Raw genomic sequence first — 57671 nt, forward strand, 5'->3', positions numbered from 1 at the left:
AACCTTTTTTTGACTTTTTTTTAAACCACTGATAATATGATTCTTGTAGCCAATCTTTTTGCAAATCTTTACAAATACAAAACAAAAGTTAACTGTTTAGCCCCGATTGAAGAGGCTACCGCGTAGCCCGAAAAGCGGGAATGCAGACCGCAAATAAAGCCCGAGCCTTTCGCTACAAAAGAAAAATTATTCGAAACGGATGGATTTTGACGGTGTGATTTTGGTAATGATATAAGAAGGAATGAGCAAAACCACCAAACAAACTACAACAGTTCCGATATTGAGGAGCAATAGATAGAACAGGTTGATGTCGACCGGCGCTTCATTAACATAGTAACTTTCCGGATTGAGTTTGATGATGCCGAAGTATTTTTGAAGCAATAGTAAAGTCAACCCGATGCCATTACCCCATAATAAACCTCTGCCGATTAAGTAAGCTGCATTGTAGAGGAATATTTTTCGGATGGACCAGTTGTTGGCGCCGAGTGATTTTAGGATACCGATCATTTGGGTTCTTTCTAAAATGAGGACCAAAAGCGCTACTACCATATTAATAGTTGAAACAGCAATCATGACAATTAAGATGACCAATATATTAACGTCGAAAAGTTTTAGCCATTCGAAGATGTAATAGTATTTTTCGACTATAGTTTGGGAATCGAGTGTAGAAGAGGTTTCTTGATACACTTCTTGACCTTTTTGCTCGATTTGGGTAAAATCGTTAACAAAAACTTCGAAGGCGCCGACTTCATCGGGTTTCCATTTGTTGATTCGTTGCACATGGCGAATATCGCCAATAACATAAGTAGCATCGAATTCCTGAAAGCCGGAATTGTACACACCTACTATTTTAAAATTGCGAAGGTTATAACCTTCGCCGTTTTCTTTCATGAAATAGGTTACGAATGTATCGTTGTTTTTTAAGCCTAATCGATTGGCCAGGTATTGCGAGATTAAAACCTCTTCATTGAGATTGCTTTTGAAATTGGGCAATCTTCCGGCCACCAAATATTCCTTTAGGTTGGCTGTATCGTAGTCGGCGCCGACACCTTTAAAGATGACACCTTCAAAAGCGGTTTCGGTTCGGATGATTCCGGCTTTGCTGGCTACAGCTTGAATGTGTGCAATACCATCGACCGAGGTGAACTTAGGATAAAAGTTTTGCTTTTTAGAAACCGGTGTCGTACTGACATCCGAATTGTTATCGTTATAACCTGAAATAATAATATGTCCGTTGAAGGCTGAAACTTTTTGGCGTATCTTTTGTTGCAAGCCCATACCGGTAGCTATGGAAACCATCATCATGATCATTCCGAGTGCTATGGCGGTAATGGCAATTTTTATTATTGGCGCGGATATACTACTTTTATGGTCTTTAGTAGTAATGAGTCTTTTCGCTATAAAATATTCTAATTTCAACGGTATGATTTCAAATTTGGTGTTCAAAAATACAGTTTTATTCTCGGTTTTGCTAATGGTTTCGTGTGGCAGTCAAAAGGGAGAAGGCATAAGGGATAATGCCGAAGCTACTCTTCCTAAAAATGTAAAAGTCGAGGTTCAAACCGGAGCCGACAACACAAATGCATATTTACCTTTACTAAAAGACAAAAAAGTCGGCATCGTAACCAATCAAACCGGAATTCTTTCTGACAAAACCCATGTAGTCGATTTTCTTTTGGCACAAAAAGTAAACGTTCAAAAAATCTACGCCCCCGAACACGGTTTTCGCGGCACAGCTGATGCAGGCGAATTGATTAAAGACGGCAAAGACACCAAAACCGGCTTGCCGATTATTTCACTATACGGCAACAACAAAAAACCCAAACCGGAACAATTGGCCGGTATAGATATTATGGTTTTTGATTTGCAAGATGTGGGCGCAAGATTCTACACTTACATTTCTTCCTTACATTATATTATGGAAGCTTGTGCAGAAAATAATATTCCGTTGCTGGTTTTGGACAGGCCAAATCCTAATGGCAGTATTGTTGACGGACCGCTATTGGAAAAAGAATATACCAGTTTTGTGGGTATGCATCCTATTCCGTTGCTTCATGGAATGACGATTGGCGAATACGCGCAAATGATTAACGGCGAAAAATGGTTGAAAAACGAGGTTCAATGTCAGTTGACTGTGATTCCGTGTTTAAATTATAATCGAGAAATGCCGTATTCCTTGCCCGTGAAACCATCGCCGAATTTACCCAACGACCAAGCCATCAATTTATATGCGAGTTTGTGTTTGTTTGAAGGGACGAATGTGAGTGTAGGCCGCGGCACTGAAAAGCAATTCCAAATTTACGGCTCACCGTTTTTACCGAAAAGTGACTTTAGTTTTACACCGGTGCCGAATTTCGGCGCCAAAGAACCGATGCACAAAGACCAACTTTGTTATGGCGAAGATTTGACTCAAATTAAAAAAGTAAGCCGATTGGAACTAAAATGGCTGATTAAAGCCTATCAAAATACAGCGGATCAATCCAAGTTTTTTAATGATTTTTTTACCAAATTGGCCGGGACTAAAAAACTACAGCAACAAATTATGGCCGGGACTTCGGAGGCAGACATCAGAGCCTCTTGGCAAAAAGACCTCGAAGTTTTTAAAGCCATGCGGAAATCTTATTTACTGTATTGATTTTCCTTTTGCATCAGCGATTTGAAAAAAGAGAACATTAAATAAAGTACACAAAACAATCCGGAAAGCAATCCGAACAAGAATATTGAGAGCATAAACACTTCGTACATTTGGTAGGGCAAAGTATTTTGCGGTTCATCCGAGTCTAACCAATAGCCAACAAACGACAGAAAAAGGGAAAAGATATAAATCAGTATCAGGTAACGGGCTACTTTTTTCATAACGCTTCTTTTCTATCAAAACGAAAAAAGCGTCAGTTTATTATAAGGTCACCACAATATTAGGATTGATGCTAAGCAAGTGCGCTATAAAAGCCGATCGGTCTTTAGGCGAAATCAGGATTTCATCGTATTTATTGTAAACAATGGCAATTCGATCCAGCGATAAAGCAGGCGAACTGAGTGGATTGTTGGTGCGGTATACTTTTTTAATCGAATGGATGTCGATTTTGGTAGTCCAAACTTTGAGTTGTTCGCCTACTATTTTGTATTGAATAGACCAAAACATGAAAAAAATTAAAATTAACAAGCCAAAAAACACCAACGACATCAGGTAATCTTTGTTGACTATACCTTCTATTACAGGATAACCGAAAAGCCCTCCAATAAGGATAATCAACCACCAATCGATTTTAGATTTGTACACTATCGTCATAACGGTAATTTTTTCTTCATTTCTTCTACTATGTTGTAAGCTGCCGGACAAATGGCGACATTCTTCAACGTCAAATCTGAAATTTGTTGGAATTTCTTTCTGTCGGTGTGTGGGAACTCGCGACAAGCTTTCGGGCGAACGTCATAAATCATACAGTAATTTTGGGCATCTAAAAACGTACACGGCACGCTTTGCAATACGTAATCGTTATCTTCGTCTATGCGCAAATATTGGTCAATAAACTGTTGTGGTTTCTGCTTGAAATGTTTGGCAATTCGCTCGATATCAGCCAAAGTAAACAAAGGCCCGGTGGTTTTGCAACAGTTGGCACAAGTCAAACAATCCGTTCGTTTAAACTCGGCTTCATGCAAATCCTGCATCACGTAGTCTAAATTTTTCGGTGTTTTCTTTTTCAGCTTATCAAAATACTTTTTGTTTTCGATATGCTTATCTTTGGCTAACTTTTGGATTTCGTTTAAGGAAGGCTTCAAACTCATACCGCAAAATTAAATAACTTTGAACAAACCACCTGTAAAAACATTCAAAAACTCAGTATCTCAGCAACTCAGTCACACAGTAACTCACTTATGACACGAGCGAAGCGACTGCATTTGACCTTTAAAATAAGATTAACAACAAATGAAAGATTTATTCGGCCAAGCCATACTTGATTACCAAACCCAAAATGCTCCGGAAGATTTGATTACGGAAACCAGCATTTCCGAAGCCGATGAGATGAGCGTAGCCTATTTGTTTCGCACGTATCGGGAAATGCCGAAAATCGAAAAAAAAGCGCTCCAACTCGCCAAAGGCAAAATCCTCGATGTAGGTTGCGGTGCCGGCAGCCACAGTGTGTACTTACAACAAAAAGGGTTTGAAGTAACGGCTATCGATATTTCGCCAAAAGCCATTCAAACTTGTCAGTTGCGCGGTGTAAAAGATGCTCGCATACAACATTTGTTGGAGTTGGAAAACGAACAATTCGATACCATACTTTTACTCATGAACGGCACGGGAATCTTCGGAACCTTAGCTGAAACCTCTAAATACTTGCAAAAACTCAAATCGCTTTTAACGCCTAACGGCCAGATTCTAATTGATAGTTCCGATATTATTTATATGTTCGACCAAGACGAAGACGGCGCTTACATAGTTCCGGCAGATGGCTATTACGGCGAGCTGACTTTCAACGTAAGTTATAAAGGGCAAACTGAAGACACTTTCCCTTGGTTGTATCTCGATTACAACACCCTGCAAAATGCCGCGCATGCCAATGGTTTGCAATGCGAATTGCTGCTCGAAGGCAATCATTTTGATTATTTGGCGAGACTTCTTTAGGAGCTTAATCCGGCTTTGCGTTCCAATCTTTTTGTTTTTAAAGTAAAAACAAAAAGGATTTCCACTCCAATCCGGGCTAGGAATTTAGCGTGCAATCAAATCCGTTGTTTTCAAGATATCTTCTAAAGCACGGTACAACACCTCTAAATCTTCTTGAGTATTGTAGGCATTAATCGAATATCTTAAATACACTTTGTCGTTCAACGGCATCACCGGAATTTGAATTTTGTATTGATCATAGAGCAAATCTTTCAACTCGGCGGGCTTACTTGTTTTTACCGGAATGCTGGCCATTTGCCCTAAAAATTCGGAAGTAATCGGTGCAATGGGTTGTGTTTGGAGTAAATCGCAAAAGCGTTGGTAATTCTCGAAAACGATTTGTTTACATGCTTCCGATTTGGTTTTCCAGTCATTTTCTTTTAAGAAGTTGATAACCGTAGGCGTACACAAAAAAGCTGAATGGTCGTTGGTACCTTGGTATTCGTGGTAATCTAAAAACCGACTTTCACCGGGCGCCAAACTTTCGTAACCCCAACTCACTACCAATGGATCAATATCGTCTTGGAATTCCTTTTTCACATACAAAAACGAACTGCCTTTAGGCGCCAACATCCATTTGTGCAAAGTGCCGGTATAGAAATCCGGATTTAATTCGGTTAAATTTAAATCAATATGACCGGGAACGTGAGCGCCATCGATTATCGTAATCAATCCTAACTCTTGCGCTTTATCGCAAATTTCCTTCACCGGAAAAATCAAAGCGGTTGAACTCGAAATGTGATTTAAAAACACCACTTTGGTTTTACTGGTGTAGCCTTTCCAAAATTCTGCTATGATTTGTTCTTTGGAAACTACAGGCAAGGTTATCGGTTGACGGACATACTTCACGCCTGATTTTTCACAGTAAAAGTGCCACGTTCTGTCCATAGCACCATACTCGTGATTGGTTGCTAAAATTTCGTCTCCGGGTTGCAATTGCAAACTGCGCATTACGGTATTGACGGCAACAGTAGGATTGGGAACAAAGAAAAAGTCTTTTGGGTTACAGCCAATAAACTCCGCTAAAGGCGCTTTGGCTTGCTTGAGGTAAATCGGTAATTTTTTTTGAATAAAATGAACCGGATCTAATTCGAGTTCGCGTTGGAATCGTTGGAATTCGATAAAAATGGGTTGCGGACAGGCACCAAAAGAACCGTGATTTAAAAAGGTAATATTAGAATCTAATAAAAATTGGGAAGTATTCATGTTTTTTGATTGATGATTAAAGTGTAAAAATAAAAAATCCCAAAACAAGTTTGGGATAGTCTATTAATTTCGGGTTACATTTATTGGTAAAGCATACTGACAACGAACCGGAACATTTTTCTGAGTGGCCGGTTTCCATTTCGGACAATTGAGTAAAACTCTTTTGGCTTCTTCCGCCGTACCGAAACCGCAATCTTTCAAAACCTTCACTTCAGTTACTGAACCGTCTTTTTCAATTACAAATGACACAATTACCCTACCGCCGAAAAAATCTTTATTCTTTGGAACTTTGAAGTTTTGACCAATATATTTGTAAAACTCTTCCATTCCGCCCTGAAATTCAGGCTTTACCTCCAAAGTCATTAAACTATAGGTTGATTCTATTGTTTCTGTTGGTAAGTTTACTTCTTGCGCCTTTGCGAATAAAGCCGAACTAAAAAGCAGGATTGTGTAAATGATTTTCATGTCGCGCCTGTTACTTTTTCCTAAAGCTCATAGGAAACTTGATTTCTATTTTTACTGCATATACTTCATCACCAAAGCCTGCATTTCGCCTTGTAAGGCCACCATGCTTTCTTGAGATTTTTGGGCTATGATTTCAGATTTCTCGGCCATTTTCTTTCCAACCGGGCTGTTGTAAAAAGCCAACATCGCTTTGATATCTTCTTTGGTGTATTCTTGAATGTACAACTCTACTGTAGCATCACTAACTTTTTTTATTAAAGCATCAAATTCCACTACAAATGCGGCTTGCTTTTCTTTGGGAATCATACTTAAAACTTGCTTTTTGGCAGCAGCCATTTGGCCTGAAGCGCCGCTCTTTTCGATTACTTGTTCAACCTCTGCTTTGGAGGGTTTGTCTTGTGAAAAAGCGAATTGTGTGGCCAACACTAAAACTAAAGTAAATAGGATTTTTTTCATTGTATTGAACTTTAAAATAATGGTTACTAATTTATCTGGACATGATTGATATAGGTAAAGAATAGAGCACTCTGACTTTTTTACCCAATTGTTCCCCCGGAATCCATTTCGGACTGGCTGTCATTACCCTTATGGCTTCCTCTTGTGTACCATGACCGATGTCTTTAATTACTTTGATGTTTGCAATGCTTCCGTCTTTTTCAACTACGAAGGTTACAAAAACTTTACCTTGCAATCCTTTAACATTCGGCACTCTGAAATTTTTACTGATATATTTATAAAACTCTTGGAGACCGCCTGGAAAATCGGGTTTCTTTTCAACTCCGGCGGTATTGTAAAGATTATTATCTTCCGTAAGATTATTAACTGTTGGTGTTTGATCGTGTGGAACAACCGTTAAAGGACTGGACTTTTCTTTTGTGGCAAAGGTCATAGGGTATTTTATTTCGATGCTTACCGGTTTACCACCACGCTTAGCCGGTTCCCATTTCGGGCACAATTTCAATACTCGTATCATTTCTTTAGCCGACTCTGTATCGAGCATTTGAACAATCTTGATCCCACTTACATTGCCTTCCTTATCTATAGTAAAAGCAGCAACCATCGTACCTTCTTTGGTAACTTTTTTATAATCGAATTCCTCACTAACAAAAGCGCCAAAGTTTTCCAATCCGCCACCTTTAAATTTGGCTTCAATTAAATCACCAGATAAGTACACTTCATCTTCACCATCCACTTGGGCAAAAACGAAAATCGGAAAAAGAAGTGCCAATAGATATTGGCAAAAAAGTTTGGTCATTGCTATGGGATATTTAAATATTTATGGGTTTGCAATGACACTCTCCATTTAGGGTTTTTCATTACATAATCTACAATCAACGGCGTCATTTCTTCTTTTTTGCTCCATTCGGGTTGCAGGAAAAGAATAGCATTGGGATTGACTTTAGCCGCTTGTTCCTCGGCAAAAATAAAATCGTGTTTGTTGTAGATGATTACTTTAAGCTCGTTGGCTATTTGATAAGCATCAGCCACCGGTAGTTTGTTCTTTTTAGGCGATAAGCAAAACCAATCCCACTGTCCGGAAACAGGATACGCTCCTGAAGTTTCGATGTGTACCTTTCGGTTTTTTTCTTTTAACTTTTTGGTGAGTAAAGTCATGTCCCAAGTCAGCGGTTCTCCACCTGTGACCACAACAGTATCGGCATACTTTGAAGCATTTTCAACTATAGCATCCGTTGGTGTAGGCGGGTGTAATTCGGCATTCCAACTTTCTTTTACGTCACACCAATGACAGCCCACATCACAGCCACCGATTCGGATAAAATAAGCGGCGGTTCCGGTGTGAAAACCTTCTCCTTGTATGGTATAAAATTCTTCCATCAACGGAAGCATTTCACCCTTATCTACGGCGACTTGTATTTCTTTTGACAACATAATTAATTTCTAACGGACAAAGATACTTATTTTAGAAGAGAGTTAATTTGAAAAAATGAAATGACAAAATAAAAAAAACCGTCTTTCAAAAAAGACGGTTTTGTATCAAAACTTTTATCTGATATTATTTCAACAACTTCAATGATTCGGTTGCGTAGTTGTTAGTTGGATCTAAAGCTAATGTTTTGTTGAATAGTTCTTTGGCTTTGGCTTTATCTGTATTGGCAAAGTGTGCAGCCATATTGTTGTAAGCTTCAATAAATTTAGCTTTGTTTTTAGTGATTTCGGCCTCTCCTTTTGCAGTTACAGTATCTATATACAACTGATAATTGGCAGCCATAACTTCGTCATTTTGCAACAAGTTATTTGTTCTGGCTTTAAAGATATAAGCATCTGCCGTATTAGGTGAAGCGGCAATTACATTTCCAAAAGCAACATCTGCTTTTTGCAAAGCAATTGGATCCGGTTTAGCCAAATCTTTACGAGTGTTATCATAATAAATGGCATTCCCTAAATAAAAATTATCAATCAAATAATTTTTGGACGTTGGTACTGAAACCGCAACTTCAAATACTGCAGCTGCAGCACCAAAAGCTTTTTGGTCGTATAACTTTTTCCCCAATTCGTTTAATTCGTTTGCCACTAAAGGCTCCGTTGATACAGCTCTTTTGATGTCTTCAATAGCAGAAGCTAATAAAGTTGGATCAACTGATTTGCCATCTTCACTGGTTCCTTTTTTGATTTTGGCTTGTCCTAAGTAAACAAAATCCCTTGGAATCACCTTGTTAGCCGTATTAGCAGTATAATCTTGTAATGCTTTTATAGCGGCATCAATATTTCCATTTTCATAAGCCGAATACCCTAAATATCTCAAAATTCTCGGATTCACGCCATCAATTTCTTTCATCTTATTGGCTTCAACCTCTAAGGCTTTGTAATCTTTAGCCAAAATCAAGAAGTCGGCATGACGCATACGAGAGGTGATGGAATAATCGGTCAAACTCATGTATTTTTCATAAAAACCTAAGGCTTTCTGGATGTTTTCTGTATATGTTGAAGGTACATTATTTCCCCACAAATAGTAAGTCTCTGCTAACTCACGGTAAACCGGTCCGTAATTCGAATTGATTGCGATTACTTCGTTGTATGCTTTAACAGCTTCGGTATAAGCTTTGGCACCTTTTAACAAAACACCCAATTGCATTTTGGCTCTTAAAAGCGTGTTGTCAGCTTGGTAAGCATTTCTGTAAGCTACATAAGCATCGTTTTGATTTTTGTCGCCGTAGTAAGCATCTCCTAAAGCCAATTGTACTTGAGCGTCATTAGGATTAGCGAGTTTTGCTTTGTTTAAGATCTCGATTGCGGCTTTGTAATTCGGTTTGTCCGCATTCATATAAGCACGAGCAATATAAATGTACTCTTCAATATCTTTCTTTTTCAAATCTTTGGTTACTAAATCAAACTTGGCTTTAGCCGCTGCCAAGTTATTAGCATCTAAATCCATTTGACCTAAACCGATATTGTTGAATTTAGCGCCTTCAGTCGCTGTTAATCCTTTTTGGAAGTAAATAGTTGCTGAGTCGGCAATGTTTTGTTTTAGATAAACATTACCCAACAAGAAAGTAGCTCTACCATTAGAAGGTTTAGCTTGTATTACAGATTTCAATAACGATTTAGCCTTTTCAAATTGTTCAGCATCAATAGCCTTTTTCGCTGTTTCTAAATCCTGTGCATTTGCAACTGTGGTTGCCACTAACGCTAAGCTGAATATTTTAAACTTTTTCATCTTGCAATTTTTAATTTTTATCTTTAGTTATTTTGTTTCGTATCACGATTTTTCTGGTAGGTACGCGCTCCGGAACTAAGCCTGATTTTAGAATGATTCGCTGTCCTCTTTCGCCACCCAGGAAGGAAGCAAATCCCATTCCCAAGCCAGAATATCCTTGACAATTGACGATGTACAAATGACGTGCCAAAGGGTATTTACCTTGAGCAAGATTGTCTTGAGTAGGAAACTCAAATTGGGCTGAGTCAATTCCTTTCACGCCTAAAACATTGACTTTATCAACAGTTTCTTGTAAATCCAAAGGCGGTTGAAAAATCCAGTTGATTCCGATTACACCAATCATTCCTTCATTTTCTGCTACATATTTTATTACTTCCTGATTGGTTTTGAAGGAAAATATATTTTTTTGATTATTTACTGAAACACCTGCCAAATCCGACATATATCTTACCGTACTGGAATTAGCGTTATCAAACACCAATCCTTTAATGTTACCGGAAGGAGTTCCTTTGATAAAACTGATTACTTCTTGCAAAGCTATCAAAGTATCATTAGACGATTTGCTTCTTATTAAGGCCACAGCATCTGTAGCAAAAGGGGTGATTTTAGGATTAATCTTTTTAGATTGGAATACTTTCAATTCCTCTTTGGTCAAATCTCTGGTTAATACTGCTATAGTGGCCGTATCGTTAAACATAGCATTCAAAACTTCATTTTCCGATTTGGGCACCAAGTGTAACTTGGCATTGTATTGGGTTTCAAAAACAGCTTCTTCATCTTCGATAATGGGTAAGATAGACTCATCTACATAAATAGTAGCCTTCCCTTCAATAATAGAATCCAATTGACCTTCTCCCTTTTTTTGACAGGAAAAGACAAACAGTAAGGCTAACAGAAAAAATCCGGTTATGGTTTTGGCTACTCTATTCATCATCTGAAGTGTTTAAACTTTTTACCTGAGTTATAAAACGTATAAATCCGAAAATTATTATCAAACAACCCACTATGAGTTGTAAATTATTAGGCAAATTAAGTTTGAGTTTATCCCAAAATAAAAGGAGTAATCCCAACGCACAAAAAGCCAAAAAGTTCAATAAGCTAATAACGAGAAGAAATCGCTCTTTAAGCGATTTCTTCTTGAAATTTTGAATGAATTTTGAAATCATTTATTCAGGTTTTGGTAAAGAAATTGGTAAGGAATATAATACCCTTACTTTTTTTCCATTCTGTTCACCAGGAACCCATTTAGGACATTTCTTCAATACTCTTTCCGCTTCTTTTCCGGTGCCGTAACCAGCATCTCTAAGTATTTTGATGTCAGTAAGTGAACCGTCTTTTTCTACAACAAAACTAACAAACACTTTTCCTCCAGGGAAATTTTCATCATCTACAGGCTGGAAATTTCTTTGAATATAAGAGTAGAATTTATTAATACCTCCCGGAAAATCCGGTTTCACCTCGATACCTGCTGTATTGTAGATGTTGTTATCTTCTTCTACAACTTGCTGTACCGGTCCTGTTCCCGCATCTTCTAACGTTAAAGGCGCATCAGGATCTCCTTTGATGGTTTCGTCACCAATTTTTTTATCCTTGATTTCTTCCATCTTAGGTGGTTCTTCAACAATCTCCTCCGATTTAGCCACTACAGGCTTAACGAATTTCACTTGGTCCACTTTTGGTGGCGGCGGTGGAGGTGGTGGTAAATCTTTAGGTTGCTCTTCTTTTGGAGGCAACTTAATTGTCACAATTTTTTTATCCAAACTAACATCTTCATCAGAGCTGTCAGGAATCAAATCGGCAATCAACGGAGAAGCCACTGCTAATCCGAAAATTGCAGCTCCTATCAGTAGTGAACGCAAAGTAGTTTTGGGGTTTTCCTTACGCAACTCATAGGCTCCATAAGCTTTGTTACGTCCCTCAAAAACGATGTCTATCCACTGTCTTTTAAATAAGTCTAATTTCATTTTTTTACTTTTAAAGATTAGTACAAGACATTACTTGTTCATTTCATCTACTAGTTTTTGCTCTTCAGGAGTAATATCATTTACAATGGCATAAGTAGGCACATTGCAAATTGCCATTTCATCTAAGATATCAACTAAGTTTCTGTAGGTGGCTTTTTTGGTAGGTTTGATGATGACTATCATTCCTTTCTTACTATCACCCGTGGCTTGTGGAATCGAAGCAACTCTTTTTAAAATTTCTTTTCTAATTCCGTTTTTTCCGTATACTGCATCGGTTGGTGATCCTCCCGGTTCAGGACTTTCTAACAAACCATGAAACCATTTAATCTTATCGTCTTTACCAAGTATAATTGTCATTGTTCTTACTTGGTCAACCTTTATTGGCTTTTCTTTTGTTTTATCTTCTTCTTTATCCGGCAAACCTAAATCCATAGATTGTGGCTTTGAAAGTGACGTGGTCAACATAAAGAAAGTAATCAACAAGAACGCTAAATCCACCATAGCGGTAAGGTCTACCTTGGCATTGGATTTTTTACTTCTTACTTTTTTACTGCCTTTTTTGCCACCGCCGTCGCCGGTATTTAATTCAGCCATTTTATACTGTTATTAATATTAATAATCTTTTCCTCTTAAACCAGTAACTAAATTAAAGCTATTGATTTTTTGGTCCTGTAGAATATCCATCACTCTTTTAATTTGAGGATATAACTCTTTAGCATCGCCTTTGATAGCAAATTGAAGTTCTTTATCAGCTCCTTCATCAATATTTGCTTTTCTAGCGCCTTGTATCCAATCTTGTAATTGATTGTTGATAGAATCACAAGGAATACCGGATTGTACTCCTTTTTTCACTCTATCAGAAGCTTTCATGGCCAGCAATTGTTTCAAGCCTTCTACCGGAACACCAAACTCATCCACTAACGCGAATTGGGCTTTTTCTTCCTCTGTAAAAGTCAATTTATATTTCTGTGCCATGTAATCCAAAGCTCCTGAACGGATAGCTCTGTCTTTCATTCCAAAAAACACTTGTTCTTTTCCTTCACTTTTCCCTACAGTAATCATTACTAATCCGGTTTCCGGCAATTTAGTTTGTACTGTAGAAGAAGGCGTGTCTACCGGTAACGGCTCGGGCGCTTTGGCAGTAGCTGTTAGGATAAAGAAGGTAAGTAAAAGGAAAGCCACGTCACACATCGCCGTCATGTCGATGGAACCTGCTGCCTTATGCGATTTTACTTTAGCCATTATCTTCTTTTATTTTTATAATTCGTTAGAATTATGATTTTAAACTTCCTCTGAATTTTCTGTAAGTGTTCACGATGGTTGAACCTGCCTCATCAATAGAGTAAGTTAAAGTGTCAATTTTAGAAGTAAAGAAGTTGTAAGTGATGATTGCTAAAGCTGATGTAGCGATACCTGTAGCCGTGTTAATCAAAGCCTCAGAAATACCGTTTGCTAACGCAGCCTGATCTGGTGTGCCAGCAGTTGCCAAAGCACCAAACGCTTTAATCATACCGGTTACAGTTCCTAATAACCCAGCCAAAGTTCCTAAAGCTACTAAAGTTGACAAGATAGTCATGTTTTTCTCTAACATTGGCATTTCCAATGAAGTAGCCTCCTCGATTTCTTTGTGGATAGTTTCAGAAGCTTCTTCGCTTGTAAACCCTTCTTTTTTAACTTCTTGGTATTTTACCAAAGCTGCTTTGATAGAGTTAGCTACAGAACCTTGTTGTTTGTCACAAGCTACAATAGCATCATCAATGTTTCCTGCTTTTACACTTGCTTGTACGTTTCTCATGAAAGTATCTAAGTTTCCTTTACCACCTGCTTTAGTGATTACAAAGAAACGCTCAATTGAGAACACAATTACCATCAAAAACAATCCCATCAAAACCGGTACGATTGGCCCTCCTTTATACACCATTGCTAAATAATTACCCGGTAGCGGATGGCCTGTATTTACGCCTCCTTCAAAGTTAGCGCCATTACCCATTATAAATTGCCAAATTATCCATCCTACAAAAATACATGCTACAATGATAATTCCTGACATCATCCCTAAACCGTTTGAACCAGATTCTTTTTTAACGTTTGCCATTTTTTTAAATTTTAAAAGTTTTAAATAAATTATAAGTTTTAGTTGTTAATAAACTTGAATGGTAGCAAATTTAATTTTTTACTCGAAATAAAAAAATTTTTTTAGGTTTTAATAACATATACCAATTGGTAGATTTTTAAGGGCATTCCGCAGTTTTAAAACAATAATTACACATTAGATAAAAATAAGTCTAATTTTCAAGGATTTAATCAACCTTTAGAGATATAACGTGAAAAATGTTAAAAAAGTATTTCCGTAGAAACTTTATTTAACAATTATAAAATTTCAGTTACTCTTTTTAGTCAACTGAAAACAATTAACATTTCATCCATTTAAAAAAAATACCTTATTTTGTTTTACCTTTATACCAATAAGATTTCAAATGACTACAACAACTGAATTTTCAAAATACATAAACGAAGGATACAACTTTAAAGGTCAAAGCATTACATTAGGCGGCGCCATACTAAATGGTGAAGCTTTGACGAATACATTGGTTAAAGTTCCTTTAAAAACATTAAACCGTCACGGACTCATAGCCGGAGCGACCGGTACTGGAAAAACAAAAAGCATTCAAGTCCTATCAGAACAGTTGTCCTCTTACGGAATCCCTGTGTTAATGATGGACATTAAAGGGGATTTTTCCGGAATTGCTAAAGCAGGTGAAGAAAAGCCTTTTATCACAGAACGTCACGCTAAAATCAATCTTCCCTACCAACCCGATAGTTTCCCGGTAGAATTGCTGTCGCTTTCCCAACAAAATGGCGTTAGATTAAGAGCTACTGTCTCTGAATTCGGCCCTGTTCTATTCTCCAGAATACTCGATTTGAACGACACTCAAGCCGGAGTAGTAGCGGTGATTTTTAAATATTGTGATGACAAACAAATGCCTTTACTGGATTTGAAAGACATCAAAAAAGTCATCAACTACATCACTGAAGAAGGCAAAGGTGAAATTCAAGAACACTACGGCAAAATTTCAACTTCAACTACGGGTATCATCCTAAGAAAAATAATCGAATTGGAACAACAAGGTGGCGATATTTTCTTTGGCGAAAAGTCGTTTGAAATAGACGATTTGATGCGCATCGATGAAAACGGCAAAGGCTACGTAAACATCCTTCGTTTAACCGATATTCAGGACAAACCCAAGTTATTTTCGACCTTCATGCTGAGTTTGTTAGCCGAAATTTACCAACAAATGCCGGAAAAAGGCGATGCAGATCAACCGGAATTAGTAATTTTTATAGACGAAGCGCACCTGATTTTTAATGAAGCCAGCGATGCCCTACTCGACCAAATCGAAACCATTATCAAACTGATTCGCTCCAAAGGTATCGGCGTGTATTTCATCACCCAAAATCCGATGGATGTTCCGGCCAGTGTTTTGGCGCAATTGGGACTGAAAATCCAACACGCTTTGAGAGCCTTTACTGCCAAAGACCGCCAAGCCATCAAACAAACCGCCGAAAATTATCCTATTTCCGATTATTACAAAACAGACGAAGTGTTGACGTCTCTCGGAATCGGTGAAGCTTTTGTAACGGCTTTAAACGAAAAAGGAATTCCCACTCCGTTAGCAGCCACTATGATGCGCGCCCCTGTGAGCAGAATGGATATTCTAACTGATGCAGAAATAGCGGAAATCAATGCCAAATCAAAGTTGGTTAAAAAATACGCTGAAGCCATCGACCGCGAAAGTGCCTACGAAATGCTAACGCAAAAAATTGAAGCCGCCAATCAACAAGCGGAGATTGAAGCCGAGACAAAACAAGAAGACAGAAAAAGCAACGAGCCGAGCACTGCGGAAGTTATTGGAAAGTCTGTGACTAAAGTAGTAACGAGCGCTACTTTTATTCGTGGCGTATTCGGAATTTTAAACAAATTGTTCCGCAAATAATGAAGTCATTTTTAACCATAGGTTTGTTAGTGCTGTCCAATGTTTTTATGACCTTGGCTTGGTACGGACACCTCAAATTTAAAGAGTTGAAATGGTTTGAAAACGCCGGATTGATTACCATCATTTTAATCAGTTGGGGATTGGCTTTGTTTGAATATTGCTTTCAAGTGCCGGCCAACAAAATTGGTTTTCAAGGCAACGGCGGACCGTTTTCACTGATGCAATTAAAAGTCATACAAGAAGTGATAACCCTTGTCATTTTTGTAATTTTTTCGCTGCTGTTTTTCAAAAACGAAACCTTTCGATGGAATCATGCTGTGGGTTTTGTTTTCTTAATATTGGCCGTGTATTTTATCTTTAAAAAATAATCAAACTATGAAAAAAATAGCCTTAACGCTCTTAACGGTTGCCTTTTTTAGTTGTAACAAAAAAGAAGTTGTAACCCAAGTTGATTTAGAACCTTTTAAGAAAGAAGTTTTAAAAGCGGAAGAAGATTTCAAAACCATGGCGCAAACCAAAGGTATCCCTGAAGCGTTTTATACGTTTGCCGACAGTAATGCGGTCATTAAACGCGAAAACGACACGCTGATTATCGGCAAAGAAAACATCAAACTGTACTACAGCGATCAAAAATACCAATCGGCTAAAGTAAGTTGGACACCCATTCATGTTGATGTTTCCAACGATGGCACCATGGGTTATACTTACGGCAATTACGTTTGGTCTATCAAAGATTTCCAAGGCAAAGAACGCGAATTCAAAGGCGTTTTTCATACCGTTTGGAAAAAACAAAAAGATGGTAGTTGGAAATATACTTGGGATTAATTTAAAAGACTATGAAAAAGTACTTTACCCAAAAAGCACCTTTTGTGGTGCCAACCACAGATGGAAAACTAATAGAAGAACACCACGGGAAAGCAGCTACTGCTAACAATAATATATCTATTGCCCACATGATTGCGCCGCCGCATTGGAGCGAGCCTTTTCAAACGCCTGAGTTCGACGAATACACTTACATTATTTCAGGGAAAAAGCAGTTTATTATTGAAGATGAAACCGTAATCTTGGAAGCCGGTCAATCAATCAAAATTGAAAAAAATACACGAGTGCAGTATTCCAATCCGTTTGAGGAACCTTGCGAATATATTGCGATTTGCCAGCCGGCATTTGATTTTACGAAAGTACATCGGGAAGCAGAATAAGCCCTAGCCCGGATGGCAGCGGCATCCTTTTTACGTCAGTTCGAGTTTTTGTTTTGTTTCTCGAGGCATTCGAGAAACAAAACAAAAGTATCGAGAACAAGTAAAAAGATAGAGCGCACAGCCGGAAATAGCTCCTAAAAAAATTACTTCAGTAAATCAATGATTTTGTTTTCGACTTCTGCACTATTCCACTTTTCTTCAATATTCGGCATTTGCATGATTTGTTCCATGATTTGATTCTGGAAATCGCCTATCGCCAGAGCTTCGGAATAGGGTTGCAAACTAAAGGTAACGCGACTGTACAATGGCATCCATTTGTCGGGATGCTTGTCGGAGAACCATTTTTCGATTTTCTTTTGCAATAAGAAGTTGGAATCGGCGGTCTTAGTACTCATTTCAATGAAATTGCGCAGCGACAATTCGGCTATAGCATCAGCATTAGGTTTACGCGACTTTTGGTATTCGGAGAAAATGGTTTGCCAATCGTCACCATACTTTGTCATCATTTCATTCAACACCGTAATGTCTTCAAAACCAGCATTCATACCGTGCCCGTAAAAAGGCACTATGGCGTGAGAAGCATCGCCTATCAAAGCAACCTTGTCTTCAAACGTCCAAGGATAACACTTCATGATGGCCAAATAACTGGTTGGATTCTTAAAGAAATCACGCACCAAATCCGGTATCACTTCCTTAGTATCCGGAAAATAATTGGCGAAGAAAGCCACTAAAGACGCTTCATCTTTTAATTGTTCAAACGAATTTTCGCCTACAAAAGGCATGAACAATGTACAGGTAAAACTGCCGTCTAAATTCGCTAAGGCCATTAGCATAAAGTTACCGCGAGGCCAGATATGCAAAGAATTTTGGTCAATTTTATGTGTACCGTCGGAATTGGCCGGAATGTGTAATTCTTTATAACCAATTTTCATGAACTCTTGCGAGTAATCAAACATGCTTTGGCGTTGCATTCGATGGCGAATTCTGGAAAAAGCACCATCGGCTCCAAAAACTTTATCGTATTGCAAATCGGTCCACTCGCCTTTCTCCGTTTCGCCCATATGCAACGTGGCTGTAGATAAGGTTACGTCCCAAATTTTATGGTTGAAGAAGAATTCCACGCCTTCTGCTTCCGCCAAGTCAATCATTCTTCGATTTAAAATACCACGAGACAGGGAATAGATAGCTTCGCCGTCTTTGCCGTAATATTGGTAATTGAGTTTGCCGTCTTTTAAGTGAATGGCTCTTTTGTCTACAGGAATTCCGATTTTCCGAATCTCATCATCCAAACCCACATCCGCCATAGCTTTCCAACCGCGATTGGACATCACCAAATTAATGGAACGTCCTGAAAACTCGACCGTTCTAATATCCGGACTTCTGTCAAAAACATGTACGGTATGTCCTTGTCTTTTAAGATAAATTGCCAATAATGTACCAACTAAACCGGAACCGACTACTGCAATTTTTTGTGGAGTTTGCATGAAAATTTTAAAAAAAAGTTAGGCAAAATTACTGAAATATTACGGAAGTAAAACCCAGAAACCCTATTTATTTGGTCAAAATCATAAAATTTGTTTAATTATTTTTTATTTATATTAAACAAAAACTACCTTTGAAAGAAAAAAGCATGAAAAAAATTACCCGTTCCGAATTAGATTCGCTCACCAAAATACATCGCCTAAATTTGATTAATAGTTGTACCGGATACAAATCGGCTAACCTCATCGGAACCAAATCAGAAACCGGAATTACTAACTTAGCCGTTTTTTCCAGCGTAACGCACTTGGGCAGCAATCCGGCTTTATTGGGGTTTATCTTGCGCCCTAATGTGGTACCCAGAAATACTTACAACAACATTAAAGCCACCGGTTACTTTACCGTCAATCACATTACCCAAAACATGATTGCCCAAGCGCACCAAACTTCCGCGAGCTATGATGCCGAGATTTCGGAGTTTGAGATGGTGAATTTGGAACAAGAATACCTTTCCGATATTGATGTACCGTTTGTAAAAGACAGTCCGGTTAAATTGTTGTGTCGCTACATAAACGAATATGAAATTACCGAAAACAATACTATTCACATTATAGCAGCCATTGAAGAAATTCATTTTCCAGACGAAATGTTACACAACGATTATTGGCTGCAACTCGATCAAGGCGACGTAGTAGCTGTGAACGGTTTAGACGGTTACTGCTTACCTAAAATTGTGGACCGATTTGACTATGCGCGTCCGCACACCCAAACCAAATCCATCCTAAAAAATGGCGCATAAAAAAGTGAACTTACCCGAAAAAATCTGCAAAAGCTGCGGACTGCCTTTTAGTTGGCGAAAGAAATGGGAGAAAAATTGGAATGATGTACTTTATTGTAGTGACCGATGCAGAAAAAACAAAAAACAAGCTTAGTTTGGTTTCGTAACGATTTACGGGTGAACGACCAAACGGCTTTATACCAAGCCGCAAAAGAAAGCGAACAAGTGATTGCCTTGTATTGCTTTGACCCGAGGCATTTTGCCGAAACGCAATTCGGTTTTAAAAAAACGGAAAAATTCAGGGCTAAATTTCTTGTAGAAACGATACAAGAATTGTGGCATAATTTACAGCAACAAAACATCAGTTTATTGGTCTATTTGGAAAAACCGGAAGTAGTAATTCCGAAACTGATTAGCGACTACAGCATCGAAGCCATCTATCTTCAAAAGGAATGGACTTCAGAAGAAACGGCTGTCACTGATGTACTCAAAAACGAGTTGAAACAAATCGTTTGGCATGAATATTACGACCAGTTTTTATTCCACCCCGAGGACATTCCGTACTCCGAATTCAAAAAAATCCCCGAAGTCTTTACCGAATTCCGCAAACAATGCGAAAAAACGGTACGCGTAAAAAGTCGTTTGGAAATGCCAAAACTTCCCGACACCAATTTAGTTGAAAACTCCACTGTCATTCCTTCTTTAAGCGATTTAGGATTGGACGATTTCAAAAGACATCCGAAAACCGCGTTTCCTTTTCTGGGCGGCGAAAACCAAGCGCTTTCTCGCATCGAGGAATATTTTTGGGAAACGAAAAAACTATCGGTGTACAAAAAAACACGTAATGGTTTAGTAGGTAAAGATTACAGCTCCAAACTCTCGGCTTGGCTGGCTAATGGTAGTATTTCGTCACGAACGATTTATTGGGAAGTCAAACGCTACGAAAAAGAAATCGGCGCCAATGAAGATACCTACTGGTTGATTTTCGAACTCATTTGGCGCGATTATTTTAAATACATTTCGCTCAAACACGGCAACAAAATTTTCCAATTACAAGGCATTTTAGGGAAAAATTACGACTGGAAATTTCACCCGAAAGCCTTCCAACAATGGACCAACGGACAAACCAAAGAACCTTTTGTAAACGCCAACATGATTGAACTCCAACAAACCGGTTGGATGAGCAATCGCGGACGGCAAAACGTGGCCAGTTTTTGGGCCAAAGAATGGGAACAGGATTGGCGCATAGCCGCCGCTTATTTCGAGAGTATGTTACTCGATTACGATGCGCATTCCAACTACGGCAATTGGATTTACAATTCGGGTGTGGGCAATGATCCGCGCGATCGAAAATTCAACATCAAACGCCAAGCGGAAATGTACGACGCCAATGGTACCTTTCAAAAACTTTGGCTACAAACAAGCTTATTTTAAATGAAAACACTGCGACTGATTTTAGGCGACCAGCTAAACCTGCAACATTCTTGGTTCCAACAAAAAAACGACTCCATTTATTATTTGATGGCCGAAGTCCGTCAGGAAACCGACTATGTAAAGCATCACATCCAAAAGGTAACTGCTTTCTTTTTAGCAATGCGAAATTTTGCAGAATACCTGCAGCAAAACGGACATCAGGTTCGCTATTATAAAATCTCGGACTCGGACAATCTGCACGATTTTGAAAAGTTAATTCAAAATGAAATTACAAAGCTGAACATCACACATTTTGAATACCAACTCCCGGATGAATTCCGCCTCGACGAACAACTGAAAAGTATTGTTGAGAATATAGGAATTCCTTCAAAAGCAGTCGATACGGAACATTTTTACACTGACAGAACCGAGCTGGATCGGTTTTTCCAAGGCAAGAAACAATTACTGATGGAAAGTTTTTACCGCATGATGCGCAAGAAACACCAGGTATTAATGGCAGGTGAGCAACCATTAGGCAACCAATGGAATTTTGACCACGATAACCGCAAAAAGTACAAAGGCGAAGTGCCGGTGCCGAAAACCAAAATATTCTCAAAAACCGTGACCAAAGTGGTAGCCGAAATCCAAAATGCCGGTGTGATTACTTTTGGCACAATTGACCCTAATAACTTTGTTTGGCCAACTTCAAGAAGCGAATGTTTGGAACAATTACAGTATTTCTGTCATGAATTATTGCCGTATTTCGGAACTTATGAAGATGCGATGCATACGACAGAACCGCATTTGTTCCACTCGCGTTTGTCTTTTGTATTGAACGCCAAAATGCTCTCTCCCAAAGAAGTCATCGATACGGTTGTACAACATTATTACACAAATCAAGAGCGAATTACCTTGGCACAAGTGGAAGGTTTTGTGCGTCAGATTTTGGGTTGGCGCGAGTATGTGCGTGGGATTTACTGGAAAGAAATGCCGCATTATGCCCAAATGAACGCTTTGGAAAACCACGAGCCATTACCGCAAATGTATTGGACGGGAAAAACCAAAATGAATTGCATGCATCACGCTTTGCGTCAGAGTTTGAACGACGCTTATGCGCATCACATTCAGCGATTAATGGTCATCGGAAATTTTTCCTTACTCACCCAACGTCATCCCGATGCGGTAGACGCTTGGTATCTCGGAGTTTATATCGATGCCATTGAATGGGTAGAATTGCCCAACACGCGCGGTATGAGTCAATATGCCGATGGCGGTATTTTGGCGACAAAGCCTTATGTCTCTTCCGGTAGTTATATCCAAAAAATGAGTAATTACTGCGACTCTTGTCATTATAAGGTCAAAGAAAAATTCGGCGACAAAGCCTGTCCATTCAATAGTTTATATTGGAACTTTTTAGACGATAAAAAAGTGCATTTCCAAAACAACCAACGCATGGCGATGATGCTGAGCTTACTACAAAAAATGAAACCGGAAGAGTTATTCCAACACAAGCAACGCGCGGCACAAATCATTGAAAACCCGGATGCATTTTAGCTTTTAGGTCGGAAAACAACTTTTGTAGAAGATGATTCAATCTCTTTCTTATTCAACTTCATTTTTCTGAATTTGCCATTGACAAACAATTCCGATTGATCACTGTAATGTTTACTCATCGGATTACCGCTTTGTCCTGTTGGTAAGACGCTCAGACCGTTTTCGATATCTGAAAAATCGATGATGCGTCTCGTTGACGGCCCGCCTTTGATCGGAATTATCACATCATCGGTATAGATAAATAATTGGTTGTTGATGACTTCATTAGAACCGGAAATGGAGAATGGTCCGACATTAAAAAACTTACTGAATAACTTTAAGCTCCCTATCGGATGTTGGAAAGTCACTTGGTGCACTTTGCTCCACTGCCATTGAGAAATATCAGAACCTAATTGGATTTCCAATGAAGCTACAGCCTGTTTGAAAGATTGGGTAAGTATTTCCGATTGGGTTTCTTTCTTGTCTTTCGTAGTCACATTATCCCACCAAGGCGAAGCGGCATTAGCAGTTTGGTTTTCTATAAGTTGTTTGACGATGTGAGTACCGAGCAATAGCTTGAAATTTTCTTCTCCGAATTCGTCTTCTAAAGTCGCTTTCAGATAAAAATAAAACCATTTGTTGTATATCGTTGGTGCGATGTCCTCTAGTTCGTGAGTGGCTTTCCACGATTGCAACACCGATAACGCTTGCTTTTCATTGGCCGTAAAATCTTTGCTCTGCAACGGTTTGGTCATATGGCTTACTATAGTTTCAGCTGTAGACGAAGTGTTATCAACTATCATTTTCGACACGTCTTCTTTGGTCCAATCGTTTTTGGCATTTAACAAACCGTCGATACGCATGGCTCGGTCTTTCGGTAAATAGTAACCCGGATATAAATAGCCATTGACTGGCGAAGGTTGGTTGTTCGAACTGTATACATAATGCCATGGCGGATTAATCGCTTGCGGATTTTGCGCAAACGGCAACCATTCCTTTTGATCATCAATGCCGTTAGCACCATTCAGGATAAAATTACCATTAACAGATTTGGACAATTTGTAGAGTTTACCCGAAGTAATCCAAGCAATATTGCCTTTAGCATCGCCGTACATCACGTTAAGTCCGGGCGCGTGAATGAGTTCAATACTGTTGTGAAACTGCTCCAAATTCTCGGAATGCGACAAGGCGTAAACCGCTTCTAAAATACGGTTCTTTTGTTGGGTATAAATCCACGACATCGCGACAGACTGGTCACTTTGCAAACCGTCCAATAGGCCGTTGATAATAGGTCCGTGCTGACTTGTTTTTACATTCAACTTGACATCTGAGCTATCATTAACTTTGATGATTTTTTGCTGGTAGGTATAATTTTTATAGCCTTCCGGTGTTTTGTATTGTTTAGGATTGTTTGGATTTTCTTCCTCGACAAAGAAATCTACATCATCGTTTTCAAACATGGTCAAACCATAGGCATAGTTACGATTGTGTCCTAAAAGCGGAAATGGAGCACCGGCGATGTAGTAGCCATACATTTCGTAATCAGGACAAACGATGTGCGCTTCGTACCAAGTACCCGGTTGGGCATACATAATGTGCGGATCGTTGGCCAAAATCACTTTGCCGTTTTTAGCTTTTTCGGCACCGATAACCCAACTATTACTTCCGATAAAAGCCGGAACAGGAGAATTTTCCAACAAAGCGGCAACTGATTTGGAGATTTCACTGTATGCTTTGTATTTACCTTTGAAAGATTGTAATTGCTGTGTACCCAATTCGCCGTTGATACCGAAATCTTTCAGATACTCCATCCCAAAACGGTCTCGAATATCGGTAAGTAACGGATCGGTTTTTTGTGCCATCGCAAAACTGAAAGACATAAAACCAAATACATTGTAAACATCTTTCAAAGTAAACTTATCTTGTTTGATGCCTAACAGTTGAATCTCTACCGGAGTCGTTCCGTTATCGATATACTGATTGATGCCATCCAAATAGGCTTGCGCCAAAATGTACGTTGGTGATTTTTTATCCAATTGCTTTACGGCTTTTGCTGAATTTTCATCAATCCCGATACCGGCAAAAAACAAGTCTGCTTTCAGCGCTTTATCGCCAAAAATTTCAGCCAATCTTCCCGGTGCAATGCGACGCATGAGTTCCATTTGCCACAAACGATCTTGTGCATGGACATAACCCAGAGTAGTCATCGCGTCTATTTGGTTGTCGGCATAAATGTGCGGCACACCGTAATCGTCATAGTAAACCGTAGTTTCCTTGGCTAAATTTTGGAGTTGGTATTCCCCTTTGTAATTAGGTTTAGTGTATTGCAAATAGGCGGCTCCGATAATGACTATTAAAACAACGATAACTAATAGAGCCAATAGGATTTTTTTAATGCGTTTCATAGGAAAGGGATTGAATACTCAAATATAAGGAATTGAAAAGTACAAAGTACAAGTACGAAGTGGGAAGTACGAAGTTTGGAAATTTATACTAAAAAGAAACCCTCTCGTTAGTGAAAGGGTTACTGTTGTATTTATTGTCTTTGGAAATTAATTTTTTGTCCAACTTGCAATCCGTTGTTTTTGGCTAAGACACCGCACATGTGGAATAACATTCTGGCGCCCACATTACCATCCCAATCGTCGGTTTCACCTGGAGCAACTTCTACCAAATCGAAGCCGATAATTTCTTTACCACTTTCGGCTAATTTATTGAACAAATACGTGGCTTGTTCAAACGAAAATCCGCCCGGAACCGGTGTTCCTGTATTCGGGCAATACCATGGATACATGCCGTCGATATCGAAACTAATACATACTTTTTGCGGCAAGGAAGCAATAATAACATCGCATTGTTGTGCCCAGGTTTTACCTTCGAAGGTTTCCGCTTTTAAGTCGGCGTCTGTATTCACTAATACACGTCCGTTGGCTTTTTGTACTACCTCAACTTCTTGTTCACAGAAATCGCGAATCCCTACTTGCACCAATTTGGAAATCTGTGGAATTTGCAACGCGTTGTACATGATGGAAGCGTGAGAATAAGTAAATCCTTCATAAGCTATTCTTAAATCCATGTGTGCATCCAAATGCAGGATTCCGTAGTTATCGTGAATCGATGCCAAAGCTTCGTAATAACCTAGTGGCGTGGAGTGATCGCCACCTAAAAGCACTACTTTTTTGCCTTGTTGCATCCAGTGTAATACACGGTCTTTTACTTCGGTATGTAATTCGCGACATACTTTATTGATTTTATCCAAATCGGCTTGGAGTGCCGGATAATTTTCTACGGCTTCACCGCTTTCCAGTAACTCGATTATCGGTTGTGCTAGATCTTTGTATTTCTCGGAGTTCTTCTTCCAATGCACAGGTGCTTCGTCTAAATAAATCCCGAGTTTCCATAATTCAGGGAAATCTTGGTGGTTTAGGTCGACTTGAAAAGAAGCGTCTAATACAGCATCCGGACCTTCCGAAGCACCGGCGCCGTAGCTCACGGTTACTTCCCATGGCACAGGAATTACAATAATCTCACTTTGTTCGGCCGAAAACGGCAATCCAAATACGGTAGCATCGGCTAAACCGGGCTGCGAAGGATCGAAATTGGCTATGATTTGTTGTTTTGTCATTTTTGATTTCTTTTTGTCATTTCGAGGAACGAGAAATCACATAATTGTTGTTATGAATGTTATGTGACTCCTCCTCTGTCGGAATGACAATCATTAAATATTCCTTTTATTGATTGTTTAGTTTGAGTATTCCTTGTTTTAAAATTTGGCCGAACTCGTACATGTCTTCGTAAGAACAGTAGAATGGTGCCGGAGCTAAACGGATAACGTTTGGTTCGCGCCAATCGGTGATGACACCGTTTTGCATTAAATAATCGAATAGGCTTCGGCCTTGCCCGTGGAGGAAAACCGAAAGTTGGCAAGCGCGTTCCTCTTGATTGGACGGTGTGATGATTTCAAATTCGGCGCCTTCTAACTCGGCATCAATCTGGTGTAAAATAAACTCCAAATACGCAGTTAACTGATTGCGTTTTTTGATGAGTTTTTCTATACCGACTTCAGCAAACATTTCGACAGAAGCCAAATACGGTGCTAACGACAAAATGGGTAAGTTACTCACTTGCCAACCGTCGGCGCCGTGTACCGGATCGAACTGCGGTTCCATTTTGAAACGGCGTTCTTTGTTGTGTCCCCACCAACCGGCAAAACGCGGTAAATTGGTGGTATGGTGTTTTTCGTGTACGAAACAACCGGAAGCATTTCCGGGTCCGGAGTTCATGTATTTGTAACTGCACCAAGCGGCAAAATCGACATTCCAATCGTGTAAGTGTAACTCGATATTTCCGGCGGCGTGTGCTAAATCGAAACCTACTTTGGCGCCTACTTGATGTCCGGCCTCGGTGATGACTTTCATATCGAAAACCTGACCGGTGTAATAATTGACACCTCCGATTAAAACCAAAGCCAGCTCCTCGCCTACTTCATTGATTTTGGCAATGATATCTTCTAAGCGAATATTGTGCTCACCTTCGCGGCGTTTGATTTCTACAATAGCGTCTTCGGGTTGGTAACCGTGAAAGGCAACCTGACTTTGGAACATGTATTGGTCGGATGGAAAAGCTTTTTCTTCACAGATGATTTTATAGCGAGTGGCTGTAGGTTGGTAGAACGACACCATTAACAAATGCAAGTTAATGGTGAGCGTATTCATCACGGTAATTTCCGAAGGTTTGGCGCCAACAATTTGACTTAACGGTTGTGCGAAACGTTCGTGGTAATCCCACCAAGGTTTGTTGGCGTAAAAATGGCCTTCTACGGCTAAATTGGCCCAATCGTTCATCACCTCATCAACATATTGCTTGGTGCGTTTGGGTTGTAAGCCTAGTGAATTTCCGGTGAAGTACACCACATTTTTACCGTTGTGTTGCGGGAAAATGAATTCGTTGCGGTAGTTTTTAAGTTCGTCTTGTGCATCCAGTTGTTGGGCGAACTCGCGGGTATTTTGAAACGTCATGGTGGTAGTTTAGTTTGGCGTAAAAGTAAAAAAAAGCAAAAAGAAAAAAGGGAAAAGGGAAAAGTTTATTGCACCGATTGTCCTAGCCCCGATTGGAGTGGAAATCCTTTTTGGCTTTTCATTTTCTGAAAGCCAAAAAGATTGTAGCGGAAAGCGGGACACAGCTCCAAAAAAAAATCCCAACATTGCTGTCGGGATTGTATTTTTAGATGATTAACATCGCGTCGCCGTAGGAATAGAAGCGGTATTTTTCTTTGATGGCTTCTTCGTAGGCTTTTTTCATTAGGTCGTGACCACAGAAAGCGGAAATCATCATGAGCAAAGTCGATTTTGGTGTATGGAAATTGGTAATCATACAATCGGCGATGCTGAAATCGTAAGGCGGGAAGATGAATTTGTTGGTCCAACCCGTGTAAGGATTCAGCGTTCTGTTAGACGAAACGGAGCTTTCGATGGCGCGCATGGAAGTAGTTCCCACGCAACAAATTTTGCGCTTGTTTTCTTTAGCTCTGTTAACGATATCACAAGCTTCTTGGTTGATGATAAGCTCTTCTGAGTCCATTTTGTGCTTAGACAGATCTTCTACTTCTACCGGATTGAAAGTCCCTAAACCTACGTGAAGAGTGATTTCGGCGAAGTTTACCCCTTTGATTTCCAAACGCTTTAGCAAGTGTTTAGAGAAGTGTAAACCAGCAGTTGGAGCAGCTACAGCACCTTCTTCTTTGGCGTAGATGGTTTGGTAGCGTTCGGCATCCTCTTCAGTCACTTCGCGGTTGATGTATTTTGGGATTGGAGTTTCGCCCAATTCGGTTAATTTTCTTCTGAATTCGCTGTATGAACCATCGTATAAGAAACGTAAAGTTCTACCGCGAGACGTGGTATTATCGATTACTTCTGCCACCAATGAATCGTCGTCACCAAAGTACAATTTGTTTCCGATACGGATTTTACGCGCCGGATCTACCAAAACGTCCCAAAGGCGTTGTTCGGCATTTAATTCACGCAACAAAAACACTTCGATACGGGCGCCGGTTTTTTCTTTGTTCCCGTACATACGTGCCGGAAATACTTTAGTGTTGTTTAAAATCATCACATCACCGTCGTCGAAATAATCGATTACATCTTTGAAAAGTTTGTGCTCGATGGTTTTGGTTTTTCGATTTACGACCATTAATCTGGATTCGTCTCTGTTTTCTGTTGGAAATTCCGCAAGTAATTCGGCCGGAAGATTAAAGTTAAAATGAGATAATTTCATCTAAAAAAGTTTAAAAGTTTGAGGTGGTTCCAAAACTTAATTTGAAACGCCTGCAAATATACTATTGTGAGATAGGCGTTGTCAAGTGTTTTGGGGTTTATTTTTGAAAATGAGGTGCTAGGGAGCAGAGGCACTAGGGTTCTAAGGCTTTTGGTATCTTATTGTTCGACTACTGAAAATCCTGCTGATTTTAAATCGGCCCAAAAAGTTGGGTATGACTTCGAGACCACTTCGGCTTCTTCTATTACAACAGGCACTTTTATAGCCAATGGTGCAAAAGCCATAGCCATCCGGTGGTCTTGGTAGGTTTTGATGCTGATGTTTGGATTGATGCTTTCCGATTGTTCCAATGTCAAACTTTCATGGGTAACAGTTACCTTGGCACCCAATTTTGTTAGCTCAGTTTTCAATGCTTCTAACCTATCCGTTTCCTTTATTTTAAGCGTATGCAAACCAGTTAAGCGACAAGGCAATCCAAGTCCGAAACACGTCACAGCTATGGTTTGGGCGATGTCGGGACAATTATTAAGTTGCAGGTTATAGGCTGTAAGTTGCGGGTTATGGGTTTTTCTTAACAGCATACTATTGTTTTCGAAAATCGTTTCTACTCCAAATGCGCTATAAATTTCTACTAAAACGCTATCACCTTGTAAGCTGTTTGGTTTGTAGCTTGATAAAGTGATTTCGGTTCCGATTTCAGACAGCGCCATGATGGAATACCAATAGGAAGCGGAAGACCAGTCGGATTCAATAGTAAGGAGTTGCGGGTTGCGGGTTGCGGGTTGCGGGTTAACTTTAATCGTATTTCCGATGAAGGAAGTTTCTACTCCGATTTCAGTAAGCAAAGCCAAAGTCATTTTGATGTAAGGCACTGAGGTAATTTCACCTTGTAGTGTAAGTTCTAAGCCGTTTTCCAGTTTTGGAGCGATGAGTAACAAGGCGGAAATGTACTGACTGCTGACATTAGCAGGCAAGTTAACTTTGGAGTGTGACAACTTTTTGCCTTTGATCCTTAGCGGTGGAAAACCTTCCTGTTCTTCATAAATAATTTCGGCGCCGAGTTGTCGCAAGGCTTCGACCAAAATTTTAATCGGGCGCTCTTTCATACGGTTTGAACCGGTTAGGACTACTTCTTTTCCTTCTTGGATGGCGAAGTAGGCAGTTAGGAATCGCATGGCGGTACCAGCGTGATGGACGTTAATTAGTTGCGGGTTGCGGGTTGCGGGTTGGGCGTTTTGTAATGCTTTCGACATCACTTCTGAATCGTCGGAGTTGGAGGTATTTTCCAAAGTCAGATTCGGATACAAGGCTTGTAACAACAATAAGCGATTGGTTTCCGACTTGGATCCGGTGATAGAAAGTTGCGAGTTGCGGGTTACGAGTTGCGGGTTATGGATAAGCTTTAAATTCATTATTCCGAAACTACTTTTAATCCGACTATAGAAATGATGAGCGTACTGATAAAGAAAACGCGCCAAAAAGTGGCGGGTTCTTTGAAGACAAGAATCCCAACTAAAACACTGCCTACTGCTCCGATGCCTGTCCATACCGCATAGGCAGTACCAATGGGTAACTCTTTAGTCACTTTGACCAACAGCACCATACTGATGGTAAGGCAAGCCAGAAAACCGGCGTACCAAGACCACATAGCGGCACCGGAAGCCTCTTTGGCTTTGCCAAGGCAGAATGCAAAAGCGACTTCAAATAATCCGGCGATGACCAAGAGAATCCAGTTCAATTTATTTCAGTTTTTCGTTATTGTGATGGCGATTGTGATCACGTTGGGTTTTTAAATCCATCTTTTTGTCAAAAGCCGCTTTGAGGTCGACTCCTGTTTGGTTGGCCAAACACAATACCACAAAAACAACATCGGCTAATTCTTCGCCTAAATCTTTATTTTTGTCGCTCTCTTTTTCGGATTGTTCTCCGTAACGTCGTGCGATGATTCGGGCTACTTCACCTACTTCTTCGGTGAGTTGCGCCATATTGGTTAGTTCGTTAAAATAACGAACGCCGTGGTTTTTAATCCAATTGTCGACTTCGAGTTGGGCATTTTTGAGATCCATTTTATCCTTTTTTTAAAACAATCTTTTCGGTTTGTTTGTTGATTACCTCTTTAAAAAAACTTTTCAGCGTTTCATAATCATCTGAACTCATCACAGCTGTATTGATGTCAAAGGTGCAAATCGTTTGAATTTGATTTCCATTGTTGGACAAGTTGAATTTGAAATTGGCCATATCTTCCGGCATGGAAATAGCTTTCGGTTCAGGCAAACTCTCAACAACATAGCCGTCAGGCAACGTTAAACTAATGATGTATTTATCTTGGTGTGGAAAAACAAAATCAATAGGATATTCTCTTTTTTCTTGCTTGAATGGATTTTCATACATGGCAAAAAACAACAAAGGTGAAAGATACATTTTATCCCCGATAATCTCAACAGCATTATCAAAATCAAAGTTATAATTTTCAATAATTGGTTTTGACAAATCGTTTCTGTTTTGAACTTCATAATCAGAAATTTCCAATCCCGGTCTAGATTTCTCAATTCTTTCCGCCAAACTTTCGTTATTAAGTTTACTGTTTCGTTCTCTGTAACTAAAGGCGTTATAGTCGAAATATTGGTCGCGAATTTTTCCGGAAACTTTACCTTCATTGTCTAGTGTGGCAATGACATTGACAACTTCTTTGGAGTTGAAATTCGGCATTAAATCAATTTGGGAAGAAGTTCCGTCTTTTCGAATCAATCTTCCAAACCAATTCAAATCGCGTATCGGCAAAATATTCGGCAAAGCATTTTTACTAGTGGCATCAAAAAGAATGATTTGACCGTTCAACTCGATACCGGAAATAACATAATCAAAAGCGTTTCGGGAAGGAAAAAGAGAAATACCGTTTCCTCTTGAGCTAAGGATTACAGGGTTGGCTTCAAAACCGGCATATCGAAACATGGCCGTTAACATTAAATTGATTTCAGCCACATTCCCAACCTTGTCTTGATAAGCTTTTCGTACGCCATCATTACAACTGTAACCGTAAAATTCATTCCAATTCATTCTGGACTTGACATAGTTGAAAATAACGGCAATTTTTTCTTCATTAGAGGTTATGCCTTTTAAAGCTGTATTGATATCATCATCAAAATAACCGGTTTTATTTAATTCAACTCCAAAACTATCACTTTTATAAATGGTTGTTACTACATCTTCCCATGTGGTTGATAAATATTTAACGGGTTCATTAGGATATTTAACTGAGGTTAACTCGTGTTCGATAATAGCAGTATAATTTTTAATATTGTTTACGAACGATTCATCTTTTAATGCCGGTATATTCTCAATAGTATATACAGAAGTAGTTTCATTATAACTTAATTGGCTATTGGTAAAAGACGTCATTGTTACATATCCTTCACCCCTTTGTTTTTCTGATGAATGGATTGTAATTTTATTGGTATTGGTTTCTTGTTTAGGAATTAATGAACCTCTCATTAAAGGTTTATAACCAAAATATTCGGGTATTACCGTTTTAAATTGGCTGTAAATTACCGGGATATCCATTTGAAAAATCCAATCTTCCAAAGAGCCTAAACTCTCCGACTCCAGATCGTATTCAAATTCAATAATTGACCCTTCTTTGACATTGGGTAAGGCTATTTTCTTTCTGCTCCAAAACTTATTTACTTTCTCATCAAACTCTCCCTCACTTTTAAGTTTGGTCTTTTCCACTTTGCCGTTAACCAAATTATACGTGGCAGCGTCCTTAAAATTTAAACGCTCTTTTACGTTGCCTCCAACATAATATCGAACTGATTTATTGGCCAGCTCATAAGCTTCTTTTTTGTAAATTTTTATTTTAGTTCTGACTTTTGTATTCATCACAAAACCTCTTCCTTCAATAAAAGTGAATCGGACTTCTCCAATGTTAAACAATACTGCAGCCGCTGCAGTGGAATCCATTGGACAAACTTTTTCTTTTAATTCGTCCACTGTAACTTTGCCTAATTCTCTTTTTTGGGCGAATGTTAAATGGGATAGCAATAATAAAATGAGGATTAATTTTTTCATCAGGATTAGGATTTGGTAACTATAATTTTTGAATTGTCATTTTTGGCCAGAGTTTCTCTGAATTTTCGGTAACTTTCATATTTGGTTTTATCATATTTGCCTTTTTTTATCACTAATTTTCTTTGACAAAGTATTTTACCGGGACTCAATTCCTTAAACTCAATTTTATAATACCCAAACTCTGTATCTAATTCAACTCCGGCAGGCTTGGCTTCAATGATATATCCTTCGGGTATAGAAACCTCAACCTCTGATTCATCTGTATATCCGCGTAAAATTTGAAAAGGAAACTCTCTGGATTTGTGTTTTTTAGGAACAAAACTGTTTTGATCAAAAGCATTAAGAGCAAACATCAATTTCCCACCGATGTTTTGAGCATAACCTTCGGCCTCTAACTCTAATTCCTCCTTAAATTCAATAGTATTCGGATTGTCATGTAAATTAATCTTGTTGATAAAAAGATTGTTAATATTGCCAAACTCTTCTTTATATAACTTAACCTGATCTTCTTTACTCATCCGTCCTTTCTTGAAGTTAGTATCGTATTGCAAACCATTTGAAAGTATGGCAACCTGTCCTTTTAAATGTCCTTCCGGCGTCAAGCTGTAACTTCCTTTCAATAGTTTTTTATTATCTTTTTCAGTAAATGTTTTGGTTTTTACAATTTCACCACCTTCCGGTTTGATGAGCAATACATTTCTGTCATCCGTAAAGTCGCCCTGGAAACCAAAAGGTTGCACCTGACTGGTACATTCTAACCAAAGTAATCCTTTATCGGTGGGCAAGGTTAGAATGACGTGATTTCCTTGAATGGAAGCAAAATCTTCTTGCAAATCTTTAGTATCATCACTACCGGCGTATACTACCGTGTAATATGATTCTACACCGGCCGTTTTTAAAAGTGCTCTGGTATAATTAGTCAAAGCTTTACAATCTCCGTATCCCAATTTATCGACTTCTTTGGCCAACATAGGCTTCCAACCACCTATTCCAACTTGAACGCTGACATAACGCGTTTTTTCCTGTACGAATTTGTAAATCAACTTGGCGATGGTGACCGGATTTTTCTCGGCACCGACTAATTCTTTAATTTTGGCTTGTGTTTCTGCCGGAATTTCCTCGGTATCGGCTAATAAAGATTGGTAGTACCATTTTCCGAATTCAGCCCAATTGGTTGCTTTGCCTTCCACATTTTCCAGAGAAAAGTTTTCAAGGGCAAAATAAACAATCGGAAAGACTTTGGTGAAACTCGGAGACAATTCCTCTCTCTTGCGGGCTACTACATTTTTGGCGGTATAACTGACCGAGGTGGTCGTCTCTGTCTTTTCAATAAAAGAATGTCCTGAAAAATTGATTTCTTTTACTTTAAGCTTTAACTCGGGTTTACAAGTTATAGTCATGCCACTTTTTTGAACACTAACCAGATAACCTTCCATGGGACTCCATGGACGAATAAAAGCGGTATTGGAAGTACTTACTTCTGTTTCAAAAACCATAGTGAAAGGATAAACGGTTGGTGTATAATTCAAATACAAAGCCCTGTTATCATTGAAAATAGAAACACCATCCGCAACACTGACGTCTCTGAAATCCTTTCTTTTAAACGATTTTAATTCTTTGCCGAAAGCATCATACACTACAGCTTCAATCTTAATAATTTTTCTGTTTTTATCGTGATTTTCGGAAAGATCCAAATAATTCAACCCCAACTCGTTCAAAACCGTAGTAACAATTTTGGTTTTGACAACCATTTCATTTTGAGCCGAAATATTGATAAAAACTTCATTTAATCGAACTACCGCATTGGCATTTTGTTTAAGACTATCAGGAATGTCAAGACTAGCATATTCTAACTTTTGAGCACCGGCAGTAAGGGTAAGAAATAGAAAAATAAGCGAAAAAAAACTGAGTTTCATCAGGAATAATTTTTCCCAAATATAAAAAATTATGATTTTATTTATAATCTTATTCCTTATTTTTTTGTTTAGAAGTAAAGAATTTTTTTATTCTAGGATTGATAAAAACTTCGGATAAAGTCATGAAAAATCCAAAAAAGACAGCCATACCAAAGGATTTTTCAAAATCCCTGTCTGCTTCGGTGTAATACATCATCAAACCGAAAAGTGTTCCGTAAATTAAAAACCCAACTATTAAGGTAATGACCTTCTGTTTCATATTACTCTTTGTTTTTGGTATCAATCACAATGGTAACCGGACCATCGTTTAACAAACTTACTTTCATGTCGGCTCCAAATTGACCGGTTTGTACTTTCTTGCCCAACTCGGTTTCCATTTGCACTATAAAACGCTCGTATAAAGGAATGGCGATTTCCGGTTTGGAAGCTTTGATGTAAGATGGTCGATTGCCTTTTTTGGTCAAGGCATGGAGAGTAAATTGACTCACAATAATCATATCGCCACTACAATCTTTTACGGATAAATTCATAACACCGTTTTCATCTCCAAAAATCCTAAGATTGGCAATTTTGGCCGTTAACCAAGTAATATCATCTTGAGTATCCGCATCTTCAAAACCAACTAAAACCAATAAACCGTGTTGGATATCGGCTACTTTTTGCCCTTCAATGGTTACGGAAGCTTGGGAAACTCTTTGGATTACGGCTTTCATCTCAATTAAAAATTATTGAACACTGACAATGCAAACTGAATACTATTTTCTGGTTTCATCGCTGGCAATCCTGTCGTCGTTGTAAATGTCGGAACGGTAGTGTTCGTCATCGCCTTCTAAAATTTTTAAGTAACTGTTGTAGCGCGACCAGGCTATTTTATCTTCGTCTAACGCTTTCTTGACAGCACAATGCGGTTCTTCTTTGTGCAAACAATTGTTGAATTTACATTGGTCTTTCAATCGGAAAAACTCGGGAAAATAATCACTGATTTCAGTCGGCTCCATATCCACAATACCGAAACCTTTAATTCCGGGCGTATCGATAATTTTGGCACCGAAAGATAAATCATACATTTCGGCAAACGTAGTCGTATGCTGGCCTTGCATGCTTTGTTCCGAAATGTGTTTGGTTCTCAAATTCAGCTGCGGTTCCAAGGCATTGACCAAAGTTGATTTTCCCACGCCCGAATGGCCGGAAAACATGCTGACTTTTCCTTTCATCAGGTCTTTCAAGATTTCAATGCCTTTGCCGTTAATGGCGGAAACTCGTATACATTGATAGCCTATTTCGGTGTAAATATGTTGCAAATACAATTGCTCATCCAACAGGGCATCATCAAAAGTATCAATCTTGTTAAAGACCAAAACTGCTTCAATACCATAGGCTTCGGCAGTGACTAAAAACCGATCGATAAAACTGGTAGTTGTAGGCGGATTATTGATGGTTATCAGCAAAAAAACCACATCAATATTGGCGGCAATAATGTGGGTTTGCTTAGAAAGATTCACCGATTTTCGAACGATATAGTTCTTTCTGTCGTGGATATGATGAATCAAACCAATCGTTTCATCGGTAGAATTGTCTAATTCAAAATCGACTACATCACCAACTGCTATTGGATTGGTACTTTTGATGCCTTTGATGCGAAACTTACCCTTGATACGGCATTCAAAAACCTCTTGATTTTCGGTTTTTACCGTATAGGAACTTCCGGTCGATTTATAAACTAGTCCTGTCATTTTTTACATTAAGAAGTACAAAGGTAGAAAAATGAATCCTACTTTCATTTAAAAACAAAAGGCTGCGAAATTTTCACAGCCTTTTTTCTTAATCTTCTAATATCATTCTGCCCAACTTATCCAACTTTCTTCTGGAAGAATAGACTATAAATTCGTTTTGACTTTTACGATAATAAACTCCGGGACGAATAACCAATTCGTTTTTAATTACCTCTTCCGGATCTTTTCGAGTGATTTGTCCTTTGCTGTCGAAAACAAAAACCGATGGTACTGCATTGTTGTAATTACCTAGGGCTTTGATTTCTTCAATATCAGTAACGCCTTTATTCTTTACATTATCGTTGAAAAGCAGGTTTAAAACACCATCTTTGTATATTGGAATCGCACCCAAATACTCCGGTCCTTTACCCATTTGTGCCAACGGTATAGCCATAGAAACACCAACGCTGAAATTTCCATTTCCGCCTACAGCTCCGAATGCAAACGACATAGTAGTTACCGTAGCCGATTGTTCTTTAGGCAACACATTACTCCAATCCAATGATCCGTCTGGTTTTAAGCAAGTCACAATGATTTCGTTTTTAGTGTAAGTTACCGGCGTAAAAGCTAACGGGCCGATTCCTGAACTCTGACCTACATAAACAAACTGCAATTCGGATAAAACAATAATACCGCCGTCGTTTTTCTCGATTAATGTAGTGATGCTGTACAACGGCTTTAAATCTTTACCTTTTTTGGCTCTTCTTTCACCCAACAATTTCACTTTGGTAGCGTAATCGAATTCGTTGAATTTCAAGTTATCATTAGCATTGTTAGCCAAGTTAACAGTGGCATTATAAACCCCTTTCAACTCTTTATTGGCTTTACCGTTTTCGCGAACACTCGAATAAAATCCAACCAACTGCAAGGTGTTTTTGTTAGTAGACATCATTTTACAATTGATAATTTCCTTGCCTTTGATGTTAATATCTATCACTTCTTTCGCGTAGTTGTTGGCTCTTTTGAAAGCATGAATTTGGAACTTCTCAATTTGCTCTTTCTTTTTTGAATCCCTGTAACTTTCATTGATTACCAAGAAAACATCGTCTTGAAAATTCAATTCAAAATCCGAAATCGTAAACTCGTAATCCTTTTTACTGTCGTCAAACTTTACTTTTTCTTCACTTGAAAATAAGGTAGCCAATTTATCATCAAACAACTTCACTTCATATTTGATGGCATCTTCTTTTGGAAAACGGGAAGTATGCATAATTAACAAAGCACCTTCGTCCGGAGATTGTTTGAAATAGAATCCGCCGCGTTCCGATTTTTTAGCTACTTCGGAATTGAATAAGGTAGTGGTTGTTTTACTAATGATGCCTTTTTCTGAAATTTCGGCACCGATTAAATTGAAGATTTTTTCTTTTTTATTGTACACACTTCCTATGGCATACAAGGTATTGTTCAATAAAAAAACATCTTCAAAATCAACTTCTTTATCACTGATTTGCGGAATAACAATCGGATTAGAAGAAAGCAATTTCATGGATTTAGAATCGAAAATCTTCAAGAAATAATCTTCTTTTTCTTTGAAGCCGAGTGCATAAATTTTGTTACCCGTTTCTCCGATGATCTTAACGATTTTTTGTTTGTCCTCCGGCAGTTCTTCTCCATAAGCTACGTTGATTTTATCAATTTTGTTTTGTGCATTCAAGCTTATGCAACTGCAAACAAAAAAGATAAAACCTAAAAAGGTTTTTTTCATTTTGGTTGTTTTTAAATTAATTAGGTTGTTTTTATTGCGCCGCAATGATACAAAAAAAACCTACCAAAAAAATGATAGGTTTTACTTTTAATAAATTGAGTTATTAACTATTGATAATTTTCTCTTGATGCGAAATACTTTCTTGGTGAATAGCTTTGAAAATTTTCAGGATAAACTCTTCGCTCAGGCCTTTCTCTTCGCCATCTAAAATCATCTTACCCAATATTTCATTCCAACGTTTGTTTTGCAAAACGGCTACGTTTTTTTCTTTTTTCAGGGCTCCGATTTTGTCAGCTACTTTCATTCTCTTGCCCAGAATTTCCAATAACTTTCGGTCGTATTCATCAATATCGATACGAAATCTGGACAAACGACTGTTGTAATCATCGGCATCATCCGTTTCTTTTCTGATTTTTAAATCAAGGAAAATTTGTTTCAAAACCGTTGGTGTCACTTGCTGCGCAGCATCACTCCAAGCCTTATCCGGATCGATATGGGTTTCGATAATTAACCCGTCGTAATTCAAATCGAGGGCTTGCTGTGATACTTCCTGAATCATATTGCGCTTACCGGTAATGTGCGACGGATCGCAAATGAGTGGCAAATGAGGAAAACGATTCTGCAACTCAATGGCCAATTGCCATTCGGGTATGTTTCGGTATTTGGTTTTTTCGTAAGTTGAAAATCCTCTGTGAATCACGCCTAACTTTTTAATACCGGCGTTGTACAAGCGTTCTACACCGCCTATCCACAAAGCCAAATCAGGATTTACCGGATTTTTGAGCAATACAATTTTATCAGTACCGGCCAAAGCATCGGCTATTTCCTGAACAGCAAACGGATTTACGGTGGTTCTGGCGCCAATCCACAACACATCAATATCATGTTCCAAAGCCAATTTAACGTGAGCGGCATTAGCGACTTCGGTGGCCATCAATAAGCCTGTTTCGGCTTTGGCTTTCTGCAACCATTTCAAACCGATGGCGCCAACACCTTCAAATCCGCCGGGACGAGTGCGTGGTTTCCAAATTCCGGCGCGGTATATAGACACGTCTGAATTTTTGAGTTCGTGTGCAATTTTCAACACTTGTTCTTCCGTTTCTGCACTACATGGTCCGGCTATAACCAAAGGATGAGTCAAGTTAAAATCATCCAACCATTTTCTGTTCTCTGCTGTAATATTCATAGCTATTTTTCTACTGTAAAATTAATGCCTTTTCTTTTAAAATCGGTCAATAGCTTCCTTAATTTTTGCTTCGGAAACACAGAGCGAAAATCGAACATAGCCTTCTCCGTTGCTCCCGAAAATACTGCCCGGCGTGATAAAAATGTGTTTGTCGATCAACACCTTGTCGATAAAGGTTTCTGCTGAAATCCCTTCGGGTAATTTGGCCCAAACGAACATCCCAACACTGTTTTTGTCGAAAGTGCATTCCAGCTTTTCGGCTAACTCAAACAACAACTGACGGCGTTTGTGGTAAACTTCGTTTTGCTTACGAAACCAATCATTCCCCAGTTTGAGTGCTTCGACTGCGCCTTTTTGAATGCCGTAAAACATGCCGCTGTCCATGTTGCTTTTGACTTTCAACACGGCATCGATTAGATTGGCATTACCTAAAATCATGCCTACACGCCATCCTGCCATATTGTAGGTTTTGGAGAGCGAATTGAGTTCCAAAGTCACATCTTTAGCGTCTTTTATTTGTAAAATCGACAATGGGTTATCATTCAACACAAAACTGTACGGGTTATCATTTACAATTAAAATTTGGTGTTTTCTGCCAAACGCTATCAACTTTTCAAACAGCTCCAAAGTGCCGTTCGCTCCGGTTGGCATGTGCGGATAAGAAACCCACATCAGCTTGACTTTGGTCAAGTCCATTTGTTCCAGCGCTTCGAAATCGGGTTGCCAATTAGTGGTAGCTGTCAAATCATAACTAACGGCTTTGGCTTGCAACAACTCGGTTACCGAGGCATAAGTCGGATATCCCGGATTGGGAATCAGCACCTCATCGCCTTCGTTTAAAAAAGCCAGCGAAATGTGCATGATGCCTTCTTTAGAACCCATCAACGGTAAAATTTCGGTCTGGCTATTTAAAGTCACGCCAAATTGACGCTCATAGAAATCGGCCATACCTTGCCGCAATTCCGGCAACCCTTGATAGCTTTGGTATTCATGGGCTTTGTCATCGTTCATGCCTTGCACCATGGCTTGAATAACTGTTTCATCAGGTGCCAAATCAGGACTGCCGATTCCCATATTGATGATGGGTTTACCCTCGGCCACGAGCTGACGCACTTCGCGTAGTTTTTTGGAAAAATAATATTCTTGTACGCTGTTTAATCGGTGGGCTGTTGGTATCATATTCTGCAAATTTCAATGGCAATGTTCAATACTAATTATTGATTTTGTTATTGTTTTCCTTTTTGGTATTCTCCCAGCACTTTAAAATGCGTGGTCATCAAAGCCAATATGTTTTTGGCCTTTTCATAATGTTTGTACTTCTCAAAAATCACATCTACAAAAAATGAGTACTGAAACGGTCGGTCAATAATAGGCATCGATTGGATTTTGGTTAAGTTGAGTTTGCAGTTATTCATGACATTCAAAACTGTAGCCAAACTACCCGGCGTATCATCCAATTCGAATTTAACCGACGCTTTATTGATGGTTTCTTTAGGCCATTCTTTGTTGGTGGTTTTGACAATCACAAAGCGGGTTTTGTTGCTTTGCACGGTGTGAATTCCCGCAGCCAGAATTTCCAAATCGTATAACTCAGCCGCAATCGGAGCTGCCACTGCACCAATGCCTTTGAGTTGTTGTTCTTGAATACGTCGAGCCGTTTCAGCTGTATCGCCGCTTTCAACTAATTTGATATGCGGATATTGGCTAAAGTAAACGGCACATTGCAACAAAGCTATAGGATGCGAATGCACTTCTTTGATATCTTCTATTTTTTGGCCTTTCAAAACCATCAAATTCATGTGAATATCCAAATAATGTTCGCCGATAATGTGCAAATCGTGACGATCAATGAGAGCGTAATTCGGGATAATCGACCCAGCGATGGAATTCTCCAATGCCATAACGCCTTTTTGCGAACGTTTATCCACCAAGCTCTTTACCAAATCGTCAAACGACATACACTCGTCTAAACTATCAACTCTTTCAAAATACTGTTGCGCCACTTGATGGTGAAACGATCCTTTGATGCCTTGTATCGCTATTTTTGTTTCCATAGGGTCAAAAAAAAATCCCAACTCTCGTTGGGATTTCTATTATTATTACTTGCTACTTTTATTTTTTCACATAACACAATACCAATCCCTTTTTCTGCCCGAAGAAGAAATAAAAGAAATAGGTATAAAAAGTGTTAAATTGTCTCATTATATTTAATTATTAAACCAAAGTAATAAAAATAAAACACACTTCCGCACGTTTTATTAAAAAAAGTTACGGAAACGTTTTCGCCACATCATAAAAGCGGCAATTTTTCGTTATCCTTTTATTAATTATTACATTTGCTCCAAATAGTTTGTTTATGTCGATAGAAGTTCAAAACATCTCCAAAAGTTACGGTGCCCAAAAAGCGCTGGACAAGGTTTCATTCTCAGTAAAAAAGGGAGAAATTGTTGGTTTCTTAGGTCCGAATGGCGCCGGAAAATCAACTTTGATGAAAATTTTAACGACGTATCTCAGCGCCGATGAAGGTGTGGCAACAGTTAACGGAAACGATGTCAAAGACGCTCAACTTCGAGTACAACAATCGGTTGGCTATTTGCCCGAACACAATCCGCTCTACTTAGATTTGTACGTTCGCGAGTATTTGGCTTTTAATGCCGATGTTTATAAAGTTGCGCCATCACGTATCGAAGAAGTAATCCAATTGACCGGTTTGAGTCCGGAAAGTCATAAAAAAATCGGACAGTTATCTAAAGGTTATCGTCAGCGCGTAGGATTGGCCACGGCATTATTGCACAATCCCGAAGTATTAATTTTAGACGAACCAACTACCGGTTTAGATCCGAACCAATTGGTAGAAATCAGAAATGTGATTAAAAGTGTCGGCAAAGACAAAACGGTTTTTCTTTCCACGCACATCATGCAGGAAGTAGAGGCCATTTGCGATCGCGTCATCATTATCGACCAAGGAAAAATTGTAACCGATAAAAAATTGGACAAATTGGTGGCTGAGGAAAAAGAGCAAATTATTGAAGTAGAATTCGACAAAGCCATTGAAGAAAATCTATTGGCTGGTTTAGCGAATATTACAACTTATAAAAACAGTGCTGATAATATTTGGTTACTAACCTTCAACACCGAAGAGGACATGCGTCCGAGTATCTTTGACTTTGCGCAAGCCAACGGATTGAAAACGCTGCAAATTAGTTTGAAAAGTAAAAATCTGGAGCAGATATTTCGCGAGAAGACTAAGAAATAGTATTCAGTCGCAGTGACAGTATTCAGCAAATAACACTATCTAATAATCGCTCTGCAGACTGAGACTGTAACTCATTAAGGATAAATCACGTTACCCTGATACAAATCTTCAACCTCAACAACAGGCGGAACATTTTTCAAAATGATATTTCCTGTGCTGTTCATGACTCCGGTTATGCTTTGCATGGGTTTGACAATCATATCGTTCGAACCACGATGATAGACTTTTACCTGCTGAGCTGTTAAATTTTCGGCTTCTATTCGGCCATCACCAAAATAAAAATTGAAATCAGCGGTATTGGTTTGACCGGATAAATAAAATCGGGAAACATTGTTGTTGCCAACATTCAAATACTGATTGTCAATATGAATGATAAAATCTCCTGTTCCGGCACCGCTTTCGCCGTCTCCGTCTTTATCCATAGCAATAAAACTGATATAAGGAAAGGTAAGTACTCCGTTCGAACTGATATTTCGGTCGGTTTTCGAATAGACTTCCTCTAAGGTTGGCGTAGTCACTAAAATTTTTGTCGTTCCGTAAGCGCGAACCCAATTGCAACTCGATTCATCTTTAAAAACCAATCGATCACCATTCTGAATCACTTCTACATTATTGATAAAGTTTTCGCCGGCAACAATTTCCACTTTATATTCCGCTCCTTGGGTAATAATCACCTCAATCCCGCGATATACTTTGATTTTTTTAAACGGTTGCACCGGCACTTCTTTGGTCACTATAGTTCCTGTACTTTCTACACAATCGCTTGGTTTTTCACACGAAAACAAAACCAAAATAACCGCTATCAATACACTGATTTTTTTCATCTGCCTCTTTTATAATCTGTACCCTATCCCAAACTCTAAAGCTTCAGCCAAAAACAAATGGGTTTTAATGGTAAAGCCACCGAATATTTTATCGGTTATATAATATTTAATCCCAACCCTGTCGTAAATCGGAATGTCTTTTTTAAAAGGTTGGTAAGCATAAAACCCAACTTGTGCTTCAAGTGAAATACGATTAATAAGCAACTCGTGTCCCACAAAAATTCCGATTCGTTTATAATCAGTATTGGCACTGATGTTGTCCTCCGGATAAGCCACAGAGTAGTATTTAATATATTCCTTAATGGATTGCGTTAAGAACAACTCGGTTCCGAACTGCAGCGCCGATTTGCGATTCAAACGTTTGTCCGCATAAAAACCGATGTGATAAAACGGAAACTGTCCGCTGCTGATAATCGGATTTTCATTAACCCCACTGCGCAACACCAAATTGTAGTGAATAGGCTCTTTGAATGATTTTTTGACCGAAGTCGTATCCTGTTTGCGTTGAAAATCTTTCGAAAAATCGTAATTCAAACCCAAATTCAACAAATAAGTATTGATGCCGCTGTTAGGCGATTTCATTCTTCCGTTGGAGTAATGGGTGAACAAAATCCCGGCATGAAAACCAATATTTTTAAATAAGTTCTGGTTGTCGTATGCCAAACCAATATTGGTGTTGCCCATAAACCGGCTCCCGAAAGCCTTGTTTTTGCTATTGGTTACCCTATCGTAGGGATTTGTAGTATAGGCAATTCCCTGTGAAAGTTTAAGTTGCAAATGGCGATTCCAAAAGTAAAAGTTGTACAGCGCTCCTACGGCATAATTTTGCCCGAGCGGCTGACTCTTAAAATCCTGATACAAAAAATAAGCGCCGTAATCCGGATAGTTGTACGCCTGATGCCATTCCCTCGAACCATCGGTTCTGTTCACTAACGATACCATCACGCCTTGCGGATGACCGTTAACCAAATGGTACATATCCTCAGTATGCGGCAAAGCATTGCCTCGTAAAACAGATGCCTCAAGTGATAAAGCGTTGGTGTTTTGCCCTAAACTCACAAAGGAATACAGCCAAAACAACAGGTAAATTTTTCTCATCCTAATTTTTAAATCGCACAAATATAAGTGATTTCATATTAAAGGGAGAATCTCCGAAAAATTGTTGTTGCATTTTCAGGAGCGAATGGTTCGGGCATTTTTGCAGTCCGTGTTCCCGCTTTTGGTGTTACATGGTAACACTGTCAATCGGGGCTAAACGGGTATGGTCTTTTGTAAAATCCGTTTAAAAAACAGCTTTGGCAATCGTTTTAATGTTCTCTGCTTTCCCCATCGAATAATAATGTAATACCGGAATACCTGCAGTCACCAACTCTTTGCTTTGTGCTACACACCATTCAATCCCGATTTGTTTTACTTCATCATTGTCTTTGGCTTTCACCACAGCCATGATTAAATCGTCCGGCAACTCTATACTAAAGCGATGCGGAATCAAATTCAATTGTTTCTTAGTCGCAATCGGTTTCAGTCCCGGAATAATCGGAACTGTAATTCCCGCAGCGCGACATTTGTCAACAAAATCAAAGAATTTTTTATTATCGAAAAACATCTGCGTGATAATATAATCGGCACCGTTCTTGATTTTTTGCTTCAAAAAATGAATATCACTGTCCAAACTAGGCGCTTCCATGTGCTTCTCCGGATAACCGGCTACACCAATACAAAAATTAGTTTTGGCTGAATTCTTCAAATCTTCATCCAAGTAAATACCCTTATTTAAATTGCTGATTTGCGTCACCAATTCACTCGCATAGGCATTACCTTCTTTTTCGGGATGGAAATAGGTTTCGGTTTTTAACGCATCGCCGCGCAATGCTACCACATTATCGATTCCTAAGAAATCCAAATCAATCAATAAATTCTCGGTATCTTCTTTGGTAAAGCCGCCACACAAGATGTGCGGAATCGCATCTACATTGTATTTGTTCTGAATTCCGGCACAAATCCCCACCGTTCCCGGACGTTTTTTCACAATTTTCTTTTGCAACAAACCATTCGGTAATTCTTTGTATTCGTATTCTTCCCGATGGTACGTAACATCAATGAAGGGCGGATTGAACTCCATTAACGGATCAATGCTGTCAAAAATCGACTGTATGTTCTGTCCTTTCAAAGGCGGTAAAATCTCAAAAGAGAATAACGGTTTGCCGTTGGCGTTTTCAATATGTTGGGTTACTTTCATAATTTTAAAATTGCGAGTTGCGAGTTGCGAGTTGCGAGTTTACTTTGAACCCGAAACTCGTAACACGTAACCAAATTAATCTGCTATATTCGGTGATAGCCACTTCGTTGCTATTTCTGTTGCTATTCCTCTTCTTTTGGCGTAATCTACCACTTGGTCTTCTTTAATTTTTCCGAGGCCGAAATACTTGCACTGCGGATGGGCAAAATAATAGCCCGAAACCGAAGCTGCCGGCCACATCGCCATACTTTCCGTCAGTTTTACTCCTATTGCTTCTTCGACTTGCAATAGTTTCCAAATCGTAGGTTTTTCCAAGTGGTCGGGACAAGCCGGATAACCCGGTGCCGGACGAATGCCTTTGTAAGCTTCATCTATCAAATCCTGATTAGAAAGACTTTCATCCGAAGCATAACCCCAAATTTCCCGGCGGACTTTCAAGTGCAAATATTCGGCAAAGGCTTCGGCCAATCGATCGCCTAAAGCTTTGACCAAAATCGAGTTGTAATCGTCCAATTGTTTTTCGAATTCGGCTGCTTTTTCATCCACACCAAAACCGGTCGTGACACAAAAACAACCGATGTAATCTTGCTTTCCACTTTCTATTGGCGCAATAAAATCGGCTAAGGCAATGTTGGGCGCGCCGGCTGTTTTTTGGGATTGTTGGCGTAAGGTTAAAAAGGTTGCGAGTTGCGGGTTGCGGGTTTCAGGTTCATTGTAAACTGAAATATCGTCGTCATTAACAGTATTGGCCGGGAAAATACCTAAGATGCCTTTGGCGGTAAACCATTTTTCGGTTACGATTTGGGACAGCATTTTTTGCGCATCGGCAAACAAAGCGGAAGCCTGTTCGCCAACTACCTCGTCTTTCAAAATCGCCGGATATTTTCCATACAATTCCCACGATTGGAAAAATGGCGTCCAATCAATAAAATCAACCAAATCAGCCAATGTCACTTCAACCGTTTTTGTACCGATGAAATTCGGTTTTACCGGCGTAAAATTGTTCCAATTCAATTGGAGTTTGTTTTTACGAGCTTCTTCAATCGACAAATAATTTTTATCGCGACTGCGACTCAAATAACCTTCGCGCAGTTTGTCGTATTCTTCTCGAACCGATTGCACATAATTGTCTTTGGTTTCGGCTTGCAACAAATTACTCGCCACTGTTACCGCACGCGAGGCATCGTTAACGTGTACTACAGTCGATTGGTATTCCGGGGCAATTTTCACCGCTGTGTGCGCTCGCGATGTAGTAGCGCCGCCAATCATAATCGGAATTTGGATATTCAGCTTGTCCATCTCTTTGGCCAAATACACCATTTCATCGAGCGAAGGCGTAATCAATCCGCTCAAACCAATGATGTCGACATTTTCTTTGACCGCCGCCTCGATGATTTTTTCAGGCGGTACCATTACGCCTAAATCGACAATCTCGAAGTTGTTACAAGCCAAAACTACCGCTACTATATTTTTACCAATATCGTGTACATCGCCTTTTACGGTGGCCATCAAGACTTTTCCGGCTGAAGACGATTTGCCGTCTTTCGATGCTTCTATATAAGGTAGCAAATACGCTACGGCTTTTTTCATCACACGGGCTGATTTTACCACTTGCGGTAAGAACATTTTGCCGCTACCAAACAAATCGCCTACGACATTCATCCCGTTCATCAAGTGGTTTTCGATGACTTCAATGGGTTTTTCTACCGAAAGACGGGCTTCTTCTACATCTATTTCTATAAATTCATCAATTCCTTTCACTAAGGAATGAGTCAATCGGTCTTGTAAAGAACCGTTTCTCCACTCTTGTACTGCTTTGTCATTGGTTTTGAAATCGCCTTTAAAACTTTCTGCCAAATCAAGCAATCGTTCCGTGGCATCTTCTCTTCTGTTCAACAACACATCTTCCACATGTTCCAACAAAATCGGATCGATTTCATCATAAATCTCCAACATTTCCGGATTTACAATACCCATAGTCATACCGTGTTTAATGGCGTGGTATAGGAAGGCCGAATGCATGGCTTCCCTCACTTTGTCATTCCCGCGAAACGAAAACGACACATTACTCACGCCACCGGAAACTCCGGCATACGGTAGGTTTTCGCGAATCCATTTAGTCGCTCTGAAAAAGTCTAAAGCATTTAACTTGTGCTCTTCCATTCCGGTTGCTACCGGAAAAATATTTGGGTCGAAAATGATGTCTTCGGGTGGAAAATGAACTTCATTCACTAAAATATCATAACTCCTTTTACAAATATCAATGCGTCTTTGGTAGGTATCGGCCTGACCTTCTTCGTCAAATGCCATGACAATGACAGCTGCACCATATCTTTTGATGAGTTTAGCGTGATGGATAAAAGCTTCCTTTCCTTCTTTTAAGGAGATGGAATTCACCACGCCTTTTCCTTGAATAACTTTCAATCCGGCTTCGATGATTTCCCATTTAGAGCTGTCAATCATCACCGGAACGCGAGCAATATCGGGTTCGGCAGCAATCAGGTTTAGGAATTTGGTCATGGCGTAAACACCATCTAACATGCCTTCATCCATATTGACATCGATGATTTGGGCACCACCTTCTACTTGAGCGCGGGCAATATCGAGCGCTTCTTCGTATTTCTCTTCTTTAATCAAACGCAGGAATTTACGCGAACCGGTAACATTGGTGCGTTCTCCTACGTTGATAAAATTGGATTCCGGCGTAACGATTAAAGGTTCTAAACCGGATAGTTTTAAGTATTTTTTCTCAGACATCTTTATTTTCTATTGACCACGAATTACACTAGGTTTTTTTTAGCCACGGATTACACAGATTAGCACAGATTTCACTCGGCATGAATGAGAACATTTCGTGGTTTAAATTCTTTGGCTACCTCAGCAATAGCTTTGATGTGTTCCGGAGTGGTGCCGCAACAACCGCCTATGATGTTGACTAAATTATCTTGTAAATACTCGCGAATCAACGCTTGCATTTCGGTTGGGGTTTGGTCGTATTGTCCAAAAGCATTGGGCAAGCCGGCATTAGGATGTGCCGAAATATTTAAACTGGTGTTTTGTGCCAATCTTTTCAGATAAGGTTTTAACTGGTCGGCACCCAAAGCACAGTTGAATCCGATACTCAACAAAGGAATATGTTGAATGGAAATCAAAAACGCTTCCACGGTTTGTCCGGAAAGTGTTCTTCCTGAGGCATCGGTAATCGTTCCGGAAACCATTACGGGTATGTCTAAATGTCTTTCTTCTTTGACTTCTTCTATGGCGAACAAAGCCGCTTTGGCATTGAGCGTATCGAAAATAGTTTCTACCAAAAGCACATCACAACCGCCATCGATTAACGCTTCTACTTGTTGTTTGTAAGCGATGCGTAAATCGTCGAAAGTTACGGCTCTGAATCCCGGATCGTTTACATCGGGCGACATGGAAGCCGTACGGTTCGTTGGTCCGATGGAACCGGCTACGAAACGTGGTCTGTCGGTGAACTCGTCGGCGACTTCACGGGCAATTTTAGCAGATTGATAGTTTAATTCATACACCAAATCTTCCATATGATAATCGGCCATGCCGATGGTGGTTCCGGAAAACGTATTGGTTTCTACGATATCGGCGCCGGCTTGAAAGTACAAGCGGTGGACTTGTTTTACGGCTTCAGGTTGGGTAATCGACAACAAATCGTTGTTGCCTTTTAACGGATGTGGAAAATCCTTAAAGCGCTCGCCACGGAAATCGGCTTCGGAGAAGTTGTTACGTTGTAACATGGTTCCCATCGCTCCGTCGAGGACGAGGATTCTTTCTTTGATAGCGTCTTGTATTTTTGACATATTTTTTAAATTTCACAGAGATGCACAGAGCATCCCAGAGATACACAAAGTTTATTAATTAGCCCCGATTACCTCACTTTACACTAATTTTCAATAGGTGTTCGGTGAATGCTTCGCATTTGGCAGTCTCGTCTTTTGGGACGAGACAGAAAGCGAGAAAATGGGACCGCAACAAGGCGCAAGCCATTGCTTCGCCAATTCGCCTTCGGCTCGGGTCGCTCGTCAAAACATAAAAAGTATCAGGAAAGGGAGAGGAAATATCTCTGGGTTATCTTTTCTCAAATTGAGATAGAATGTAGCACCTTCTTTTTGGCAAAGGGTTGCTAAGCTTTCACAGGGTCTATTCCCTCCGGCTTTCGTGATAACAAACATGATGTTAATGAACGGTGCAAAGTAATGACACAGAATTCATATTTGCAAGGGTTTTGAAAAAATAAAAACCTACAACGTTGTAGTGTTGTAGGTTTTCGGGGTTGGTGGTTGATTAGTTAACTTTTTTACCATTAAAGCCAAATAGCTTCTTTGATTTTTATTTTCTCGGCTACTTTTAAAATATCGTTTAAGACACCGCGCGCCGTGACTTGTTTTCCGGCGCCGGCACCTTGAATGACGATTGGGATGTCGCAATACGATTTAGTATAAATTTCAATAAGGTTGTCGGCACCTTGGAGTTGACCGAGCGGGGAACTTTTGGGTACCGAAACGAGTTTGACTAGGAGTTGTTTGGTCTTTACCTCCAATTCGCCCACATACCGAAGTACATGGTTATCAGCTTGGGTAATTTTGGCGATTTGAAACGGTTTGTCGAACAGCTGCTTGTTGACAGCGTATTCGGCTTTGGTGTTTTTTTGATTGAGATTCGGGAGCAAAAGGGATTCGATGTTGATATCTGTGAATTCCAATTCCTGTTCAATTTCGCGGGCGAGGATGAGCAGTTTTCGGGCGACATCGTTTCCGGATAAATCTTCTCGGGAATCGGGTTCGGTCAATCCAATTTTTTCGGCTTGGGATAAAATTTTAGAAAACGGCAAGTCTTCTGCAGAAAATCGGTTAAAGATGTAACTCAATGAACCTGAGAAAACGCCTCTGATTTTGGTGATTTCTTCACCGGAAAAATACAAGTCGTTGATGGTTTGTACAACAGGTAAACCGGCACCAACATTGGTTTCGTATAAAAATGACTTATCGTATTTTTTGAGGTTTCTTCGCAATTCTTTGTAAAAATCGGTGTGCAAGGTATTGGCTTTTTTATTGGCAGCTACAATATCAAATCCATTCTGAATGAGCTGAATGTAGTTTTTAATAATTTCCTCGCTGGCCGTGGCATCTACAGCAATGAGGTTGTCTAATTGTTGTTCTTGGACGTATTCGATAATATCTTCGATGCGGAACGGAATGGCCGATTGGGCAAAGTTGGCTTCCCATTGGTTTTTTAATCCGTCTTTTTCGAAAAAAGCCAAAGTCGAATTAGTGATGATGGGAAAGCGCAAATCGATGTTTCTTTTTTCGAGGAAGAATTTTTGGCTTTCGATGACCTGATTGATAAGTGTACTACCGACGTTGCCGATACCGAAAAGGACTATATTGATTCTAAGCGCTGACATAGTTTTGTTGTTTTTGAGGATTAAAAATAGGCTCTAAAATTTGGGCTAATTGTTGGTATTCGATTAAAAAAGCGTCGTGTCCGTGAATGGATGTAATTTCGTGGTAATGCACATTTTCTTTTACAGTTTTAGCGCGTTCGTAGGTGGATTTATTTTCTTCGGCTATAAAAAAGTAATCCGTGTTTACCGCCACAATATGGATGGTGGCTTTAATGGTTTTGACAATGGCGGAAAAATCACCTCGGTCGCGGCTAATGTCGTTTGTTTTGAGCAAATGGTTCATCAGTTTGTAAGCCGACAAGCGAAAGCGGTTTTTGAGTTTGATACCGTGATTGGCCAACCAATTTTCGATTTGAAAAACCGATGAATCATTGAATTTACTTCTTTGAAATCGTTGGTTGATGGATTGCGGTGTACGGTACAATAACATAGCGTGCAAACGGGCATCGGCAATTGGGTCATCGGAATTGTTGAGGATTTGGTCTTGGATTAATATGTTGGCTATCACCCAATCTGTCGCTTTCCAATCGGTGGCAATGGGAATTAGATGTTGAATTCGGTTGGGTAAAAGTGCCGCCATTTCCCAAGCTACTGCACCGCCTAAACTACCGCCAATTACCGCAAAAATATCGGTGACATTCAAATACAATAAGCCTTCCCAAAAAATTCGGGCGACATCGCGAATGGTAAAATCTTTGTAATTGGAAATCAGGTTCCCGAAATTATTGTCGTAGCCGTTGCCCGGAATATTGAAAGCGATAACCGTAAAATACACTGTATCGATGGTTTTGGTTTCGCCGATTAACTCGTTCCACCAGCCGTTTTCTCCCGTAACATTAGAATTTCCGGTAAGTGCGTGATTGACCACCACTATGGGAGCTGAACCAATGGGTTGCCCGAAAGTTTGGTAAAACAACGGAAGGTATGGTCGCTGTTTTCCGTTTTCCAATACCACATTAAACAAGTCTATTTTTTCTAACTTTTTCATTTTTTTTTAGTTTTTTTTAAAAGACTGCCTTCAACCTAAACTTTGAAGACAGTCTTAACAAACAAACAAACCCGAGGCGCAGCCGAACTGTATGGAACGCAGCGGAATAAAACCAATGGCTTTAGTATCCTTAAATCGTCGATTGTGGTGCTTTCACTAAGGAGAAGGCTGCTTTTAAATCGGCTTTCAAATCTGCGATATTTTCCAAACCAACCGACAAGCGGATTAAATCTTTGGTCACGCCTGTAGCTTCTTGTTCGGCATCAGACAATTGCTGATGTGTAGTACTGGCCGGGTGAATGATGAGCGATTTGGTGTCGCCTATATTGGCCAGCAACGAGAATAATTTCGTTTCATCCACTACTTTTTTAGCCGCTTCAAAACCACCTTTCAATCCGAAAGTAACAATACCGCTTTGGCCTTCCGGCAAATACTCCTCGGCTAACGGTTTGTATTTAGAAGTGGCTAATCCCGGATAATTCACCCAAGCTACTTCTTCTTGTGCTTGCAACCATTGGGCTAAGGCTAAAGCATTTTCGCTGTGTTTTTTGATACGGACTTCCAATGTTTCCAGTCCTTGAATGGTTTGGAAAGCGTTGAACGGCGATAAGGCAGCACCGAAATCGCGCAAACCTTCAATTCTGACTTTAGCGATGAATGAAGCAGCGCCTAAGGCTTCATAATATTTTAATCCGTGGTAACCGGGTGAAGGTTCGGTGAACTCCGGGAATTTACCGTTGCTCCAATCGAAGTTTCCGGCATCGATGATTACACCTCCTAGAGAAGTTCCGTTGCCGGTAATGTATTTCGTCAGCGAGTGGATGACGATGTCGGCTCCGTGTTGAATCGGATTTAACAAATAAGGCGTAGCCACCGTATTATCGACAATAAAAGGTACTTTAAAAGCTTTAGCTTCGGTGGAAATCGCTTTCAAATCGAGCACGTCTAATTTGGGATTGCCCAAACTTTCGGCGAAGAAGGCTCGGGTATTTTCTTGGGCCGCTTTCGTAAAGTTTTCAGGGTTGGACGGATCGACAAAAGTGGTAGTGATACCCAATCTTGGTAAGGTTACGCTAAGTAAATTGTATGTTCCGCCGTACAAGCTGTTCGAAGCCACAATGTGATCTCCGGCTTTGAGTAATACCAACAAGGTTGTAGCAATAGCAGATGTTCCTGAAGCCGTAACTACGGCGCCGATTCCGCCTTCGAGTGCGGCTAAACGTTGCTCTAAGATGTCGTTCGTTGGATTGTTCAAACGGGTGTAAATGAATCCCGCTTCGGCCAAACCGAATAAATTGGCAGCATGGTCGGTATTGTTGAATACATAAGACGTTGTTTGGTAAATAGGTACCGCTCTGGTTCCTGCGTTTTTGGTGACGTCGTGGCCTGCATGTAAGGCGTTGGTGGCGAATTTTTGTGTGCTCATGATTTTAGATTTATTAGATTATTTTAAAATTTTATTTTTAAAAGCCCTTCGACTGCGCTCAGGGTGACAAATTTGGATTAAATAAAAAAAGTCCTTTCGGATGGCTTACCAAAAGGACTTTCAGGAGTATAAATATAAACTTCGATTACGTCTTTCGCTTTTGGTAATAGGGTACACGAATGCAACAACACATCATCATGTGCATCATACGACGGCGAATCATAGTATTTTGAAGGATTGTTTTCATTTTGCTTTTTTGGTTTGGCCCTTCGACTGCGCTCAGGGTGACAAATTATTTTAAATAAAAAACCTCTGCGGTTGTGCAGAGGTTTGATGGTTATATTTTAAAAATTTAAAATTATGCCATAAGCGTCCTCTGCGGAGTTTTCCACATCATGCGACACATATGACAAATTGTAAAGTTCATTTTTGTTGTTTTTGTATGAGGCAAACTTCTGAATGTTTTTTGACTTGACCAAACGAAATTTAAAAATTTAACATTTGAAATTTGCGGATATATATTTAAATACTACGTATTTAGATTTTTTGAAAAATCATAAAAAAATAAAAAAATCCAAATAGTTTTTTGTTTTCAAATTAGTCTTTATACATTTGCAACCGAAAATTGAGAGGAAAAATTTGTACTGATTGCAACCTCGTTAAAAAATGCTAAAGCAGAAACTCTCCTTTAGCTTTTACGGCAATCCTCTATTTTTCGCAACATTTAATATTAAAACTAAACTATAGTTATGGGGTATTTATTTACGTCGGAATCCGTTAGTGAAGGACATCCGGATAAGGTAGCTGACCAAATCAGTGATGCGTTAATTGACAACTTTTTAGCTTTTGATGCGGAGTCGAAAGTGGCTTGTGAAACCTTGGTGACTACCGGCCAAGTTATTTTGGCAGGTGAAGTAAAATCGAATACTTATTTAGATGTACAATCGATTGCCAGAGACGTGATTCGCAAAATTGGTTACACCAAAAGCGAGTACATGTTTGAAGCCAATTCTTGTGGTGTTTTATCGGCTATTCACGAGCAATCAGCCGATATTAACCAGGGTGTTGACCGCGCCAGCAAAGAAGAGCAAGGTGCCGGCGACCAAGGAATGATGTTTGGTTATGCGACTAACGAAACCGAAAATTACATGCCGTTGGCGTTGGATTTATCGCACGCGTTGTTGATTGAATTAGCGGCTATCCGCAGAGAAAACGACGAAATCACTTATTTACGTCCGGATGCTAAATCGCAAGTAACTTTAGAGTACTCAGACGACAACAAACCGGTTCGTATTGATGCTATTGTAATTTCTACGCAACACGATGATTTTGCAGATGAAGCTACGATGTTGGCCAAAATTAAAAGCGATTTGATTTCGATTTTGATTCCGAGAGTAAAAGCCAAATATCCGCAATATGCACATTTATTTAACGACGATATTACCTACCACATCAACCCAACCGGAAAATTCGTTATTGGCGGACCGCACGGTGATACCGGCTTAACCGGAAGAAAAATTATTGTGGACACTTACGGTGGAAAAGGCGCTCACGGAGGCGGTGCTTTCTCTGGAAAAGACCCATCTAAAGTAGACCGTTCTGCAGCTTATGCTACCCGTCATATTGCGAAAAACTTGGTAGCTGCCGGTTTGTGTGATGAGATTTTGGTGCAAGTATCGTATGCGATTGGAGTGGCCAAGCCAACCTCTATCAACGTGAATACTTACGGCACTGCCAAAGTAAACCTGACCGATGGTGAAATCAGCAAAGTAGTGGAAACCATCTTTGATATGCGTCCGTACTTTATTGAGCAACGCTTGAAATTGAGAAACCCTATTTACAGCGAAACTGCGGCTTACGGCCATATGGGAAGAACTCCGGAAACCGTAACCAAATCGTTTAAATCGCCAAACGGTGAAGACAAAACGGTAACCGTGGAATTGTTTACTTGGGAGAAATTAGATTTCGTAGACAACGTAAAAGCGGCTTTCGGAATTTAATCGCAAAGGCGCAAAGTTATACGCAAACCCCGAAGTATCGGGACACAAAAAAAACCCAACTCAGTAAGTTGGGTTTTTTTTTAGCCCTGATAGGAACGGCATCCTTTTTTGTTTTAGAAAAGCGTCTCGATTGTACTCAAGACGACAACAAAAAAGATATAGTGGATAGCAGGATTAGCTACAAATTATACTTCATACTGAAAATAATATATCTTGGCTGCACGCGATATTGTGAGTTACGGGTAGAGAACTGTGAGAAACTGTCGTCGTTGATTGACGTGGTATTCAAAATGTTGGTCGCGGCTACTTTGTATTCCCATTTGCTGTCTTTGGTTTTTTGATAGGTCAAACTGGCCGAGAGAAAGTCGTATTCTTGGTCGACAGTCTTAGCCCTGTTGTAGTAATGAAAAAACTCATATTCGCTAACAAATGAAAAGCTTTTCAAAAAGAAATAATCGAGTTTTACGGACGGACTATCGGTGTAAAAGGTATCGTTGGGATATTCGTTCAGCGCATACGAATAGCCCAATTCGATATTGGGCAACTTTTTGAAATTGGTTGACGCACTCAAACGGTAGTTTTGGGTAAAACTCTCGGTATCGACAGTATTTTCGAAACCATTCACAGGGTTTACTTGGATGTTGTAGAATTTACTCCAATTGACTGTAGCACTTACATTGGCTTTGTAGTATTTTAAAAACGAGCGCCCATAGCGTGCATTCGCGGACAATACTTCATCTCCGAAAGGCGAATTGAAGGGTGAGCCAATTTGGTTTACCCCATCGAACAAAGCTCTGGTTTTGATGGCTTCGGTGGTTCGGGTGTAATTCAAGGCACCGCCAAAGTTTTCAAAATTGAACATATTGAATTTTTGATACACTAGGGAATGATTTTGGACTACCGCATTTTCCAAATCGCGGTTTCCGGTAAACAAACTGCTATAACTGTTGAAAATAGTTCCAACAGCGTAATTGTTGATGTTGGTAAAATTGTTGGTGATGCCGAAGTTATACGTTAGCGTTTCCGACTTTTTGATTTGGTAAATCATTTGAAAATCGGGTAAAAAACGAAACAGTTCCTGATTGACATCGGTACCCAATTGGGTATTGGTTAAGTTAAATCGGTGCAAGGTAATGCCCGGCGTAAAGGTAAATTTACCTGTTAACCATTTAAAATGAAACCCTAAATAGGTGTCGTTGTAGCGGTAACTGACCTCGTTATTGTTTTCGGGTGCGTTTAATTCGTTAACGGTTCCGTTGTCCAAACGTTGGTCTATAGAAGATTGTAAACTTTGGTAAACGTAAGAATTCGCCAAGGTGAAATTCAGATTGGTTTTAGGAGTTAGTACATAATAATAGTCCAAACGGCTGTCGAGTTTATTGGTTTTGATGAAACGACTTTGGGTGATATCATTACGGTTTTGTGTGGTGTCGTAGCCTGTAAAATCAAACGGCTGGAATTCTAAATTAGCATTATACAACGGATCTTCGTTTTGGTACAAATGTTGAGTTTCGAAGGCAAAAATATGCTTTTCGGTCGGCGTATAATAGAAACTCAAATTCTGATTGATGTTGATCGGATCTTGCTTTTTAGAGGTAAAAATACTTTCGTTGGTATTGGTTCCTGTTAAGAAATTCGACACCTCTCGGCTGAGTTCGTTGTTTTCCCTTTGGGCGGAAATTCGGTTTAAAATATCGTAATCCAATTGGAAATTAGCATTGGGTTTGTACGTTGCGCTGAACTTGAACAATCCCAAATTGTTTTTCTGACTGCCGGCATCGTCTCTGACTTCAGAAGAAGAAATAGCGGTTGAATTGGGTTGTAAGATATTAACCGTGGAAGCCGTTTCGGTATCGACTAAAGTAGAAGTAGCAATAACAAATCCGCTTAAACTCCAGCTTTTCGAAGGATTGAAGGAAAAATTGGTAGCGCCGAAATGCGATTCGATTTCTTTAACGCGGTTGTCTTGGAAAAAGCTAATCCCTAACGAATTACTTCCAACATTAATACTGCCGCCGCCTTTGCCCATGATGTTGCGAAAACCACCACTGAACCGGAAATAATCCTGAATGGTAAAGGCTTGTTGCCCGACATTATTGCTGTTGCCCATAATGTTGATGCTGTATTTCGGACTGTAGTAAAAGGCTTTCGGCGCTACTACGTATCGGTTGTCATCGTGACCTACGCCTATACCGGCGGTCATGTCGCCAAACCAA

The 57671-nt window shown here is 39.5% G+C and carries 53 protein-coding genes and 1 riboswitch (1 of these 54 running past the window's edge); of the genes, 12 read left to right on the top strand and 41 right to left on the bottom strand.

All coding sequences use genetic code 11. From position 1 onward, the window contains the following. Positions 1-186: 186 nt before the first annotated feature. Entirely contained in the window at positions 187-1419 is a 1233-nt protein-coding gene (locus Q0M21_RS00780) for an FtsX-like permease family protein (protein WP_295333473.1), read from the bottom strand. Positions 1420-1423: 4 nt separating this feature from the next. On the opposite strand from Q0M21_RS00780, the gene Q0M21_RS00785 reads away from it, so the two are divergent. Further along, the gene (locus tag Q0M21_RS00785) at positions 1424-2635 is read left to right on the top strand and encodes a DUF1343 domain-containing protein (RefSeq protein ID WP_295333315.1); all 1212 of its coding nucleotides are present in this window, start codon (positions 1424-1426) and stop codon (positions 2633-2635) included. Here Q0M21_RS00785 and Q0M21_RS00790 read toward each other — a convergent pair. The 3 genes from Q0M21_RS00790 to Q0M21_RS00800 are packed head-to-tail and all read right to left on the bottom strand — an operon-like array spanning position 2620 to position 3780. After that, positions 2620-2856 (bottom strand): hypothetical protein, encoded by a 237-nt coding sequence (locus Q0M21_RS00790; protein ID WP_295333318.1) that lies wholly within the window; start codon positions 2854-2856, stop codon positions 2620-2622. The genes Q0M21_RS00785 and Q0M21_RS00790 overlap by 16 nt on opposite strands. Positions 2857-2896: 40 nt before the next feature. After that, positions 2897-3289: a PH domain-containing protein gene (locus Q0M21_RS00795; protein ID WP_295333320.1), complete on the bottom strand. Its 393-nt coding sequence runs from the start codon at positions 3287-3289 to the stop codon at positions 2897-2899. Then, a complete protein-coding gene (locus Q0M21_RS00800) occupies positions 3286-3780 on the bottom strand; it encodes a YkgJ family cysteine cluster protein (protein WP_295333476.1) in 495 nt (164 codons plus the stop codon). Before Q0M21_RS00800 ends, Q0M21_RS00795 begins: the two co-directional genes overlap by 4 nt. Before the next feature lie 148 nt (positions 3781-3928). Here Q0M21_RS00800 and Q0M21_RS00805 point away from each other — a divergent pair, with 148 nt between their 5' ends. Continuing rightward, entirely contained in the window at positions 3929-4627 is a 699-nt protein-coding gene (locus tag Q0M21_RS00805) for a bifunctional 2-polyprenyl-6-hydroxyphenol methylase/3-demethylubiquinol 3-O-methyltransferase UbiG (protein WP_295333322.1), read from the top strand. A gap of 84 nt (positions 4628-4711) precedes the next feature. On the opposite strand, the gene Q0M21_RS00810 is transcribed toward Q0M21_RS00805, so the two are convergent. From Q0M21_RS00810 to Q0M21_RS00860, 11 genes are all read right to left on the bottom strand, one after another. Continuing rightward, positions 4712-5872, bottom strand: a complete 1161-nt coding sequence (locus Q0M21_RS00810) for an aminotransferase class V-fold PLP-dependent enzyme (RefSeq protein WP_295333324.1) — start codon at positions 5870-5872, stop codon at positions 4712-4714. A 63-nt stretch (positions 5873-5935) separates the two neighbouring features. Beyond that, positions 5936-6337 carry an energy transducer TonB gene (locus Q0M21_RS00815; protein WP_295333326.1) on the bottom strand — a complete coding sequence of 134 codons (402 nt, stop codon included), beginning with the start codon at positions 6335-6337 and terminating at the stop codon, positions 5936-5938. A gap of 51 nt (positions 6338-6388) precedes the next feature. After that, positions 6389-6793, bottom strand: a complete 405-nt coding sequence (locus Q0M21_RS00820) for a DUF2059 domain-containing protein (protein WP_295333328.1) — start codon at positions 6791-6793, stop codon at positions 6389-6391. A gap of 31 nt (positions 6794-6824) precedes the next feature. Beyond that, positions 6825-7592 (bottom strand): energy transducer TonB, encoded by a 768-nt coding sequence (locus Q0M21_RS00825; protein ID WP_295333331.1) that lies wholly within the window; start codon positions 7590-7592, stop codon positions 6825-6827. 2 nt (positions 7593-7594) lie between these two features. Next, a complete protein-coding gene (locus tag Q0M21_RS00830) occupies positions 7595-8227 on the bottom strand; it encodes a 7-carboxy-7-deazaguanine synthase QueE (RefSeq protein WP_295333333.1) in 633 nt (210 codons plus the stop codon). A 124-nt stretch (positions 8228-8351) separates the two neighbouring features. Beyond that, entirely contained in the window at positions 8352-10013 is a 1662-nt protein-coding gene (locus Q0M21_RS00835) for a tetratricopeptide repeat protein (protein WP_295333335.1), read from the bottom strand. A gap of 10 nt (positions 10014-10023) precedes the next feature. Then, positions 10024-10947, bottom strand: a complete 924-nt coding sequence (locus Q0M21_RS00840) for a PstS family phosphate ABC transporter substrate-binding protein (protein WP_295333336.1) — start codon at positions 10945-10947, stop codon at positions 10024-10026. Positions 10948-11179: 232 nt separating this feature from the next. After that, positions 11180-11977: an energy transducer TonB gene (locus Q0M21_RS00845; RefSeq protein ID WP_295333338.1), complete on the bottom strand. Its 798-nt coding sequence runs from the start codon at positions 11975-11977 to the stop codon at positions 11180-11182. A gap of 30 nt (positions 11978-12007) precedes the next feature. Next, on the bottom strand, positions 12008-12571 hold the full coding sequence (locus Q0M21_RS00850) for a biopolymer transporter ExbD (RefSeq protein WP_295333340.1): 564 nt from the start codon (positions 12569-12571) through the stop codon (positions 12008-12010). Positions 12572-12589: 18 nt separating this feature from the next. After that, the gene (locus tag Q0M21_RS00855; protein ID WP_295333342.1) at positions 12590-13219 is read right to left on the bottom strand and encodes a biopolymer transporter ExbD; all 630 of its coding nucleotides are present in this window, start codon (positions 13217-13219) and stop codon (positions 12590-12592) included. A gap of 31 nt (positions 13220-13250) precedes the next feature. Next, entirely contained in the window at positions 13251-14072 is an 822-nt protein-coding gene (locus tag Q0M21_RS00860; protein ID WP_295333345.1) for a MotA/TolQ/ExbB proton channel family protein, read from the bottom strand. Between the two features lie 382 nt (positions 14073-14454). Here Q0M21_RS00860 and Q0M21_RS00865 point away from each other — a divergent pair, with 382 nt between their 5' ends. Genes Q0M21_RS00865 through Q0M21_RS00880 form a run of 4 tightly spaced genes read left to right on the top strand, consistent with a single transcriptional unit; the run spans position 14455 to position 17174 of the window. Beyond that, positions 14455-15972 (top strand): helicase HerA-like domain-containing protein, encoded by a 1518-nt coding sequence (locus tag Q0M21_RS00865; protein WP_295333358.1) that lies wholly within the window; start codon positions 14455-14457, stop codon positions 15970-15972. Further along, the gene (locus tag Q0M21_RS00870) at positions 15972-16340 is read left to right on the top strand and encodes a DMT family protein (protein WP_290874954.1); all 369 of its coding nucleotides are present in this window, start codon (positions 15972-15974) and stop codon (positions 16338-16340) included. The genes Q0M21_RS00865 and Q0M21_RS00870 overlap by 1 nt, the downstream gene beginning before the upstream one ends. A 7-nt stretch (positions 16341-16347) precedes the next feature. Further along, complete coding sequence (locus tag Q0M21_RS00875; RefSeq protein ID WP_295333365.1) at positions 16348-16797, top strand: DUF4440 domain-containing protein; 450 nt, start codon at positions 16348-16350, stop codon at positions 16795-16797. 11 nt (positions 16798-16808) lie between these two features. Then, the gene (locus Q0M21_RS00880; protein ID WP_295333368.1) at positions 16809-17174 is read left to right on the top strand and encodes a cupin domain-containing protein; all 366 of its coding nucleotides are present in this window, start codon (positions 16809-16811) and stop codon (positions 17172-17174) included. A gap of 143 nt (positions 17175-17317) precedes the next feature. On the opposite strand, the gene Q0M21_RS00885 is transcribed toward Q0M21_RS00880, so the two are convergent. Beyond that, positions 17318-18658, bottom strand: coding sequence for an NAD(P)/FAD-dependent oxidoreductase (locus Q0M21_RS00885; RefSeq protein ID WP_295333371.1), 1341 nt, complete (start codon positions 18656-18658; stop codon positions 17318-17320). A 146-nt stretch (positions 18659-18804) separates the two neighbouring features. On the opposite strand from Q0M21_RS00885, the gene Q0M21_RS00890 reads away from it, so the two are divergent. Genes Q0M21_RS00890 through Q0M21_RS00905 form a run of 4 tightly spaced genes read left to right on the top strand, consistent with a single transcriptional unit; the run spans position 18805 to position 22398 of the window. Continuing rightward, positions 18805-19452 (top strand): flavin reductase, encoded by a 648-nt coding sequence (locus tag Q0M21_RS00890; RefSeq protein ID WP_295333374.1) that lies wholly within the window; start codon positions 18805-18807, stop codon positions 19450-19452. Then, positions 19442-19585 carry a DUF2256 domain-containing protein gene (locus Q0M21_RS00895; protein ID WP_290874942.1) on the top strand — a complete coding sequence of 48 codons (144 nt, stop codon included), beginning with the start codon at positions 19442-19444 and terminating at the stop codon, positions 19583-19585. Before Q0M21_RS00890 ends, Q0M21_RS00895 begins: the two co-directional genes overlap by 11 nt. Then, the gene (locus Q0M21_RS00900; protein WP_295333377.1) at positions 19558-20865 is read left to right on the top strand and encodes a DASH family cryptochrome; all 1308 of its coding nucleotides are present in this window, start codon (positions 19558-19560) and stop codon (positions 20863-20865) included. Before Q0M21_RS00895 ends, Q0M21_RS00900 begins: the two co-directional genes overlap by 28 nt. Next, entirely contained in the window at positions 20866-22398 is a 1533-nt protein-coding gene (locus Q0M21_RS00905) for a cryptochrome/photolyase family protein (protein ID WP_295333382.1), read from the top strand. Here Q0M21_RS00905 and Q0M21_RS00910 read toward each other — a convergent pair. From Q0M21_RS00910 to Q0M21_RS00985, 16 genes are all read right to left on the bottom strand, one after another. Further along, positions 22395-24782, bottom strand: a complete 2388-nt coding sequence (locus Q0M21_RS00910) for a penicillin acylase family protein (RefSeq protein WP_295333385.1) — start codon at positions 24780-24782, stop codon at positions 22395-22397. The genes Q0M21_RS00905 and Q0M21_RS00910 overlap by 4 nt on opposite strands. 131 nt (positions 24783-24913) lie before the next feature. Beyond that, on the bottom strand, positions 24914-26002 hold the full coding sequence (locus tag Q0M21_RS00915) for an agmatinase family protein (protein ID WP_295333388.1): 1089 nt from the start codon (positions 26000-26002) through the stop codon (positions 24914-24916). A gap of 106 nt (positions 26003-26108) precedes the next feature. Beyond that, a complete protein-coding gene (gene kynU / locus Q0M21_RS00920; RefSeq protein ID WP_295333390.1) occupies positions 26109-27395 on the bottom strand; it encodes a kynureninase in 1287 nt (428 codons plus the stop codon). A 205-nt stretch (positions 27396-27600) separates the two neighbouring features. Beyond that, entirely contained in the window at positions 27601-28650 is a 1050-nt protein-coding gene (queA, locus tag Q0M21_RS00925) for a tRNA preQ1(34) S-adenosylmethionine ribosyltransferase-isomerase QueA (protein WP_295333393.1), read from the bottom strand. Between the two features lie 158 nt (positions 28651-28808). Further along, positions 28809-30062, bottom strand: coding sequence for a 3-phosphoshikimate 1-carboxyvinyltransferase (aroA, locus tag Q0M21_RS00930; protein ID WP_295333395.1), 1254 nt, complete (start codon positions 30060-30062; stop codon positions 28809-28811). After that, positions 30062-30388 carry a multidrug efflux SMR transporter gene (locus Q0M21_RS00935; protein WP_295333397.1) on the bottom strand — a complete coding sequence of 109 codons (327 nt, stop codon included), beginning with the start codon at positions 30386-30388 and terminating at the stop codon, positions 30062-30064. The genes aroA and Q0M21_RS00935 overlap by 1 nt, the downstream gene beginning before the upstream one ends. 1 nt (position 30389) lies before the next feature. Continuing rightward, on the bottom strand, positions 30390-30716 hold the full coding sequence (locus Q0M21_RS00940) for a nucleotide pyrophosphohydrolase (RefSeq protein WP_295333400.1): 327 nt from the start codon (positions 30714-30716) through the stop codon (positions 30390-30392). Position 30717: 1 nt separating this feature from the next. Beyond that, complete coding sequence (locus tag Q0M21_RS00945; RefSeq protein WP_295333402.1) at positions 30718-32718, bottom strand: DUF3857 domain-containing protein; 2001 nt, start codon at positions 32716-32718, stop codon at positions 30718-30720. Between the two features lie 5 nt (positions 32719-32723). Further along, positions 32724-34634 carry a DUF3857 domain-containing protein gene (locus Q0M21_RS00950; RefSeq protein ID WP_295333405.1) on the bottom strand — a complete coding sequence of 637 codons (1911 nt, stop codon included), beginning with the start codon at positions 34632-34634 and terminating at the stop codon, positions 32724-32726. 49 nt (positions 34635-34683) lie between these two features. Beyond that, complete coding sequence (locus Q0M21_RS00955) at positions 34684-34893, bottom strand: hypothetical protein (protein WP_295333408.1); 210 nt, start codon at positions 34891-34893, stop codon at positions 34684-34686. 1 nt (position 34894) lies between these two features. Further along, positions 34895-35347: a D-aminoacyl-tRNA deacylase gene (dtd, locus tag Q0M21_RS00960; RefSeq protein ID WP_295333410.1), complete on the bottom strand. Its 453-nt coding sequence runs from the start codon at positions 35345-35347 to the stop codon at positions 34895-34897. A 42-nt stretch (positions 35348-35389) separates the two neighbouring features. After that, positions 35390-36367 (bottom strand): ribosome small subunit-dependent GTPase A, encoded by a 978-nt coding sequence (rsgA, locus tag Q0M21_RS00965; RefSeq protein ID WP_295333412.1) that lies wholly within the window; start codon positions 36365-36367, stop codon positions 35390-35392. Between the two features lie 88 nt (positions 36368-36455). Beyond that, entirely contained in the window at positions 36456-38111 is a 1656-nt protein-coding gene (locus Q0M21_RS00970; RefSeq protein ID WP_295333415.1) for a hypothetical protein, read from the bottom strand. Positions 38112-38214: 103 nt separating this feature from the next. After that, positions 38215-39297 carry a bifunctional 3-deoxy-7-phosphoheptulonate synthase/chorismate mutase type II gene (locus tag Q0M21_RS00975; RefSeq protein WP_295333418.1) on the bottom strand — a complete coding sequence of 361 codons (1083 nt, stop codon included), beginning with the start codon at positions 39295-39297 and terminating at the stop codon, positions 38215-38217. Positions 39298-39333: 36 nt separating this feature from the next. Next, complete coding sequence (locus Q0M21_RS00980) at positions 39334-40476, bottom strand: aminotransferase class I/II-fold pyridoxal phosphate-dependent enzyme (protein ID WP_295333421.1); 1143 nt, start codon at positions 40474-40476, stop codon at positions 39334-39336. Positions 40477-40523: 47 nt separating this feature from the next. Next, positions 40524-41351 (bottom strand): prephenate dehydratase, encoded by an 828-nt coding sequence (locus tag Q0M21_RS00985; protein WP_295333424.1) that lies wholly within the window; start codon positions 41349-41351, stop codon positions 40524-40526. A gap of 302 nt (positions 41352-41653) precedes the next feature. Here Q0M21_RS00985 and gldA point away from each other — a divergent pair, with 302 nt between their 5' ends. Continuing rightward, on the top strand, positions 41654-42553 hold the full coding sequence (gene gldA / locus Q0M21_RS00990; protein ID WP_295333428.1) for a gliding motility-associated ABC transporter ATP-binding subunit GldA: 900 nt from the start codon (positions 41654-41656) through the stop codon (positions 42551-42553). 74 nt (positions 42554-42627) lie between these two features. On the opposite strand, the gene Q0M21_RS00995 is transcribed toward gldA, so the two are convergent. From Q0M21_RS00995 to Q0M21_RS01030, 8 genes are all read right to left on the bottom strand, one after another. Further along, entirely contained in the window at positions 42628-43377 is a 750-nt protein-coding gene (locus tag Q0M21_RS00995; protein WP_295333431.1) for a head GIN domain-containing protein, read from the bottom strand. Positions 43378-43386: 9 nt separating this feature from the next. Further along, positions 43387-44475 (bottom strand): acyloxyacyl hydrolase, encoded by a 1089-nt coding sequence (locus tag Q0M21_RS01000; protein ID WP_295333435.1) that lies wholly within the window; start codon positions 44473-44475, stop codon positions 43387-43389. A 184-nt stretch (positions 44476-44659) separates the two neighbouring features. Beyond that, positions 44660-45616 (bottom strand): methylenetetrahydrofolate reductase [NAD(P)H], encoded by a 957-nt coding sequence (gene metF / locus Q0M21_RS01005; RefSeq protein ID WP_295333438.1) that lies wholly within the window; start codon positions 45614-45616, stop codon positions 44660-44662. Positions 45617-45691: 75 nt separating this feature from the next. After that, positions 45692-48373, bottom strand: a complete 2682-nt coding sequence (metH, locus tag Q0M21_RS01010; RefSeq protein WP_295333441.1) for a methionine synthase — start codon at positions 48371-48373, stop codon at positions 45692-45694. Between the two features lie 71 nt (positions 48374-48444). Continuing rightward, entirely contained in the window at positions 48445-49437 is a 993-nt protein-coding gene (locus Q0M21_RS01015; protein WP_295333444.1) for a homocysteine S-methyltransferase family protein, read from the bottom strand. A gap of 265 nt (positions 49438-49702) precedes the next feature. Then, a riboswitch (SAM riboswitch) is annotated at positions 49703-49805 on the bottom strand. Positions 49806-49940: 135 nt separating this feature from the next. Beyond that, positions 49941-51041 carry an aspartate kinase gene (locus Q0M21_RS01020; RefSeq protein WP_295333446.1) on the bottom strand — a complete coding sequence of 367 codons (1101 nt, stop codon included), beginning with the start codon at positions 51039-51041 and terminating at the stop codon, positions 49941-49943. Continuing rightward, complete coding sequence (locus Q0M21_RS01025) at positions 51028-52029, bottom strand: alpha/beta fold hydrolase (RefSeq protein WP_295333448.1); 1002 nt, start codon at positions 52027-52029, stop codon at positions 51028-51030. Before Q0M21_RS01025 ends, Q0M21_RS01020 begins: the two co-directional genes overlap by 14 nt. Before the next feature lie 130 nt (positions 52030-52159). Continuing rightward, the gene (locus Q0M21_RS01030) at positions 52160-53455 is read right to left on the bottom strand and encodes an O-acetylhomoserine aminocarboxypropyltransferase/cysteine synthase family protein (protein WP_295333450.1); all 1296 of its coding nucleotides are present in this window, start codon (positions 53453-53455) and stop codon (positions 52160-52162) included. Positions 53456-54204: 749 nt separating this feature from the next. Here Q0M21_RS01030 and metK point away from each other — a divergent pair. Next, on the top strand, positions 54205-55455 hold the full coding sequence (gene metK, locus Q0M21_RS01035; RefSeq protein ID WP_295333452.1) for a methionine adenosyltransferase: 1251 nt from the start codon (positions 54205-54207) through the stop codon (positions 55453-55455). Positions 55456-55633: 178 nt separating this feature from the next. Here the strand turns inward: metK and Q0M21_RS01040 are convergent, their stop codons facing one another. Next, a protein-coding gene (locus Q0M21_RS01040; RefSeq protein ID WP_295333455.1) for a carboxypeptidase-like regulatory domain-containing protein crosses the window boundary here: on the bottom strand, positions 55634-57671 show its 3' portion. 692 nt of this gene lie beyond the right edge of the window; only the last 2038 of its 2730 coding nucleotides appear in the window; its start codon lies beyond the right edge, outside the window; the stop codon is at positions 55634-55636.

This window comes from Flavobacterium sp. (assembly GCF_024710485.1).
In the GTDB taxonomy this organism is placed as follows: Bacteria; Bacteroidota; Bacteroidia; order Flavobacteriales; family Flavobacteriaceae; genus Flavobacterium.

What these genes read in the sequence shown, in the direction of transcription:
- Q0M21_RS00785 (WP_295333315.1), top strand. Translation starts at nt 1,424, where the DNA reads ATGATTTCAAATTTGGTGTTCAAAAATACAGTTTTATTCTCGGTTTTG.
- Q0M21_RS00790 (WP_295333318.1), bottom strand. Translation starts at nt 2,856, where the DNA reads ATGAAAAAAGTAGCCCGTTACCTGATACTGATTTATATCTTTTCCCTT.
- Q0M21_RS00795 (WP_295333320.1), bottom strand. Translation starts at nt 3,289, where the DNA reads ATGACGATAGTGTACAAATCTAAAATCGATTGGTGGTTGATTATCCTT.
- Q0M21_RS00805 (WP_295333322.1), top strand. Translation starts at nt 3,929, where the DNA reads ATGAAAGATTTATTCGGCCAAGCCATACTTGATTACCAAACCCAAAAT.
- Q0M21_RS00810 (WP_295333324.1), bottom strand. Translation starts at nt 5,872, where the DNA reads ATGAATACTTCCCAATTTTTATTAGATTCTAATATTACCTTTTTAAAT.
- Q0M21_RS00815 (WP_295333326.1), bottom strand. Translation starts at nt 6,337, where the DNA reads ATGAAAATCATTTACACAATCCTGCTTTTTAGTTCGGCTTTATTCGCA.
- Q0M21_RS00820 (WP_295333328.1), bottom strand. Translation starts at nt 6,793, where the DNA reads ATGAAAAAAATCCTATTTACTTTAGTTTTAGTGTTGGCCACACAATTC.
- Q0M21_RS00825 (WP_295333331.1), bottom strand. Translation starts at nt 7,592, where the DNA reads ATGACCAAACTTTTTTGCCAATATCTATTGGCACTTCTTTTTCCGATT.
- Q0M21_RS00830 (WP_295333333.1), bottom strand. Translation starts at nt 8,227, where the DNA reads ATGTTGTCAAAAGAAATACAAGTCGCCGTAGATAAGGGTGAAATGCTT.
- Q0M21_RS00835 (WP_295333335.1), bottom strand. Translation starts at nt 10,013, where the DNA reads ATGAAAAAGTTTAAAATATTCAGCTTAGCGTTAGTGGCAACCACAGTT.
- Q0M21_RS00840 (WP_295333336.1), bottom strand. Translation starts at nt 10,947, where the DNA reads ATGATGAATAGAGTAGCCAAAACCATAACCGGATTTTTTCTGTTAGCC.
- Q0M21_RS00845 (WP_295333338.1), bottom strand. Translation starts at nt 11,977, where the DNA reads ATGAAATTAGACTTATTTAAAAGACAGTGGATAGACATCGTTTTTGAG.
- Q0M21_RS00850 (WP_295333340.1), bottom strand. Translation starts at nt 12,571, where the DNA reads ATGGCTGAATTAAATACCGGCGACGGCGGTGGCAAAAAAGGCAGTAAA.
- Q0M21_RS00855 (WP_295333342.1), bottom strand. Translation starts at nt 13,219, where the DNA reads ATGGCTAAAGTAAAATCGCATAAGGCAGCAGGTTCCATCGACATGACG.
- Q0M21_RS00860 (WP_295333345.1), bottom strand. Translation starts at nt 14,072, where the DNA reads ATGGCAAACGTTAAAAAAGAATCTGGTTCAAACGGTTTAGGGATGATG.
- Q0M21_RS00865 (WP_295333358.1), top strand. Translation starts at nt 14,455, where the DNA reads ATGACTACAACAACTGAATTTTCAAAATACATAAACGAAGGATACAAC.
- Q0M21_RS00870 (WP_290874954.1), top strand. Translation starts at nt 15,972, where the DNA reads ATGAAGTCATTTTTAACCATAGGTTTGTTAGTGCTGTCCAATGTTTTT.
- Q0M21_RS00875 (WP_295333365.1), top strand. Translation starts at nt 16,348, where the DNA reads ATGAAAAAAATAGCCTTAACGCTCTTAACGGTTGCCTTTTTTAGTTGT.
- Q0M21_RS00880 (WP_295333368.1), top strand. Translation starts at nt 16,809, where the DNA reads ATGAAAAAGTACTTTACCCAAAAAGCACCTTTTGTGGTGCCAACCACA.
- Q0M21_RS00885 (WP_295333371.1), bottom strand. Translation starts at nt 18,658, where the DNA reads ATGCAAACTCCACAAAAAATTGCAGTAGTCGGTTCCGGTTTAGTTGGT.
- Q0M21_RS00890 (WP_295333374.1), top strand. Translation starts at nt 18,805, where the DNA reads ATGAAAAAAATTACCCGTTCCGAATTAGATTCGCTCACCAAAATACAT.
- Q0M21_RS00895 (WP_290874942.1), top strand. Translation starts at nt 19,442, where the DNA reads ATGGCGCATAAAAAAGTGAACTTACCCGAAAAAATCTGCAAAAGCTGC.
- Q0M21_RS00900 (WP_295333377.1), top strand. Translation starts at nt 19,558, where the DNA reads ATGCAGAAAAAACAAAAAACAAGCTTAGTTTGGTTTCGTAACGATTTA.
- Q0M21_RS00905 (WP_295333382.1), top strand. Translation starts at nt 20,866, where the DNA reads ATGAAAACACTGCGACTGATTTTAGGCGACCAGCTAAACCTGCAACAT.
- Q0M21_RS00910 (WP_295333385.1), bottom strand. Translation starts at nt 24,782, where the DNA reads ATGAAACGCATTAAAAAAATCCTATTGGCTCTATTAGTTATCGTTGTT.
- Q0M21_RS00915 (WP_295333388.1), bottom strand. Translation starts at nt 26,002, where the DNA reads ATGACAAAACAACAAATCATAGCCAATTTCGATCCTTCGCAGCCCGGT.
- kynU (WP_295333390.1), bottom strand. Translation starts at nt 27,395, where the DNA reads ATGACGTTTCAAAATACCCGCGAGTTCGCCCAACAACTGGATGCACAA.
- queA (WP_295333393.1), bottom strand. Translation starts at nt 28,650, where the DNA reads ATGAAATTATCTCATTTTAACTTTAATCTTCCGGCCGAATTACTTGCG.
- aroA (WP_295333395.1), bottom strand. Translation starts at nt 30,062, where the DNA reads ATGAATTTAAAGCTTATCCATAACCCGCAACTCGTAACCCGCAACTCG.
- Q0M21_RS00940 (WP_295333400.1), bottom strand. Translation starts at nt 30,716, where the DNA reads ATGGATCTCAAAAATGCCCAACTCGAAGTCGACAATTGGATTAAAAAC.
- Q0M21_RS00945 (WP_295333402.1), bottom strand. Translation starts at nt 32,718, where the DNA reads ATGAAAAAATTAATCCTCATTTTATTATTGCTATCCCATTTAACATTC.
- Q0M21_RS00950 (WP_295333405.1), bottom strand. Translation starts at nt 34,634, where the DNA reads ATGAAACTCAGTTTTTTTTCGCTTATTTTTCTATTTCTTACCCTTACT.
- Q0M21_RS00955 (WP_295333408.1), bottom strand. Translation starts at nt 34,893, where the DNA reads ATGAAACAGAAGGTCATTACCTTAATAGTTGGGTTTTTAATTTACGGA.
- dtd (WP_295333410.1), bottom strand. Translation starts at nt 35,347, where the DNA reads ATGAAAGCCGTAATCCAAAGAGTTTCCCAAGCTTCCGTAACCATTGAA.
- rsgA (WP_295333412.1), bottom strand. Translation starts at nt 36,367, where the DNA reads ATGACAGGACTAGTTTATAAATCGACCGGAAGTTCCTATACGGTAAAA.
- Q0M21_RS00970 (WP_295333415.1), bottom strand. Translation starts at nt 38,111, where the DNA reads ATGAAAAAAACCTTTTTAGGTTTTATCTTTTTTGTTTGCAGTTGCATA.
- Q0M21_RS00975 (WP_295333418.1), bottom strand. Translation starts at nt 39,297, where the DNA reads ATGAATATTACAGCAGAGAACAGAAAATGGTTGGATGATTTTAACTTG.
- Q0M21_RS00980 (WP_295333421.1), bottom strand. Translation starts at nt 40,476, where the DNA reads ATGATACCAACAGCCCACCGATTAAACAGCGTACAAGAATATTATTTT.
- Q0M21_RS00985 (WP_295333424.1), bottom strand. Translation starts at nt 41,351, where the DNA reads ATGGAAACAAAAATAGCGATACAAGGCATCAAAGGATCGTTTCACCAT.
- gldA (WP_295333428.1), top strand. Translation starts at nt 41,654, where the DNA reads ATGTCGATAGAAGTTCAAAACATCTCCAAAAGTTACGGTGCCCAAAAA.
- Q0M21_RS00995 (WP_295333431.1), bottom strand. Translation starts at nt 43,377, where the DNA reads ATGAAAAAAATCAGTGTATTGATAGCGGTTATTTTGGTTTTGTTTTCG.
- Q0M21_RS01000 (WP_295333435.1), bottom strand. Translation starts at nt 44,475, where the DNA reads ATGAGAAAAATTTACCTGTTGTTTTGGCTGTATTCCTTTGTGAGTTTA.
- metF (WP_295333438.1), bottom strand. Translation starts at nt 45,616, where the DNA reads ATGAAAGTAACCCAACATATTGAAAACGCCAACGGCAAACCGTTATTC.
- metH (WP_295333441.1), bottom strand. Translation starts at nt 48,373, where the DNA reads ATGTCTGAGAAAAAATACTTAAAACTATCCGGTTTAGAACCTTTAATC.
- Q0M21_RS01015 (WP_295333444.1), bottom strand. Translation starts at nt 49,437, where the DNA reads ATGTCAAAAATACAAGACGCTATCAAAGAAAGAATCCTCGTCCTCGAC.
- Q0M21_RS01020 (WP_295333446.1), bottom strand. Translation starts at nt 51,041, where the DNA reads ATGTCAGCGCTTAGAATCAATATAGTCCTTTTCGGTATCGGCAACGTC.
- Q0M21_RS01025 (WP_295333448.1), bottom strand. Translation starts at nt 52,029, where the DNA reads ATGAAAAAGTTAGAAAAAATAGACTTGTTTAATGTGGTATTGGAAAAC.
- Q0M21_RS01030 (WP_295333450.1), bottom strand. Translation starts at nt 53,455, where the DNA reads ATGAGCACACAAAAATTCGCCACCAACGCCTTACATGCAGGCCACGAC.
- metK (WP_295333452.1), top strand. Translation starts at nt 54,205, where the DNA reads ATGGGGTATTTATTTACGTCGGAATCCGTTAGTGAAGGACATCCGGAT.